Source organism: Mesorhizobium sp. M0276 (assembly GCF_040321755.1).
Lineage (GTDB): Bacteria > Pseudomonadota > Alphaproteobacteria > Rhizobiales > Rhizobiaceae > Mesorhizobium.
Genome location: NZ_JAMYSC010000039.1, coordinates 1 through 55827, shown reverse-complemented (window position 1 = coordinate 55827; position 55827 = coordinate 1). Strand labels below are relative to the sequence as shown.

The 55827-nt window shown below is 61.1% G+C and carries 57 protein-coding genes, 1 tRNA gene and 1 pseudogene (1 of these 59 only partly in view); 35 read left to right on the top strand and 24 right to left on the bottom strand.

Features of this window, described 5'->3' with window-relative positions; translation table 11 throughout:
- The 6 genes from uvrA to NKJ01_RS26035 all read right to left on the bottom strand — a co-directional run.
- Window positions 1-2864 carry the 5' portion of an excinuclease ABC subunit UvrA gene (gene uvrA / locus NKJ01_RS26060; RefSeq protein WP_352486127.1) on the bottom strand. It extends 58 nt beyond the left edge of the window, so only the first 2864 of its 2922 coding nucleotides appear in the window; the start codon lies at window positions 2862-2864; the stop codon falls past the left edge of the window.
- 713 nt (window positions 2865-3577) lie between these two features.
- Window positions 3578-3745, bottom strand: a complete 168-nt coding sequence (locus tag NKJ01_RS36510; protein ID WP_502904905.1) for a hypothetical protein — start codon at window positions 3743-3745, stop codon at window positions 3578-3580.
- Between the two features lie 318 nt (window positions 3746-4063).
- Window positions 4064-4669, bottom strand: a complete 606-nt coding sequence (locus NKJ01_RS26050) for an ATP-dependent Clp protease proteolytic subunit (protein WP_352732259.1) — start codon at window positions 4667-4669, stop codon at window positions 4064-4066.
- A gap of 23 nt (window positions 4670-4692) precedes the next feature.
- Window positions 4693-5199, bottom strand: coding sequence for an SRPBCC family protein (locus NKJ01_RS26045; RefSeq protein ID WP_352732256.1), 507 nt, complete (start codon window positions 5197-5199; stop codon window positions 4693-4695).
- A complete protein-coding gene (locus NKJ01_RS26040; protein WP_352732253.1) occupies window positions 5196-5510 on the bottom strand; it encodes an ArsR/SmtB family transcription factor in 315 nt (104 codons plus the stop codon). The genes NKJ01_RS26045 and NKJ01_RS26040 overlap by 4 nt, the downstream gene beginning before the upstream one ends.
- Before the next feature lie 45 nt (window positions 5511-5555).
- Window positions 5556-5945, bottom strand: coding sequence for a cupin domain-containing protein (locus NKJ01_RS26035; RefSeq protein ID WP_352732250.1), 390 nt, complete (start codon window positions 5943-5945; stop codon window positions 5556-5558).
- A 210-nt stretch (window positions 5946-6155) separates the two neighbouring features.
- Between NKJ01_RS26035 and NKJ01_RS26030 the strand changes: the two genes are divergently transcribed.
- The 3 genes from NKJ01_RS26030 to NKJ01_RS26020 are packed head-to-tail and all read left to right on the top strand — an operon-like array spanning window position 6156 to window position 7603.
- On the top strand, window positions 6156-6671 hold the full coding sequence (locus NKJ01_RS26030; protein WP_352732247.1) for a single-stranded DNA-binding protein: 516 nt from the start codon (window positions 6156-6158) through the stop codon (window positions 6669-6671).
- A 37-nt stretch (window positions 6672-6708) separates the two neighbouring features.
- Window positions 6709-7122, top strand: coding sequence for a DUF2306 domain-containing protein (locus NKJ01_RS26025; protein WP_352732244.1), 414 nt, complete (start codon window positions 6709-6711; stop codon window positions 7120-7122).
- Window positions 7123-7171: 49 nt separating this feature from the next.
- Window positions 7172-7603 (top strand): OsmC family protein, encoded by a 432-nt coding sequence (locus NKJ01_RS26020; RefSeq protein ID WP_352732241.1) that lies wholly within the window; start codon window positions 7172-7174, stop codon window positions 7601-7603.
- Between the two features lie 17 nt (window positions 7604-7620).
- Here the strand turns inward: NKJ01_RS26020 and NKJ01_RS26015 are convergent, their stop codons facing one another.
- Both NKJ01_RS26015 and NKJ01_RS26010 read right to left on the bottom strand, forming a co-directional pair.
- Window positions 7621-8250 carry a MarC family protein gene (locus NKJ01_RS26015; RefSeq protein WP_352732238.1) on the bottom strand — a complete coding sequence of 210 codons (630 nt, stop codon included), beginning with the start codon at window positions 8248-8250 and terminating at the stop codon, window positions 7621-7623.
- A 147-nt stretch (window positions 8251-8397) separates the two neighbouring features.
- On the bottom strand, window positions 8398-8928 hold the full coding sequence (locus NKJ01_RS26010; RefSeq protein ID WP_023759322.1) for a hypothetical protein: 531 nt from the start codon (window positions 8926-8928) through the stop codon (window positions 8398-8400).
- Window positions 8929-9012: 84 nt separating this feature from the next.
- Between NKJ01_RS26010 and NKJ01_RS26005 the strand changes: the two genes are divergently transcribed.
- Window positions 9013-9867: a helix-turn-helix transcriptional regulator gene (locus NKJ01_RS26005; RefSeq protein ID WP_352732234.1), complete on the top strand. Its 855-nt coding sequence runs from the start codon at window positions 9013-9015 to the stop codon at window positions 9865-9867.
- 263 nt (window positions 9868-10130) lie between these two features.
- Window positions 10131-12932 carry a DNA gyrase subunit A gene (gyrA, locus tag NKJ01_RS26000; protein ID WP_352732231.1) on the top strand — a complete coding sequence of 934 codons (2802 nt, stop codon included), beginning with the start codon at window positions 10131-10133 and terminating at the stop codon, window positions 12930-12932.
- Window positions 12933-13007: 75 nt separating this feature from the next.
- Here the strand turns inward: gyrA and NKJ01_RS25995 are convergent, their stop codons facing one another.
- Window positions 13008-13160 carry a hypothetical protein gene (locus NKJ01_RS25995; protein ID WP_352732228.1) on the bottom strand — a complete coding sequence of 51 codons (153 nt, stop codon included), beginning with the start codon at window positions 13158-13160 and terminating at the stop codon, window positions 13008-13010.
- 194 nt (window positions 13161-13354) lie between these two features.
- On the opposite strand from NKJ01_RS25995, the gene coaD reads away from it, so the two are divergent.
- The 7 genes from coaD to tgt all read left to right on the top strand — a co-directional run bounded on the left by coaD (window position 13355) and on the right by tgt (window position 17932).
- Complete coding sequence (gene coaD, locus NKJ01_RS25990; RefSeq protein ID WP_352732225.1) at window positions 13355-13855, top strand: pantetheine-phosphate adenylyltransferase; 501 nt, start codon at window positions 13355-13357, stop codon at window positions 13853-13855.
- A gap of 110 nt (window positions 13856-13965) precedes the next feature.
- Window positions 13966-14460: a peptidylprolyl isomerase gene (locus NKJ01_RS25985; protein ID WP_352732283.1), complete on the top strand. Its 495-nt coding sequence runs from the start codon at window positions 13966-13968 to the stop codon at window positions 14458-14460.
- Between the two features lie 27 nt (window positions 14461-14487).
- Window positions 14488-15000, top strand: coding sequence for a peptidylprolyl isomerase (locus NKJ01_RS25980; RefSeq protein WP_352732222.1), 513 nt, complete (start codon window positions 14488-14490; stop codon window positions 14998-15000).
- A 12-nt stretch (window positions 15001-15012) separates the two neighbouring features.
- Window positions 15013-15462 carry a DMT family transporter gene (locus NKJ01_RS25975; RefSeq protein ID WP_023759315.1) on the top strand — a complete coding sequence of 150 codons (450 nt, stop codon included), beginning with the start codon at window positions 15013-15015 and terminating at the stop codon, window positions 15460-15462.
- Window positions 15462-16550: a tRNA preQ1(34) S-adenosylmethionine ribosyltransferase-isomerase QueA gene (queA, locus tag NKJ01_RS25970; protein ID WP_352732218.1), complete on the top strand. Its 1089-nt coding sequence runs from the start codon at window positions 15462-15464 to the stop codon at window positions 16548-16550. Before NKJ01_RS25975 ends, queA begins: the two co-directional genes overlap by 1 nt.
- Window positions 16540-16809, top strand: a complete 270-nt coding sequence (locus tag NKJ01_RS25965; protein ID WP_352606156.1) for a hypothetical protein — start codon at window positions 16540-16542, stop codon at window positions 16807-16809. The genes queA and NKJ01_RS25965 overlap by 11 nt, the downstream gene beginning before the upstream one ends.
- The gene (tgt, locus tag NKJ01_RS25960; RefSeq protein WP_352732215.1) at window positions 16802-17932 is read left to right on the top strand and encodes a tRNA guanosine(34) transglycosylase Tgt; all 1131 of its coding nucleotides are present in this window, start codon (window positions 16802-16804) and stop codon (window positions 17930-17932) included. Before NKJ01_RS25965 ends, tgt begins: the two co-directional genes overlap by 8 nt.
- 4 nt (window positions 17933-17936) lie before the next feature.
- On the opposite strand, the gene NKJ01_RS25955 is transcribed toward tgt, so the two are convergent.
- Complete coding sequence (locus NKJ01_RS25955) at window positions 17937-18356, bottom strand: DUF4864 domain-containing protein (protein ID WP_023759311.1); 420 nt, start codon at window positions 18354-18356, stop codon at window positions 17937-17939.
- A gap of 264 nt (window positions 18357-18620) precedes the next feature.
- Here NKJ01_RS25955 and NKJ01_RS25950 point away from each other — a divergent pair, with 264 nt between their 5' ends.
- From NKJ01_RS25950 to NKJ01_RS25925, 6 genes are all read left to right on the top strand, one after another.
- The gene (locus NKJ01_RS25950; RefSeq protein ID WP_010909609.1) at window positions 18621-18857 is read left to right on the top strand and encodes an Lrp/AsnC family transcriptional regulator; all 237 of its coding nucleotides are present in this window, start codon (window positions 18621-18623) and stop codon (window positions 18855-18857) included.
- 170 nt (window positions 18858-19027) lie between these two features.
- Window positions 19028-20440: a circularly permuted type 2 ATP-grasp protein gene (locus tag NKJ01_RS25945; RefSeq protein ID WP_352732212.1), complete on the top strand. Its 1413-nt coding sequence runs from the start codon at window positions 19028-19030 to the stop codon at window positions 20438-20440.
- A 55-nt stretch (window positions 20441-20495) separates the two neighbouring features.
- The gene (locus tag NKJ01_RS25940; RefSeq protein ID WP_352606250.1) at window positions 20496-20855 is read left to right on the top strand and encodes a four helix bundle protein; all 360 of its coding nucleotides are present in this window, start codon (window positions 20496-20498) and stop codon (window positions 20853-20855) included.
- Window positions 20856-20918: 63 nt separating this feature from the next.
- Window positions 20919-21860 (top strand): alpha-E domain-containing protein, encoded by a 942-nt coding sequence (locus NKJ01_RS25935; protein WP_023759308.1) that lies wholly within the window; start codon window positions 20919-20921, stop codon window positions 21858-21860.
- Window positions 21861-21912: 52 nt separating this feature from the next.
- Window positions 21913-22707, top strand: a complete 795-nt coding sequence (locus NKJ01_RS25930) for a transglutaminase family protein (RefSeq protein ID WP_023759307.1) — start codon at window positions 21913-21915, stop codon at window positions 22705-22707.
- A gap of 133 nt (window positions 22708-22840) precedes the next feature.
- Window positions 22841-23572, top strand: coding sequence for a proteasome-type protease (locus NKJ01_RS25925; RefSeq protein ID WP_023759306.1), 732 nt, complete (start codon window positions 22841-22843; stop codon window positions 23570-23572).
- A gap of 66 nt (window positions 23573-23638) precedes the next feature.
- On the opposite strand, the gene NKJ01_RS25920 is transcribed toward NKJ01_RS25925, so the two are convergent.
- Window positions 23639-24463, bottom strand: a complete 825-nt coding sequence (locus NKJ01_RS25920; RefSeq protein WP_352732207.1) for a CPBP family intramembrane glutamic endopeptidase — start codon at window positions 24461-24463, stop codon at window positions 23639-23641.
- Between the two features lie 829 nt (window positions 24464-25292).
- Between NKJ01_RS25920 and NKJ01_RS25915 the strand changes: the two genes are divergently transcribed.
- From NKJ01_RS25915 to glpK, 11 genes are all read left to right on the top strand, one after another.
- A complete protein-coding gene (locus NKJ01_RS25915) occupies window positions 25293-26705 on the top strand; it encodes a pyridoxal phosphate-dependent decarboxylase family protein (protein ID WP_352732204.1) in 1413 nt (470 codons plus the stop codon).
- Between the two features lie 128 nt (window positions 26706-26833).
- The gene (locus NKJ01_RS25910; protein ID WP_023759302.1) at window positions 26834-27601 is read left to right on the top strand and encodes a DeoR/GlpR family DNA-binding transcription regulator; all 768 of its coding nucleotides are present in this window, start codon (window positions 26834-26836) and stop codon (window positions 27599-27601) included.
- Between the two features lie 126 nt (window positions 27602-27727).
- Window positions 27728-29254 carry a glycerol-3-phosphate dehydrogenase gene (gene glpD / locus NKJ01_RS25905; protein ID WP_352606166.1) on the top strand — a complete coding sequence of 509 codons (1527 nt, stop codon included), beginning with the start codon at window positions 27728-27730 and terminating at the stop codon, window positions 29252-29254.
- Window positions 29255-29295: 41 nt separating this feature from the next.
- A complete protein-coding gene (locus NKJ01_RS25900; RefSeq protein WP_352732200.1) occupies window positions 29296-30375 on the top strand; it encodes an ABC transporter ATP-binding protein in 1080 nt (359 codons plus the stop codon).
- A 9-nt stretch (window positions 30376-30384) separates the two neighbouring features.
- Window positions 30385-31467, top strand: coding sequence for an ABC transporter ATP-binding protein (locus tag NKJ01_RS25895; RefSeq protein WP_352732197.1), 1083 nt, complete (start codon window positions 30385-30387; stop codon window positions 31465-31467).
- A complete protein-coding gene (locus NKJ01_RS25890; protein WP_023759298.1) occupies window positions 31468-32334 on the top strand; it encodes a carbohydrate ABC transporter permease in 867 nt (288 codons plus the stop codon).
- A 1-nt stretch (window position 32335) separates the two neighbouring features.
- On the top strand, window positions 32336-33259 hold the full coding sequence (locus tag NKJ01_RS25885; protein WP_023759297.1) for a carbohydrate ABC transporter permease: 924 nt from the start codon (window positions 32336-32338) through the stop codon (window positions 33257-33259).
- The gene (locus NKJ01_RS25880; RefSeq protein ID WP_352732193.1) at window positions 33259-33591 is read left to right on the top strand and encodes a hypothetical protein; all 333 of its coding nucleotides are present in this window, start codon (window positions 33259-33261) and stop codon (window positions 33589-33591) included. The genes NKJ01_RS25885 and NKJ01_RS25880 overlap by 1 nt, the downstream gene beginning before the upstream one ends.
- Window positions 33591-33878 carry a DUF2160 domain-containing protein gene (locus tag NKJ01_RS25875; protein WP_352732190.1) on the top strand — a complete coding sequence of 96 codons (288 nt, stop codon included), beginning with the start codon at window positions 33591-33593 and terminating at the stop codon, window positions 33876-33878. The genes NKJ01_RS25880 and NKJ01_RS25875 overlap by 1 nt, the downstream gene beginning before the upstream one ends.
- Before the next feature lie 81 nt (window positions 33879-33959).
- Entirely contained in the window at window positions 33960-35687 is a 1728-nt protein-coding gene (locus NKJ01_RS25870) for an ABC transporter substrate-binding protein (protein WP_352732187.1), read from the top strand.
- A gap of 93 nt (window positions 35688-35780) precedes the next feature.
- Window positions 35781-37271, top strand: coding sequence for a glycerol kinase GlpK (glpK, locus tag NKJ01_RS25865; protein ID WP_352732184.1), 1491 nt, complete (start codon window positions 35781-35783; stop codon window positions 37269-37271).
- A gap of 107 nt (window positions 37272-37378) precedes the next feature.
- Here the strand turns inward: glpK and NKJ01_RS25860 are convergent, their stop codons facing one another.
- A complete protein-coding gene (locus NKJ01_RS25860) occupies window positions 37379-37846 on the bottom strand; it encodes a BA14K family protein (protein ID WP_352732181.1) in 468 nt (155 codons plus the stop codon).
- 249 nt (window positions 37847-38095) lie between these two features.
- On the opposite strand from NKJ01_RS25860, the gene NKJ01_RS25855 reads away from it, so the two are divergent.
- Window positions 38096-38171 (top strand) — tRNA-Lys (locus NKJ01_RS25855).
- Between the two features lie 117 nt (window positions 38172-38288).
- Here the strand turns inward: NKJ01_RS25855 and NKJ01_RS25850 are convergent.
- From NKJ01_RS25850 to NKJ01_RS25815, 8 genes are all read right to left on the bottom strand, one after another.
- A complete protein-coding gene (locus NKJ01_RS25850; protein ID WP_352732178.1) occupies window positions 38289-38759 on the bottom strand; it encodes a nucleoside deaminase in 471 nt (156 codons plus the stop codon).
- A gap of 129 nt (window positions 38760-38888) precedes the next feature.
- Window positions 38889-39947: an ABC transporter ATP-binding protein gene (locus NKJ01_RS25845; protein ID WP_352732176.1), complete on the bottom strand. Its 1059-nt coding sequence runs from the start codon at window positions 39945-39947 to the stop codon at window positions 38889-38891.
- 37 nt (window positions 39948-39984) lie between these two features.
- Window positions 39985-40806, bottom strand: a complete 822-nt coding sequence (locus tag NKJ01_RS25840; protein ID WP_056587473.1) for a carbohydrate ABC transporter permease — start codon at window positions 40804-40806, stop codon at window positions 39985-39987.
- Entirely contained in the window at window positions 40807-41745 is a 939-nt protein-coding gene (locus tag NKJ01_RS25835; RefSeq protein ID WP_352732174.1) for a carbohydrate ABC transporter permease, read from the bottom strand.
- Window positions 41745-43082 (bottom strand): ABC transporter substrate-binding protein, encoded by a 1338-nt coding sequence (locus NKJ01_RS25830; RefSeq protein ID WP_352732171.1) that lies wholly within the window; start codon window positions 43080-43082, stop codon window positions 41745-41747. The genes NKJ01_RS25835 and NKJ01_RS25830 overlap by 1 nt, the downstream gene beginning before the upstream one ends.
- Before the next feature lie 62 nt (window positions 43083-43144).
- Window positions 43145-43804 carry a GntR family transcriptional regulator gene (locus tag NKJ01_RS25825; RefSeq protein WP_023759287.1) on the bottom strand — a complete coding sequence of 220 codons (660 nt, stop codon included), beginning with the start codon at window positions 43802-43804 and terminating at the stop codon, window positions 43145-43147.
- Window positions 43805-43827: 23 nt separating this feature from the next.
- Entirely contained in the window at window positions 43828-44712 is an 885-nt protein-coding gene (locus NKJ01_RS25820; protein ID WP_352732169.1) for a dihydrodipicolinate synthase family protein, read from the bottom strand.
- Between the two features lie 148 nt (window positions 44713-44860).
- The gene (locus NKJ01_RS25815) at window positions 44861-45610 is read right to left on the bottom strand and encodes a hypothetical protein (protein ID WP_245266604.1); all 750 of its coding nucleotides are present in this window, start codon (window positions 45608-45610) and stop codon (window positions 44861-44863) included.
- Between the two features lie 203 nt (window positions 45611-45813).
- Between NKJ01_RS25815 and NKJ01_RS25810 the strand changes: the two genes are divergently transcribed.
- Together NKJ01_RS25810 and NKJ01_RS25805 are read left to right on the top strand one after the other, a co-directional pair.
- On the top strand, window positions 45814-47160 hold the full coding sequence (locus NKJ01_RS25810) for a glycosyltransferase (protein ID WP_352732166.1): 1347 nt from the start codon (window positions 45814-45816) through the stop codon (window positions 47158-47160).
- A 3-nt stretch (window positions 47161-47163) separates the two neighbouring features.
- Window positions 47164-47862 carry a Stf0 family sulfotransferase gene (locus tag NKJ01_RS25805; RefSeq protein WP_084025411.1) on the top strand — a complete coding sequence of 233 codons (699 nt, stop codon included), beginning with the start codon at window positions 47164-47166 and terminating at the stop codon, window positions 47860-47862.
- A gap of 56 nt (window positions 47863-47918) precedes the next feature.
- On the opposite strand, the gene dprA is transcribed toward NKJ01_RS25805, so the two are convergent.
- Genes dprA through NKJ01_RS25785 form a run of 4 tightly spaced genes read right to left on the bottom strand, consistent with a single transcriptional unit; the run spans window position 47919 to window position 51958 of the window.
- Complete coding sequence (dprA, locus tag NKJ01_RS25800) at window positions 47919-49052, bottom strand: DNA-processing protein DprA (RefSeq protein ID WP_352732163.1); 1134 nt, start codon at window positions 49050-49052, stop codon at window positions 47919-47921.
- On the bottom strand, window positions 49049-49636 hold the full coding sequence (gene plsY / locus NKJ01_RS25795) for a glycerol-3-phosphate 1-O-acyltransferase PlsY (protein ID WP_352732161.1): 588 nt from the start codon (window positions 49634-49636) through the stop codon (window positions 49049-49051). Before plsY ends, dprA begins: the two co-directional genes overlap by 4 nt.
- 58 nt (window positions 49637-49694) lie before the next feature.
- Complete coding sequence (locus NKJ01_RS25790) at window positions 49695-50981, bottom strand: dihydroorotase (protein ID WP_352732158.1); 1287 nt, start codon at window positions 50979-50981, stop codon at window positions 49695-49697.
- Window positions 50978-51958 (bottom strand): aspartate carbamoyltransferase catalytic subunit, encoded by a 981-nt coding sequence (locus tag NKJ01_RS25785; protein WP_352732155.1) that lies wholly within the window; start codon window positions 51956-51958, stop codon window positions 50978-50980. The genes NKJ01_RS25790 and NKJ01_RS25785 overlap by 4 nt, the downstream gene beginning before the upstream one ends.
- A 212-nt stretch (window positions 51959-52170) precedes the next feature.
- On the opposite strand from NKJ01_RS25785, the gene NKJ01_RS25780 reads away from it, so the two are divergent.
- From NKJ01_RS25780 to NKJ01_RS25770, 3 genes and pseudogenes are all read left to right on the top strand, one after another.
- Entirely contained in the window at window positions 52171-53799 is a 1629-nt protein-coding gene (locus tag NKJ01_RS25780) for a DNA alkylation response protein (protein WP_352606204.1), read from the top strand.
- Between the two features lie 226 nt (window positions 53800-54025).
- Window positions 54026-54886 carry a site-specific integrase gene (locus NKJ01_RS25775; protein WP_023731897.1) on the top strand — a complete coding sequence of 287 codons (861 nt, stop codon included), beginning with the start codon at window positions 54026-54028 and terminating at the stop codon, window positions 54884-54886.
- A gap of 10 nt (window positions 54887-54896) precedes the next feature.
- A pseudogene (locus tag NKJ01_RS25770) lies at window positions 54897-55827 on the top strand (IS91 family transposase); the annotation flags it as partial.

The following is a 55827-nucleotide window of genomic DNA, read 5'->3' as shown; positions in this document are numbered from 1 at the left end:
TGGCCGGTGTAGCTGCGCTTCTCGCGCACGATTGCTTCCGGCGTGCCGGAGGCGACCAGTTCGCCGCCGCCATCGCCACCTTCGGGGCCGAGGTCGAGCACCCAGTCCGCGGTCTTGATCACTTCGAGGTTATGCTCGATGACGACCACCGTGTTGCCTTGGTCGACCAGCTCGTGCAGCACTTCCAGCAGTTTGGCGACGTCGTGGAAGTGCAGGCCGGTGGTCGGCTCGTCAAGGATGTAGAGCGTCTTGCCGGTTGCCTTGCGCGACAGTTCCTTGGCGAGCTTGATGCGCTGCGCCTCGCCGCCGGACAGCGTCGTTGCCTGCTGGCCGATATGGATATAGCCGAGGCCGACCTGCTTCAGCGTATCGAGCTTGTCGCGCACGCCCGGCACCGCGGCGAAGAAATCGACGCCTTCCTCGACGGTCATGTCGAGCACGTCGGCGATTGACTTGCCCTTGAACAGCACATCGAGCGTCTCTCTGTTGTAGCGCTTGCCGTGGCAGACGTCGCAGGTGACGTAGACGTCGGGCAGGAAGTGCATCTCGATCTTGATGACGCCGTCGCCCTGGCAGGCTTCGCAGCGCCCGCCCTTGACGTTGAACGAGAAGCGTCCCGGCTGATAGCCGCGCGCCTTGGCTTCTGGAAGGCCGGCGAACCAGTCGCGGATCGGTGTGAAGGCGCCGGTGTAGGTGGCCGGATTGCTGCGCGGGGTCCTGCCAATGGGCGACTGGTCGATGTCGATGACCTTGTCGAGGAATTCCAGGCCCTCGATGCGGTCATGATCGGCCGGGTGTTCGCGCGAGCCCATGATGCGGCGCGAGGCCGCCTTGAACAGCGTCTCGATCAGGAAGGTCGACTTGCCGCCGCCCGAGACGCCGGTGACGGCGGTGAACGTGCCGAGCGGGATTTCGGCGGTGACGTTCTTCAGATTGTTGCCGCGAGCGCCGACGATCTTGAGGCGCCGGTTCTTCTTCGCTTCGCGGCGCACGCCAGGCGTCGCCACTTCGAGCGCGCCCGACAAATATTTGCCGGTGATCGAATTGGGGTTGGCCATGACTTGCTGCGGCGTGCCCTGGGCGATGATCTCGCCGCCATGGATGCCGGCGGCCGGGCCCATATCGACGACGTAGTCGGCATGCAGGATGGCATCCTCGTCATGCTCGACGACGATCACCGTGTTGCCGATGTCGCGCAGGTGCTTGAGCGTGTCGAGCAGGCGGGCATTGTCGCGCTGATGCAGGCCGATCGACGGCTCGTCCAGCACGTAGAGCACGCCGGTGAGGCCGGAGCCGATCTGCGACGCCAGCCGGATGCGCTGGCTCTCGCCGCCCGATAGCGTGCCGGAATTGCGCGACAGGGTCAGATAGTCGAGCCCGACATCGTTGAGGAAGCGCAGCCGCTCGCGGATTTCCTTGAGCACACGCACTGCGATCTCGTTCTGCTTGTCGTTCAGCGAGGCGGGCAGGTCGGTGAACCACCGGTCGGCCTTACGGATGGAAAGCTCGGTGACTTCGCCGATGTGCTTGCCGGCGATCTTCACCGCCAGCGACTCGGGCTTCAGCCGATAGCCTTTGCAAGCCGGGCAAGGTGTGGCCGACATGAAGCGCTCGATCTCCTCGCGCATCCAGGCGGATTCGGTCTCTTTCCAGCGCCGCTCGAGATTGGGAATGACGCCTTCGAAAGTTTTCGTGGTCTTGTAGGAGCGCAGACCGTCGTCGTACTGGAAGGTGATCTCGCGCTCGCCGGTGCCGCGCAGGATGGCTTCCTTTGCCTCTTCGGTCAGGTCTTTGAACTTGTCGCCGAGCTTGAAGCCATAGGCCTTGCCGAGCGCTTCCAGCGTCTGCGCGTAATAGGGCGAGGTCGACTTCGCCCACGGGCTGACGGCGCCGTCGCGCAGCGAGATGTTTTCATCCGGCACGATCAAATTGCCGTCGATGGCGCGCTGGCTACCAAGACCGTCGCAGGTCGGGCAGGCGCCGAACGGATTGTTGAACGAGAACAGGCGCGGTTCGATTTCCGGAATGGTGAAGCCAGACACGGGACAAGCAAATTTTTCCGAGAACAGGATGCGCTCATGCGTCTCGTTCTTCGACTTGTTGACCGAATCCTCGCCGGTCTGGCTGGCGTCGAGCGGCTTGTCGGCGAATTCGGCGACAGCCAACCCATCGGCCAGCTTTAAAGCGGTTTCGATGGAGTCGGCGAGCCGTGTCGCCAGATCGCCGCGCACGACGATGCGGTCGACGACGACGTCGAGGTCATGCTTGTATTTCTTGTCCAGCGCCGGCACGTCGGCGATTTCATAGAAGACGCCGTCGACCTTCACGCGTTGAAAGCCCTTTTTCTGCAACTCCAGCAGTTCCTTGCGGTACTCGCCCTTGCGGCCGCGCACCATCGGCGCAAGGATGAACAGACGGGTGCCTTCCTCGACCGCCAGCACGCGGTCGACCATCTGCGAAACCGTCTGGCTCTCGATCGGCAGGCCGGTGGCCGGCGAATAGGGGATGCCGACGCGCGCAAACAACAGGCGCATGTAGTCGTAGATCTCGGTGACGGTACCGACCGTCGAACGCGGGTTCTTCGAGGTGGTCTTCTGCTCGATCGAGATGGCAGGCGACAGGCCGTCGATCTGGTCGACGTCCGGCTTCTGCATCATTTCGAGGAATTGCCGGGCATAGGCCGACAGGCTCTCGACATAGCGGCGCTGCCCTTCGGCATAGATGGTGTCGAAAGCAAGCGAGGATTTGCCGGAACCCGACAGGCCGGTCATGACAATCAGGCTGTCACGCGGCAGGTCGAGATCGACATTCTTCAGATTGTGTTCGCGCGCCCCGCGAATGGAAAGATATTTATGGTCGGCCATCGCCGGTCGCCGCCTCAGAATCTGGAATTTCCTGGAATGGCGAGTTTCCCAGCCATCCCCTATGTAGGTAGTTTTGCCGCCGCGTCGAGAGACGCCACAATTCCCAACAAAAGCGTTTAACCGTCTTTCGCGTAAACGGGCAAGCGGAAAGAACAAAGACCGAACACGCTCCTGACAAAGCTGTGCAAAAACTGACCTGTGCGTAATCTCCGGGCGATCACATTTTTCGGTATCTGTCTATTGCCGGTTGACGTCCCCGACACACGGGGGCAGACTCAGGCAGTCAACGAAGCCGGCCGTCTTTCGATGGTCTCGCCGCCCGGAGGCGGCCTGCGAGACGCCGCAGGCATTAGCGATTTGTGCTTCGAGACGACAACGTTGGAATGGACATAGGAGCGGAGCTATGACGCCACCGGATCGTCCCCCAGGGTTCCAGTTGTTACTGGAGCCGCGGCAGGCATAAGTGCCAGGGTCTAGCGTTTTCGCCACCCGACAAACCGTGACCTGCCATACTCCGTAAAAATCAGAGACTGCAGTCGGATCGTCGGCTGACGCCGCGTTGCATCCGAAATCAAATGCCGGCAGTACGCCCCCGGTAGAAGTTGGATTTGAGATCCAAAAAGGCCCCGTCCGTTTGCGCAAAGCACGGCGGGGCCATTTATGTGCGGATTGTCTTGTTGGCGATATGCCTGCGCGGCACGCCGGCACCACTATCAGTGGCGCGGCTGCCGGATTGAGCCGGCTCCGACATCGACGGTGATGCTGCCTGAAATCCTGACATCCGTGTCACCGATCTTGAACTGGCCGTTGCCGTTGCCGGGAAATGCGTCGTCGGGTTCGGGCTCGGGAGCCGGCTTGGCGATTCGATAATCGCCGGCCACGCCGGGCAGGGCCCTTTTTTGCGCTTGCGCCGAACTATCGTCTGCGAACGCCGACCCGATCGAGAGACACGCGAGCGCTACAATGGCGATCACACGGTGCAGCGTTCTGGGCGGATGAGTGTCGATCATCCCAGGATAATAGTGGCATGCCGCCGACGGGACCAGACCGACATCGTCAAATCTTCCAAAGCGTGTCGTGTTTCGAGAACGGATTCAGGCGACGCGTTTTAGCCCTTTGTCTTTATGCATGTCATTCTCCCAAAACCGGGCCACTTTGGGCGACCACTTGAGCGCCGGCGGGAATGCGATCCGGCCCACTTATGCCGCCTTTTTTCGTGTGTCGAAGACATGGTCGACGATGCCCCAGGCCTGGGCCTCGCGGGCGGTCATGAAGTGGTCGCGGTCCAGCGTGCGTTCGACCTCTTCATAGGTGCGGCCGCAATGCTGCGCATAGAGTTCGGCCATGTGCCGTTTCGTCTGGACGATGCGCTCGGCATGGCGCTGGATGTCGGAGGCCTGACCCTGGAAGCCGCCAAGCGGCTGATGCAGCAGGATCGTGGCGTTTGGCAGTGAGATACGACGCCCGGCCGTTCCTGCCATCAGCAGGAACGAGGCCATCGAGGCGGCAAAGCCCATGCACACGGTCGAGACCGGGCAACTGATGTATTGCATCGTGTCGTAGATGGCGAAGCCGCTGGTCACCACGCCGCCCGGCGAGTTGATATAGAGCGAGATCTCCTTGTCGGGATTGTCCGATTCCAGCGACAGCAACTGTGCGCAGACCAGCGCCGAGATGTCGTCGTTGATCTCGCCATTGATAAAGACAATGCGTTCGCGCAACAGCCGCGAAAAGATGTCGAAGGCGCGTTCGCCGCGGCTCGATTGCTCGATGACCATCGGCACCAGACTGGCAACACCGCTCATGATCTTCTCTCCATTGTCCCTGTTCAGGCTGCACGCAGCAAGCGGCGAGGCGTGTTTGCGGCGATTGGCTTGCGTGTACCGCTGGCATCGAGCGAAAGCCGGCAGCCTGTGCACGCCATGGCGACCGTGGGCATTGCCTTGCGGGCGAAGCCGTCATGAACAATGCGCAGATGGGTGCCGCCGGAAACTGTGGGGGCAAGTTTGAAGGTGACAATGCTGTCCAATGGGCTGTTGAGGCTATCCTGTAGCGTGGCGTCGCATGGCTGCTCCCGCCAGGAATAGCGCAGCAGCTTCTCCGGCTCGGCGTCGAGAATTTCGCATTCGATCGCTGCGTCCGGCCCGGCGAAGGCAAAACGATTGCCGGTCTGCGGTCTGATATCGTTCGGCATCAGCCAGGCGGCGAGCAACTCCGGCACGGTCAGAGCCCGCCATACCTTTTCCGGCGGCTCGGCAAGGTCATACTCGAATTCGATCGCATCGGGAGAGATCTCGCGATGGCTATCGGCCTTCATCGATCGAGCGTTTTTCATTGGTCCATGTCCTTCAAAACCGTCTTCAGTCTTTCGATGCGTTCCGGCCAGAAGGTCCGGTAGCGTTCGATCCAGGAGAGCAAGGGGGCGAGCCCTTGCGGGTCGGCGCGGTAATAGGCGTTGCGGCCCGCGCGGCGCTCGACCACCAGGCCGGCGCCGCGCAGCACCGCCAGGTGCTGCGATACCGCCGGTTGCGACACCGTCATGCCGGTGCGCAATTCCGATACCGTCATTTCGCCAGAGGCGAGCCGCTCAAAGACGGCTCGGCGTGTCGGGTCGGCCAGGGCCCGGAAAATCTCTGCTTCGATCATGGCCAAAGCATAAGTCTACACTTATTGATTTGGCAAGTGCTGTTTTCACGAGACTGCCGGAAGCCAGCGCCTCACTGCCCCAACAGGCCCATCAAACGTCGCCTCGAAGATCGGCGATGCGAGCACGGCGTGAATATGAAGCGTTCCGGTGCTGACGTTCTTGAACCCATGTTTCCTGTTTGCGGGAACAACCAAAGACTGGCCCGGTGTCAGGACGCGGTGCTCATCGTCGATCCACATCTCGGCCCTGCCGGCGATGACGGTCAGCACTTCCTCCACGGGATGCCAGTGCGTTGGGGCACCGACCGTGGGTTCGACCCATTGTTCGAATATGCAGAGTTGCGATGCACCGTTGCTGGCTGATACATGCATACGCGTTTCCACACCTGCTCGCCATTGCTCGCGCTGCTGGTCCTCATGGGCCACGAACTTCATTTGATCGTCCGGTCCATTCCCGATTTCATGGAAAATCTCGGACTGGGACACTACGTCTTGCTGACAAACATTGACAGAACGTCGTACATACAATAGAACGAAAAGAGAACAAAAAACGTTGTGGGAAAAGCCAGCCTTAGCAGGCGGCTGACGTCGGCAGCCTGTAAGGTGCTGCGACAAAAATTGGTTTCGGATAAGCGGAGAAATATCATGGCGGGTAGCGTCAACAAGGTCATTCTGGTCGGCAATCTCGGTGCGGACCCTGAAATCCGCCGGCTGAATTCGGGCGAACCGGTCGTCAACATCCGCATCGCGACGTCGGAAAGCTGGCGCGACAAGAATTCCGGCGAGCGCAAGGAAAAAACCGAGTGGCACAACGTCGTCATCTTCAATGAGGGCATCGCCAAGGTGGCGGAGCAGTATCTGAAGAAGGGCATGAAGGTTTACGTCGAGGGCCAGCTGCAGACGCGCAAATGGCAGGACCAGACCGGCGCCGACAAGTACACGACGGAAGTCGTGCTACAGAAGTTCCGTGGTGAGCTGCAGATGCTCGACGCACGCGGGCAGGGTGAGGGCGGACAGGTCGGCGGCTATGCCGGTGGTGGCAGCAGCCGTGGTTCCGATTTCGGCCAGTCCAGCCCGAGCGAAGGCTTCAATCGCGGTGGCGGCGGTGCCAAGAGCGGTGGCGGTTCGTCGCGCGAACTGGATGACGAAATTCCGTTCTGAAGACATACAATAGAGAGGCAACCGCCGGAGAGGAGCAATGTCGCTGGATCCGCTGCTTGCCGCGCCATCTCCTATACCCTGGCATGCCTTTGCGGCCTTCGCCGCATTGGCGATAGGGGCCACGCAGCTGGTGCTGCCGAAGGGAACCCCGCGCCACCGCATCGCGGGCTATGTCTGGGCCGCGCTGATGCTGGTCATCGCGGTCTCGAGTTTCTGGATTCATCAGATCCGCCTCATCGGCCCTTTCGGTCCTATCCATTTCCTGTCGATCCTGGTGCTGGTCACCGTGCCGCTGGCCGTGTGGCACGCCCATAATCAGCGCGTCGCCAAGCATCGCAAGGTCATGATTTCGCTTTACGTCTTCGCGTTGATTGGCGCCGGCATCTTCACCCTGTTGCCGGGCAGGGTCATGCACGACGTCGTCTTTGGCGTCGCGCGAGCCGGCCCGTGATCCGATTTAATTCTTGAGGCGGACGAACTCGAGTGGAAGGAAATGTCAGGTGAAAGCACGCGTAAAATGGGTCGAGGAGCGTACCTTCGTCGGCGAGTCCGGTAGCGGCCACAAGGTCGTACTCGGAACCGCGCCCGGGCCGGAAGGCAGGACGCCGGGCCCGAGCCCGATGGAACTGGTGCTGATCGGGACCGGCGGCTGTTCGGCCTATGATGTCGTCCATATTCTCGAGAAGGGCCGGGAAGCGGTCGAGGATTGCATCGTGGAACTTGACGCCGACCGAGCCGAAACCGAGCCCAGGGTTTTCACCCGCATCCATATGCATTTCGTGGTCAAGGGTCGGGCTCTTTCCAGCGACAAGGTCAAGCGGGCGATCGATCTTTCGATCGAGAAATACTGCTCGGCCTCCGCTATGCTGGCCAAGACCGCTACGATCACACACGACTTCGAAGTGATCGATACGGGGGTGAATAGGCAGTAGAGAAGCAGGGACGCCGCTCAGCCCGTCATCAGCGCCTTGATGCCGTCGGCGACGAACTGGACGGCAAGCGCCGCCAGGATGACGCCAAGCAGGCGGGTAAGGATCGAACGCCCGGTCTGGCCGAGGATGCGGTCGATGCGCTCCGACAGCACGAACACAAGGTAGGTGATGGCGAGGCAGACGAAGATGATGCCGACCAGGGCAGCCTGCGCGGCAAATCCCTGAAAGGAACCGGAGAGCAGCACGGTCGCTGAAATCGCGCCTGGGCCGGCGATCAACGGGATCGCCAGCGGGAAGGCGGCGATGTTGTGGATCATGTCCTTGGTGATGGCGACGTCGCCGATCTTCTCCTTGCGGTCCTGCCGTCGCTCGAACACCATTTCGAAAGCGATGAAGAACAGCAGAAAACCGCCGGCGACCCGGAAGGCCGGCAGCGTGATGCCGAACACCGACAGGATCGAGGCGCCGGCAACCGCAAACAGTGCCATCACCAGGAAGCCGATGATCGAGGCGCGGACGGAAACCTGCTGGCGCTCCTCGCGGTTCATGCCGCGTGTCACGGCGAGGAACAGCGGTGCCAGTCCAGGCGGATCGATGGTCACGAGAATGGTCACGAAGGCGTTGAACAGACTGTCGAAATTCGGCATTTCTGACCCCTCCCGCCGGGCCGTGCCCGCACCATGATAGTGGTAGAGCAAAGCCCGGTCGGTGGGAACCGTCAGCGAAAAAGTCGTTCGCGTATCAAGAACTTCGATGCCGGAGGGACACAGGGGGCGTGAACGATCGCGACGCTTTCATTCCATTCTGTGCGCCAGGAACTCGACTTCCAGCCGCCATGTCGCGCCATTGTCGTGCGAGCGCTCGCCAAGCCAGCGGAAGCTGTCTTCGGTGATCCGCGAAAAGCTCCAGCGCACGGAGGATCCGGTGCCATCATCGCCCACTTGCACGATCGTATCGCCCTCGGCGTGGCCGAGCTGGCGGCTATAATACTGGTTGCGCGGGTCGCTCCAGAAAATGTGCCAGGCGTCGGCAGTCGGGTCGTACAGGCGCAACGTCGTGCCATAGAACGTCCATTTGCCGAGCGACGGCGAGGGACCGGCGTCACGCGCGGGCAGGATCCAGACATCCTGAATCGCGCGGCCTTCCAGGACCCAGCCGAAGTGCACCTCGCCGCGCCCGGTCAGCACCGTGCCGTCATCAAGATGGCGCGAGGCATCGAACATCCAGGCGCCGACGAAGCGGCCGTAAAGGTTCAGTTTTTCGGCAAGCCCTTCTGCTGGTCCGGGACTGTGCAAGGCTTCGGCAAACGAGGATTGGTCGAACATAGCTCCGGTCTCTTCTTGTCAGGAGACCGGAGGAGTAGGCGGTGACGGGGTTCTAGGCTTGGGAAAAATTGCTATATTTCGGTCATGACAGCGACCACACGCTCACTCGCATCCGGACCTGGCTGGCAGGTATCGGATGTGATTTGCACGGCCAGCGCTGGTGATAGGCCGTTCGAGGAAGCACATCGGGATTTCTGTGTCGCCGCGGTCACCAGCGGCACGTTCCGCTATCGCGCCCAACAAGGCACGGCGATGCTGGCGCCCGGCGCGCTCCTGCTCGGCAATCCCGGCACGTGCTACGAATGCGGGCACGAGCACGGCAGCGGCGATCGTTGCCTCTCGTTCCATTTCGGACCGGTCTATATGGAACGGATCGTGGCCGGCGTGCCGGGCGCCAGGAAGCTGGCCTTCGAGGCGCCCCGCCTGCCACCTTTGCCGATCCTGGCGTCCTTGCTCGCCGAGGCGGAAACCGCTCGCGAGATGGCCGACACCGACGCCTTCGAGGAACTCGGGCTGCGCATTGCCGGTGCCGCTGTGGCAAAAGTCTGCGGGCCGACGCCTGTCAGGCGTACGCCAAGCCGCCGCGATCAGAAACGGGTTGCCGAGGCGGTGCGGCGGATCGAACTCGATGCCGACAGGCCGGTCTCGCTTTCAGCGCTTGCCAACGAGACGGCGACCAGCCCCTATCATTTCCTGCGTATCTTCCGGCAGGTCGCGGGCATGACGCCCTATCAGTTCCTGCTCAAGACCCGGCTGCACAGAGCAGCGGTGCGGCTGCGCATGTCGGATGATGCGGTCTCGGCGATCGCCTTCGAGGCCGGCTTCAACGATCTGTCGACGTTCAACCGGCGGTTTCGGCGTGTCATGGGCGAAACGCCGGGTCAGTATCGCGCCTGCCGTGGTGCATTTCGCGACATCCGGGTCGCTCCGGTCTCGTGAAATCCGCGCCCACCCGCTCAGTGCTCGCAAAGGCAGCCACGGGTCCAATTCATTGCGCTCGGGGCTTTCGCGCAGGGAAAACGGTCGATTGCGGGCTTTTGCCTCGGTGGTGGAGAAACCGCCTTGGCCATATCGTCGCAATCAGTGGTATCCTTTTGAAATTACCACCAAAAATGACACTGGAAAAGTGCCTGACGTGTTGGAGTTTCGGCCTTGCTTCCTATATAAGCACCGAGTGATTCCTGATTAGATTGTGATCCGATTTGACCGACCAGAAGACACCGCGCGGCGCCGACGGCGGCCCAACCGGCATCGAGCCGATATCCATCGTCGAGGAGATGCAGCGCTCCTATCTCGATTACGCCATGAGCGTGATCGTCAGCCGTGCGCTGCCCGACGTGCGCGACGGCCTGAAGCCGGTGCATCGCCGCATTCTCTTCGCCGCCCATGAGAGCGGCTACCACTGGAACCGCAAATATGTGAAGTCTGCGCGTCCCGTCGCCGACGTGATGGGTAAATACCATCCGCATGGCGACGCCTCCATCTACGACGCCTTGGTGCGCATGGCGCAGGACTGGTCGTTGCGCGTGCCGCTGATCGACGGACAGGGCAATTTCGGCTCCATCGACGGCGATCCGCCGGCGGCGATGCGCTACACGGAAGCGCGGTTGACCAAGGTTGCGCACGAGCTCTTGGAGGATATCGACAAGGACACCGTCGATTTCCAGGACACGTACGATGCGTCGGGCAGCGAACCGAAGGTTCTGCCTGCACGGTTTCCCAATCTTCTCGTCAACGGCTCGGGCGGCATAGCCGTCGGCATGGCGACCAACATCCCGCCGCACAACCTCGGCGAGGTCTGCAACGGCGCGATTGCCATCATCGACAATCCGGCGATCGATCTGCCGACGCTGATGGAGATCATTCCGGGACCGGATTTCCCGACCGGCGGCATCGTGCTTGGCCGTTCCGGCATCTACAGCGCCTATGCGACCGGCCGCGGCTCAATCGTCATGCGTGGCAAGGTCAACATCGAACAGCGCGGCAATGACCGCGAGTCGATCATCATCACCGAAGTTCCCTACCAGGTGAACAAGTCGTCGATGATCGAGAAGATGGCCGAACTGGTGCGCGACAAGCGCATCGAGGGCATTTCCGACATTCGCGACGAGAGCGACCGCCAGGGCTACCGGGTCGTCATCGAGCTGAAGCGCGACGCCGTTGCCGACGTCATCCTCAACCAGCTTTATCGCTTCACGCCGCTGCAGACTTCCTTCGGCGCCAATATGGTGGCGCTGAACGGCGGCAAGCCGGAAGTGATGAACCTGACCGATATGCTGAAGGCGTTCGTCGCCTTCCGCGAGGAGGTGATCACCCGGAGGACGAAATTCCTGCTGCGCAAGGCGCGCGACCGCGCCCATGTGCTGGTCGGTCTCGCCATCGCCGTCGCCAACATCGACGAGGTCATCAAGCTGATCCGCACCGCGCCGGATCCGCAGACGGCGCGCGAGCAGTTGATGGAACGGCGCTGGCCGTCCGGCGACGTCGAATCGCTGATCCTCCTGATCGACGATCCGCGCCATCGCATCAACGAAGACGGCACCTACAACCTGTCCGAGGAGCAGGCGCGGGCCATCCTCGAACTGCGCCTGCAGCGCCTGACGGCGCTCGGCCGCGACGAAATCGCCGACGAGTTGAACACGATCGGCGCCGAAATCATTGATTATCTGGACATTTTGTCTTCCCGAGCGCGTGTCCAGCAGATCGTCAAGGATGAGCTTGCCGCCGTGCGCGACGAGTTCGGCACGCCGCGGCGCACCGAGCTCTCCGAAGGCGGTTCGGACATGGAAGACGAGGACCTGATCCAGCGCGAGGACATGGTCGTGACGGTGAGCCATTCCGGCTACATCAAGCGCGTGCCGCTGTCGCTCTACCGGGCTCAACGCCGCGGCGGCAAGGGCCGCTCCGGCATGTCGACCAAGGAAGAGGATTTCGTCACCCGGCTGTTCGTCGCCAACACGCATACGCCAGTGCTGTTCTTCTCCTCGCGCGGCATCGTCTACAAGGAAAAAGTCTGGCGGCTGCCGATCGGCAACCCGCAGTCGCGCGGCAAGGCGCTCATCAATATGCTGCCGCTCGAGCAGGGCGAGCGCATCACCACCATCATGCCGCTGCCCGAGGACGAGACCAGCTGGGGCGAGCTCGACGTGATGTTCGCCACCACGCGCGGCACTGTGCGCCGCAACAAGCTTTCCGACTTCGTCCAGGTCAACCGCAACGGCAAGATCGCCATGAAGCTGGAGGAGGAGGGTGACGAAATCCTCGGCGTCGAGACCTGCACCGACAATGACGACGTGCTACTGACCGCCAGTTCCGGCCAGTGCATCCGCTTCTCGGTCGGCGACGTGCGCGTCTTCCAGAGCCGCAACTCGGTCGGCGTGCGTGGTATCGCCATGGCCAGCACCGACAGGGTGATTTCCATGGCGGTGATCGAGAACGTCGATGCGCCGCCAGCCGAGCGCGCCGCCTATCTGAAACGGGCGGCGGCCGAACGGCGGCTTGCCGCCGGAATCGCAGCCGGCGAAGAGGAAGAGATCGCGCTGACCAACGAAGAGGTCGGCGAGGAGACCGAGCTTTCCGACGAGCGCTACGAATTCCTCAAGGCACATGAGAAGTACGTGCTGACGGTGACGGAATATGGCTACGGCAAGCGCTCTTCGTCCTACGATTTCCGGCTGACCGGACGCGGCGGCAAGGGCATTCGCGCCACCGATGTTTCCAAGGTAGCCGAGATCGGCCGGCTGGTGGCGACCTTCCCGGTCGGCAACGACGATCAGATCATGCTGGTATCAGACGGCGGCACCGTCATCCGGGTGCCGGTCAACGGCATCCGTTTCGCCAGCCGCGCCACCAAGGGCGTGACCATCTTCAATACGGCCGAGGGTGAAAGGGTGGTTTCGGTCGAGCGGATCTCTGAGCCGCAATCGGACGAGGAAGAGATCGTTGAAGTCGGTACCGAGGCCACTCCTCCTGCGCCTGGTGCCGGTCCCGAAGGTGCGGAGTAAGCACGGCATCCAGATTTCGATTTTGACATAGCGACGCCGGCCCATCGGCCGGCGTGGCAGCAAGTCTGGACCGACTTAGTGGTGACGATACGGCTTGCGGGGGCCGAAGCCTTCGAAGCGTTTGGTGTTAGCCTTGACGCGGACCCGTTGTGCCTCATGATGCAAACCAAGTACGGTGGCGATCAGCATGGCGACGGTCATTGCGATGGCGAGCATGTAGATCAGCATGTGCGTGTTCTCCTGCGCCTTACAACGGATAGGTGGGATTTTGGTTTCATCTTATTAAGGCGCAACCTAGTGAACGCTGCGTGAAGGCTCCGTGATCAGCGTGTTCATCTGTCGTCCATGTGCCGGAAAAGGTTCATGGCCGGCGCGCCAATCGGATTTGCCTTTGCGTGAGAGGCTCGCTAGAAGCACCAGCCATGACTGAACGCACCGCCCTCTATGCCGGCTCTTTCGACCCGCTGACCAATGGCCATCTCGACGTGCTGAAGGCGTCGCTGGCCGTGGCCGATGTCGTTTATGCGGCGATCGGCATTCATCCGGGCAAGCAGCCGCTGTTTTCATTCGAGGAACGGGTGAAGCTTATCGAGACGGCGACGAAAGCGGAATTCGGCCGCGACAGCACCCGCATCAAGGTCGTCGCCTTCGACGGTCTGGTCATCGACGCTGCCAGGAAGCAGGGCGCGTCGATCATGATCCGCGGCCTTCGCGACGGTACCGACCTCGACTACGAGATGCAGATGGCCGGCATGAACGAGACCATGGCGCCTCAACTGCAGACGGTTTTTCTGCCCGCCAGCCCCTCCGTGCGCACCATTACCGCCACACTTGTCCGCCAGATTGCCTCGATGGGAGGCGACATTCGCCCCTTCGTGCCGGCGGCGGTTGCCGGTGCGCTCACCGCCAAATTCGCAAAATAAGTTTTTCGGAGAAAACCATGCAGCTGAAGAAGCTCGCCTCGTTCCTCGTCGTGTTTGCCGGTCTCGTGACCGCATCTGTCCCGGCTTTTGCCGCTGACCCGGAAAACACCATGATCATCACGCTGAAGGACGGCGACGTGACCGTTGCTCTTCGGCCCGACCTCGCACCCAAGAACGTCGCCCAGATCAAGACGCTGGTGCGCCAGGGCGCCTATGACAATGTCGCCTTCCACCGCGTCATCGACGGTTTCATGGCGCAGACCGGCGACGTCAAGTTCGGCAATATGAAGAAGGGTTTCAGCGCCGAAGCCGTCGGCACCGGCGGTTCCGATCTGCCCGACCTGCCGGCTGAATTCTCGCAGACCGAACGCTTCAAACGCGGCGTGGTCGGCATGGCCCGCTCGCAGGACCCCAACTCCGCCAATTCGCAGTTCTTCATCATGTTCGCACCGGCGCCGCCACTTGATGGCCAGTACACCATCGTCGGCAACGTCGTCAGCGGCATGGAACTGGTCGACAACATCAAGAAGGGCGACGAAGCGGACAATGGCACGGTCACCGATCCTGACCGGATGATCAAAGTGCGCATCGCCGCCGACAAATAACTAGGTTTTTTCAAAAGGATATCTGACATGGCCGAAATCAAAGACCGCGAGAACGCGCTCATCATGGAAACGACGAAGGGCAATGTGGTCATCGAACTTTTCCCCGACCTGGCGCCCGGCCATGTCGCCCGCATCAAGGAACTGGCCCGCGAAGGCGCTTATAATGGGGTGGTATTCCACCGCGTCATCGAGGGCTTCATGGCGCAGACCGGCGACGTCAAGTTCGGCAATTCGACCAAACCGACATTTGCTCCGTCCCGCGCGGGCATGGGTGGCTCGGAAAAGCCGGACCTGAAGGCCGAATTCTCAAACGCCAACCATGGCCGCGGCACCTGCTCGATGGCCCGTTCGCAGAATCCGAACTCGGCCAATTCGCAGTTCTTCATCTGCTTCGACGATGCCGCCTTCCTCAACCGCCAGTACACGGTCTGGGGCCAGGTCATCGAAGGCATGGACAATGTCGACAAAATCAAGCGCGGCGAGCCGGTGCAGGATCCCGACAAGATCGTGTCGCTGAAGGTCGCGGCCGACGTCAAGTAAGGGTAATCGATAATGATGGGCGTCGTATGGTCGCTTCTCGGCATCCTGTCCGGCGCCTTCATTGCCATTCAGGCGCCAATCAATTCGCAACTGGCGCGCGATCTCGGGCTTCCGGTCGCGGCGGCGGCGTTTTCGTTTCTATCGGGCGCGATCGTGCTTGGCGTCATCTCCCTCGCGGTGGTGAAGCTGCAAGGCATCTCGCTCGAATGGAAAGCGCCGGCGCCCTGGCTGTTCGTCGCAGGCGGAATGCTCGGCGGCTTCTATGTGACGCTGTCGACGATCCTGACACCGCGCATCGGCGCCGCCGCGCTGATGGCGTTTCTGGTGGCCGGCCAGTTGCTGGCCGGCATGCTCATCGACCGCGTCGGCTTCCTCGGCGTCGCGGTGCGTGAAATCTCGCTCGGCCGCGTTGCCGGCGCGGTGCTGCTGCTGGCCGGAGCGCTGCTCGTCCGGCTCTATTGATGCGCGTCGACCTCTTTGATTTCGATTTGCCGGAGGAGCGCATCGCGCTTCGTCCGGCAGAGCCGCGCGACAGCGCCAAGATGCTGGTCGTGAAGCCAGGCGAGGGGCTCGACGACCGCACGGTTAGTGACCTGCCATCCTTGCTCAGGGCCGGCGACGTGCTGGTGTTCAACGATACCAAGGTCATTCCGGCGCAGCTCAAAGGCATCAGGCGGCGCGGCGAGGCGGCGGCACAGGTAGAGGCCACGCTGCACATGCGCATGGCACCCGACCGCTGGCTGGCCTTCATGCGGCCGGGCAAGCGCATTGCTCCCGGTGACCGCATTCATTTCGGCCATGACGGCAATTCCTGTTTTCTCGGCCAGCTTGACGCTACGGTGATCGAGAAAGGCGAGGGCGGCGAGGCGTTGCTTGGCTTCGATCTGTCAGGGCCTTTCCTCGACGAGGCGCTGCACGCGGTCGGCCACATTCCGCTGCCGCCCTATATTGCCTCGAAGCGCGATGACGACGAACGCGACCGGGCCGACTACCAGACCATCTATGCCCGCGAGGAAGGTGCCGTCGCGGCACCGACAGCGGGCCTGCATTTCACGCCGGAGCTTTTTGCAGCGCTTGACGCCAAGGGCATCGAACGCCGCTTCGTCACCTTGCATGTCGGCGCCGGTACGTTCCTGCCGGTGAAGGCGGACGATACCGCCGACCACAAGATGCATGCCGAGACGGGTTCAGTCAGCGCAGAAACCGCCGACGCGTTGAACGCAGCGAAGGCGAGGGGCGGACGCATCGTCGCCGTAGGCACAACCTCGCTGCGCCTGCTGGAGAGTGCTATGCGTGAGAACGGTGCCATGGCTGCCTGGTCCGGCCCAACCGACATCTTCATCACGCCCGGCTATCGCTTTCGCACTGCCGACTTGCTGATGACCAATTTCCATCTGCCGCGCTCGACGCTGTTCATGCTGGTTTCGGCCTTCAGCGGACTTGATACGATGCGTGCGGCCTATGAGCATGCCATCGAGAACCGTTACAGGTTCTATTCCTATGGCGACTCAAGCCTGCTTTATCGAGCGGAGACGAGCGATGGACGATGACCTCAAGAACCTGGACCGCGACGCCCTGATCGCGGAAGTGAAAAAACTGCGCGCCGGCATTCGTGCCCACCGCGATGCAACAGGGCATGATCTGTGCTGGCATCACCCCGATTTATGGTCGCTGTTGCCGGAGAGGATCGAACCGGCGATCGCCGTGCCGCCCTGGCCCAAATTCATGCGCGGCTGCATCCACTACCGGCAGTCGCTCGACAGGCAGGCACCCGGCGCACCGGTCCATGACAAGGAATTCAATGGCTAAGCCGTTCAGCTTCAAGGTTCTGGCGACTGACGGCAGAGCACGGCGCGGCGTGATCGACATGCCGCGCGGTGAAATCCGCACGCCGGCGTTCATGCCGGTCGGCACCGGCGGCACTGTCAAAACCATGTATATGGACCAGGTGCGCGGTGTCGGTGCCGACATCATCCTGGGCAACACCTATCATCTGATGCTGCGGCCCGGCGCCGAGCGTGTGGCGCGGCTCGGCGGCTTGCACGAGTTCGCGCGCTGGCCTCATCCGATCCTGACTGACAGCGGCGGTTTCCAGGTGATGTCGCTGTCGAAGCTGAGAAAATTGACCGAAAGGGGCGTCACCTTCCGCTCGCATATCGATGGCGCCGCCTATGAGATGTCGCCGGAGCGTTCGATCGAGATCCAGGGGCTGCTCGATTCGGATATCCAGATGCAGCTCGACGAATGCACGGCTCTGCCGGCCCAGATGAAGGAGATCGAGCGCGCCATGGAGCTGTCGCTGCGCTGGGCCGAGCGCTGCAAGACGGCGTTCGGCGACCAGCCGGGCAAGGCGATGTTCGGCATCGTGCAAGGTGGCGACAATGCGGCACTCAGGGTGCGATCGGCGCAGTCGCTGAGCGCGATGGGACTGAAGGGCTACGCTGTCGGCGGCCTTGCCGTCGGCGAACCGCAAGCGGTGATGCTCGAGATGCTCGACATCACCTGTCCGGAACTGCCTGATGACAAGCCGCGCTATTTGATGGGCGTCGGCACGCCTGACGATATCCTGAAATCCGTGGCGCGAGGTATCGACATGTTCGATTGCGTGATGCCGACACGGGCCGGCCGCCATGGCCTTGCCTATACAAGGCGCGGCAAGGTCAATTTGCGCAACGCCCGCCATGCCGACGACCCGCGTCCATTGGACGAGGAGAGCGATTGCCCTGCCGCCCGGGACTATTCGCGTGCCTATCTGCACCATCTGGTGCGCTCGCAGGAGGCGCTTGGAGCGATGCTTCTGACATGGAATAATCTTTCCTACTATCAGAAGCTGATGCAGGATATTCGCGCCTCGATCGAGGCGGGCGCATTCGAAGCGCGCTCGGCGGAGATCGCAGAAGGCTGGGCAAAGGGCGATATCCCGTTGCTGTGAAGCCTCAGGTGCTGAGTGAATTCGAGGCGCGCAGGCTGCAGCCGGTGATCTGGAAGGTGCCGTCGGGCTGCTGCTGCAAGGTGTAGACAGCCTCGTAGTCCTTGCCGTCGGGTCCGACGATAAGCACCTGCTGGACGATCGAACCCGGAGCCGTCTCCTCGACCTTGCCGAAAGAGTAGGTTTGCGGCTTGCGCACCGGCGGATAGCCGTTGGTCACCATGTTCATGAAGGCGTCGACGGTCGGAAAAATCCGTTTCACGTTCGGTGCGGCGAAACTGTAGGCGGTGGCGCCGTCATTGGCGATGAGAGCCTTCAACTGGCCGTCGATGACGGACTGCGCTGCCTTGATCTCAGCGTCGCCGGCAAACGCCGACGACACCAAGATGAATGGAATGACTGCGAATGCGAAAAAGGCGCGGCGCATGGCCTGTCTCCGTTGGCTCGCGAAATATCTTCCCTCAAAACGTGCTGTCCGAAGACGCATCATAACATACGCTTGGCGGTGCATCCCGGTTTCAGCGATTGGTGAATATTCATCTCGCCCGGTTAGACGCGGCATGTCGGTGGCGGAGCTGCGGGAACCGCAGCCCGAGCCCAGGCCGGCTGGGTACGGATTCCAGCGCTTGAAAGCCCGCCTCCAGTCTGCCAGAAGGGCCGCTTGGACTTGGATGTTTAGCGGGACGAAGCCATGAAGGCATTTTTCGTGCAGATCAAATGCGAACTGGGCAAATCCTATGAGGTTGCCAGCGCGCTTGCCGATGCCGAGATCGCTTCGGAAATCTACTCCACCGCCGGCAACTACGATCTGCTCGCCAAATTCTATGTCGACGACGAGGAAGACGTCGGTCATTTCGTCAACGAGAAGGTGCAGATTCTCCCCGGCATCAAAGACACATTCACCGTCGTCACGTTCCGCGCTTTCTAGCTGGAAAACCACTTGCCCGGACACGAGGCAAAGCCTGATTACCTTTGTATTTCAGCTGCCTCAATTTTAGGCAGCCGCAACATACTGATCGTCCGTATCTCCCAAATCACCGATTGCGCTTGATTTTCTCCGGCGACGCCAGTGAAATGGTGTCACAGGGGAGTATGCGATTGGCAGCGTTCGATGAAATGCTTCCGGATGTTTCCGGATTGAGAAGACCGTATTCGGCTTATGATCGCTGGCTGAAGGAGCAGGATCCGGCCAGGCTTACCGAGAAGATGCAGGACGCCGAACGCGTCTTCCGCAAGACCGGCATCACCTTCGCCGTCTATGGCGAGCAGGAAGCTTCCGAACGGCTGATCCCTTTCGACATCGTTCCCCGCATCATTTCGGGCAATGAGTGGCGGCGTCTCACGCAAGGCATCGAGCAGCGCGTGCAGGCGCTGAACGCGTTCCTCGATGATATCTACCATCGCCAGGAAATCCTGCGCGCCGGGCGCATCCCAAGGGAGCTGATCGCCAGGAACGAAGCATTCCTGCCGGAAATGATCGGTGTTAGGCCGCCGGCCGGCGTCTACACTCACATTATCGGCGTCGACATCGTCCGCATCTCAGAGGACGAATTCTATGTGCTGGAGGACAATGCGCGCACGCCGTCGGGCGTCTCCTACATGCTGGAGAACCGCGAGACGATGATGCAGCTGTTCCCCGAGCTGTTCCAGAAAATCAAGGTGCGGCCTGTGGAGAACTACCCGCAGCTTCTGCGCCAGTCGCTGGCGGCAGTGCGGCCGCAGAGCACCAAGGGCGCGCCGACAATTGCGGTGTTGACGCCCGGCAGCTTCAACTCCGCCTATTTCGAACACGCCTTCCTGGCCGACCAGATGGGCGTGCAACTGGTCGAAGGCCAGGATCTGCGGGTCGTCGACGGCCATGTCGCGATGCGCACGACCGAAGGCTACAAGCAGATCGACGTGCTGTACCGCCGCGTCGACGATTCGTTCCTCGACCCGCTGACCTTCCGCCCTGACTCTACACTTGGCATACCTGGCATCATGGATGTCTATCGTGCCGGCAACATCACCATCGCCAATGCGCCGGGCACCGGTATCGCCGACGACAAGGCGATCTATTCCTACATGCCCGAGATCATCGAATTCTATACCGGCCGCAAGGCGATCCTCGGCAACATTCCGACCTGGCGCTGCTCGGAACCCGACAGCCTGAAATATGTGCTCGAACACATCGATGAGCTGGTGATCAAGGAAGTCCATGGGTCCGGCGGCTACGGCATGCTGGTTGGGCCGGCGGCGACCAAGAAAGAATGCGAGACGTTTGCCAAGAAGCTGGCGGCCAAACCCTCCAATTACATCGCCCAACCGACATTGGCGCTGTCGACATGCCCGATCCTGACGGAAAAAGGGCTGGCTCCACGCCACGTCGATCTCAGGCCCTACGTGCTGGTCTCCGACCGCATCCAGATCGTCCCCGGCGGGCTAACCCGCGTCGCGCTGAAGGAAGGCTCGCTGGTCGTCAATTCCTCGCAAGGCGGCGGGACGAAGGATACGTGGGTGCTGGATGATTAGAGCGAATGGCGAATAGTGAATAGCGAATAGGGGGAAGGAGGGCAGCAAGACGGCGATCAATTCTTACAGGGACTTAATTGTCTGGAAGGCGGCCGTCGAGTTGGCTGTAGATTGTTATTCCGTAACGAAAGCCTTCCCAACCGGCGAAATCTACGGGATGACCTCTCAGATGCGGCGGTCGTCCGTATCAATTGCCGCGAACATCGCCGAAGGACATGGGCGAGAAAATACAGGATCATTCATTCAGTTTCTGCGCATGGCGCAGGGATCTCTCAAAGAGTTGGAAACACACCTGATCTTGTCTGAAAAAGTAGGGTTAATGGTTGAGGCGGAGGTGGTGCGTTTGCTTAGCAAAGCCGATGAGATCGGGAAAATGCTGCGTTCCATGATCAGGAGTTTGCAACAAAAGTCATGAAGCCGATATTTCGCTATTCGCTACTCGCTATTCGCTATTCGCTCAAAATCGGGGCACGTTGACATGCTTCTCGGCCGCACCGCCAACGGGCTTTACTGGATGAACCGCTACATAGAGCGGGCGGAGAATATGGCGCGGCTGGTCGATGCGGGTCTGCGCATGGCGCTGACCCGCACCCAGAGCGCGTCGGAAGAGTGGAATTCGGTGCTGCTCAGCGCCGGTTCCGACATCACCTTCAGCCAGAAATATTCTGACTATACCGCCGCCAATGTCGCCGACTTTCTTTTGCGCGACACGTCGAATCCCTCCAGCACAATGTCTTCGATCGAAACGGCCCGCAACAATGCCCGCATGGTGCGCACCGCGCTGACGCGCGAGACCTGGGAAAGCATCAACGAAGCCTGGATGGCGCTGAAGCGGATGCTGGCAAGGCCGATCGACGAGCGCGACCTACCCAGCGTGCTCGACGCCATCAAGCGCGAGACGGCGCTGATCCGCGGCTCGTTCTATGGCACCATGCTGCGCAACGAGATCTTCGATTTCTCGCAGCTCGGCACCTATGTCGAGCGCGCCGACAACACGGCGCGCATCCTCGACGTGAAATACTACGTGCTCTTGCCGTCGATCTCCTGGGTCGGCTCGACGCTCGACAACTACCAGTGGGAATCGATCCTGCGTTCGGTGTCGGCGCATCGCTCCTATCGCTGGGTCTATGATGCCGACTACAAACCGACCAACATTGCCGACTATCTGATCCTCAATGTCCGCATGCCGCGTTCTCTGACCTTCTGCTATCGCTTCCTGTCCGAACATCTAAAGTTCCTCGGCGACGACTATGGCGAGCGCCATGCCTGCCACGCGACGGCGGACAAGACGCAGGCCATGCTTAGAGCAGGATCGATCAAGGACATATTCGACGCGGGCCTGCATGAATTCCTGGCCAATTTCATTCGCGACAACACCAGGCTTGGCGACGAGATCGCGCAGGACTACCGGTTCAATTGAGCATGACTCCGAAAAGTGGGACAAGATCATGCTCACAGGCGGGACATAGCGCATGCGGCTGAAGATCACCCACCGGACCGAATACCGCTACGATGCACCGGTGCACTATCTGTTGCAGCGCTTGCGGCTGCTTCCGGTCAGCGGATCGACGCAGACCGTTCTGTCCTGGGCTCTGACCATCGAAGGCGCGCGCGAAGAGGTTCGCTTTGTGGACCATTTCGGCAATGACACAAGGCTGCTGAGCGTCGAGGGTGAGCGCGACTTCATCACGGTGGAAGCATCAGGCGAAGTGGTGACGCGCGACACGGCAGGCGTCTCCGGACCACACCAAGGCTTCACGCCGCTCTGGCTGTACAGCCATGAAACGCCATTGACGGCGATCGGCAGCGGTGTTCGCGAACTCGCCGCATCGATCGGCAAGGGCACTGACATCGAAAGGCTGCACCGGCTGATGGCAGTCATCGGCGAGCGCGTCGCCTACACGTCCGGCACTACCAATGCGACGACGCCCGCGGAGGAAGCCTTGGCGCTCAAAACCGGTGTCTGCCAGGATCACACCCATATCTTTGCCGCCGCGGCGCGCGCCATGGGCTTTCCAGCCCGCTATGTCAGCGGCTATCTGATGCTGGATGCGACGGTCGAGCAGGCCGCAAGCCATGCCTGGGCCGAAGCGCATGTTTCGGGCCTCGGCTGGGTTGCCTTCGATGCCGCCAATGGCATTTCGCCTGACGAGCGTTATGTAAAGGTGGCGACGGGACGCGATTACCGCGACGCTACGCCGGTGTCGGGAATTCGGCTGGGACAGGCGGAAGAACAGCTTGCCGTCACCGTCACGGTGGAGCAGTAATCCTTCGCAAGATTGCCGGTGGGGCGGTTCGTCGTTTCACGAAAACGATGAACCACTCCACTTGTTTTGTTTGGAGCAATTCCGGGCGGAAAACCACCTTACACTTTTCCTGGAATTGCTCTAGGGAGATTCCATGACTTATTGCGTTGGCCTGAAGATCGATCGCGGGCTCGTGTTCATGTCCGACACGCGCACCAATGCCGGCATGGATTCGATTTCCACCTTCCGAAAGATGCATGTCTGGGAGCAGCCGGGAGAACGCGTCATCGTGCTGATGTCGGCGGGCAATTTGGCGACGACGCAGGCCGTGGTCAGCCTGCTTGACGAACGCACCAAGGCCGTTGCCGATCGTCACGCCACGCTGCTGGAGACGCCATCAATGTATCAGACGGTGCGGCTGGTCGGCGATACGGTCAAGGAGGTCATCGCCAATTCGTCGCCTGCGGGCGAAAAGGCAGATTCCTACTTCAATGCCTCCTTCATCCTCGGCGGCCAGATCAAGGGCAGCGAACCGCGCCTGTTCATGATCTACCCCGAAGGCAATTTCATCGAATCGACCGATGACACGCCGTTCTTCCAGATCGGCGAGACCAAATACGGCAAGCCCATCATCATCCGCGCCTATGAAAAGTCGATGAGCCTTGCCGAGACGGTGAAGCTGCTGCTGGTGTCGTTCGATTCGACGTTGAAGTCGAACCTGTCGGTCGGCTTGCCGCTCGACCTGCTCTTCCTTGAGAAGGACGCCTTCACGGTCGGGTTGAAGAAGCGGTTCGGTCAGGACGATCAGTACTATCGCACGATCTCGGACGGCTGGTCGAATGCGCTGAAGACGGCTTTTGCCAGCCTGCCGGAATTCCCTGGATAGCGAAGACGCGCCTCTGTTCCTTCCTACCAGGTACACCTGCGTCGGGCGCGTCTTGCTCGAAGCGATTTAACGCACAGAAATAGGTATGAGTATCGTTTTTGAACCTTTGCGTCTAAACCAGGTTATTGCTTCCGAATCTGAATTAGAGCGCACGATATCGACTTCCAAATAGTAGTCTCCACCCTTCAAGGGCGCGTTCAACGTGATCTCGACGGTCTCGGACTTCCCGGGCTCAATTGGTGTGTCGAAGGGCGTTAAAGGATTGTCTGCTGATATCACATCTCCGTTTTGGTCGATGAGGCGATAACCAACCGACACCAGATAGTCTTTATCAGTTGAAGACCACGTCTTCGTGCTCTTGTTTGCTACCAAAACCGGGATGATAATTACGCCTCCGGCAGCACTCTGCGCCAGAGGGAGGCTTCCTTTGTACTCCAATTCAGCCAGGTATGCCGGGTATCCTTTAGGAGGCCCTACGCTCAGATCGAATGTAAAATATCCTCTACCGTCGAGGTAAGATCCAGACAAAATGATTGATGCAAGAAATATCCTTAAGGCCTGTTGGACTACACCATGCATGATTCCAATGGTGAAGATATTTCTATTCCTAATGAACAGAAAACTACACGCGGTGCCGAAAATCATGGTGGCGACCATCAGTATTATGTTTGGCGCGTGGATAAGGCAAAATACAAATGATGAGCAAAGAATCGCTGTCGGCTTGTTTCTAAATATTGCTAGCGTTCGTTGCAGAATAAAGCTCTGCAGAAGAAATTGCTGAGCCGTGCCAGACAGGATGGCTACAAAAATGTCGGATAATAAAGTCCTGCCAGTTATTTTCTGTTTTGATAGATATCCATCTATTGATAAATAGTTATTTGATATGGCCATGATGGCGATTGCGCATATACAGATAATGAGAACTAAATATATGCAGTCGCGTCCTGAGATCCAAATGTTTCTAGTAGTAAGACCCATTTCTCGCGGCGAAGTACGTCGTATGTAGATGCTTGCCAGAATAAAGCATACAATTGAAGCGATCAGAAATGATCGTATAAAGTTCTTTTCTAGCCAAATCTCGTAGAAGAATGCCGATACGCTGTCCGGAACCGCGATATTTAGACGATATATGCTCCAAAACCAGAGCGGCACTATCCATAGATAAGTGACGAGCAATCCAATTAAAAACAAAAGTTCAAATAAAGAGGCCCCTCTGGGATATCTCTTATAGATCCATCTCAACCACACCAAATTGAAAGCCCCCATTTACGACAATAGGTCGTAGTTATTTTTTGATCGATTTAAGTTCACGCGCCAGCGCAAGTCAATAACCTCCGGAGAGGCTGGATGTTCTGGTTGGAATCTGCCGGAGGCGAATGGGAAATGACCGTGGGGACAAGCGATCTGACTTAGAAAGTTGAGAATCTGATCTCCAGTTGGCCCAACTGTCGATCTGCCATTTCCTGGTTCTCGACGTAGAATAGGATCAGGTCTTCATTCCGGCCGTTGGTGGGGAACTGCACGACTGTGAAGCGATGCCGCCGCTGCTGGATCGATTTCGACCCTCAAGAAGATCAATGTCCGGGAGCCTGGCGAGCGCGTGCGTCGTCGTGCTGGCGATCTGGCGACGACGCAGTTTGTGATCAGGCCGCTGGACGAACACACCAAGGCAATTCTACCGTCGCGCCGCAGAGGAAATGTCCACTCCAAGGGGGATACAATGAACAGTGATGATTTTCGGCAGTGGTCGCGGCGCGCCGCCGACTGGGGCGCCGACTATCGCAACACGCTGCGCGAGCGGCCGGTGCGGCCACTCGTCGAGCCCGGCGACATCTTTAGAAGCATAGAGGCTTCGCCGCCGGAAGACGCCGAACCGATGGACCGGATCTTCGCCGACTTCGAAGAGAAGATTTTGCCTGGCATGACGCATTGGCAGCATCCGCGCTTCTTCGCATACTTCCCGGCCAATGCGGCGCCTGTTTCGGTGGTGGCGGAATATCTGGTTTCGGCGATGGCCGCGCAATGCATGCTTTGGCAGACGTCGCCAGCGGCAACCGAGCTCGAAACACGCACCGTCGACTGGATGCGCCAGGCGCTCGGCCTGCCGGAAGGGTTTTCCGGGGTGATCCAGGATTCAGCCTCGTCGGCGACGCTGGCCGCGGTGCTGACCATGCGTGAACGGGCGTTGGACTGGCAAGGCAACAAACAAGGGTTGGCCGGGCAGGCGCGGCTGCGCATCTATTCCTCCGACCAGGTGCACACCTCCATCGATCGGGCGATCTGGATTTCCGGCATCGGCGAGGACAATCTCGTGCGCATTCCTGTCGGCGACCGTTTTCTCGCCATGGACACGGCAGCGCTCGAGGCGGCAATCGTCGCCGACCGGGAAGCCGGCATGCTGCCGGCGGGGATCATCGCTTGTGTCGGCGGCACCAGCACCGGCGGCACCGACGACATTGCAGCGGTCGCCGAGGTGGCGCGGCGGCATGGCCTTTATCTCCACGTCGATGCCGCCTGGGCCGGATCTGCGATGATCTGTCCGGAGTATCGACATTTCTGGACGGGCGTTGAAGGTGCCGATTCGGTCGTTTTCAATCCGCACAAATGGCTCGGAGCCCAGTTCGACTGCTCGATCCAGTTCCTGCGCGACCCGGAAAGCGATGTCAGGACGCTGGCCATCAAACCGGATTATCTGAAGACGCATGGCCGCGACGGCATCATCAACTATTCCGAATGGTCGGTGCCGCTCGGCCGGCGCTTCCGCGCGCTGAAATTGTGGTTCCTGTTGCGTGCTCATGGGTTGGAAAGCCTGCGAACGATGATCCGCAACCACGTCGCGTGGAGCGAAGGGCTTGCCGCGCGGCTGGCAAGCGAGCCGGACTTCGAGATCGTCAGCGAACCGATGCTGTCGTTGTTCTCGTTCCGGCACAACGCGGTAACCGACGCAGATACGGACGCGCATAATCTACGGCTTGTGAATGCGATCAACGACGGTGGCCGCATCTACCTGACGCAGACGAGGGTCGATGGGCGGATAGCAATCCGTTTCCAGGTCGGCCAATTCGAAGCGACCGCCGCCGATGTCGATATGGCTTTCACCGTCATCACGGAAATCGCTCGGGGTACGGCCTGATCTGGTCCGGCCGAAATTGCGCTGGCGTTTGCCTTTCCAATCATATGCATTTCATTAGCCGGCTTATACCTTTTCATTGGTTTCGTTTTCGACTATAGACAAGAAAAACGAAAACGGGAGGTTGTCCTATGTATTTGTCGCCACGCCATGCCGAAATCATCCAGATGGCCAAGGATCATGGTCGGGTGCTGGTCGAGGATCTGGCCACACATTTCAATGTGACGCCGCAGACCATACGCAAGGATCTCAACGACCTGTGCGACCAGCGGCTGCTTTCGCGCATCCATGGCGGCGCGTTGTTCCCGTCCGGCATCGAGAACATGGAGTATGAGGCCAGGCGCAAGATCGCCGCCGACGAGAAGGAGGCGATCGGCCGGGCGGCAGCCAGGCTGATTCCCGACAACGCCTCGCTGTTCATCAACATCGGCACCACGACAGAGTCGGTCAGCAAGGCGCTGCTCGATCATACCGGCCTGATGGTGATCACCAATAACATCAATGTTGCCAACAGGATGCGGATATATCCGTCGATTGAGGTTGTGATTGCGGGTGGCGTCGTGCGTGGTTCCGATGGTGGCGTCGTCGGCGAAGCGGCGGTCGACTTCATCAGGCAGTTCAAGGTCGATTATGCGGTGATCGGCGCCTCGGCGATCGACCATGACGGCGCCTTGCTCGACTTCGATTTCCGCGAGGTCAAAGTAGCGCAGGCAATCATCGCCAATGCAAGGCATGTCATCCTGGTTTCCGACCAGACCAAATTCGAGCGAACCGCACCGGTGCGCATCGGCCACCTGTCACAGGTCAACACCTTCATCACCGACCGTTGCGACATCCCGTCGGTGCGCAAAATCTGCCAGGAGGCCGAGGTTCAATTGATCGAGACTTCGCTCGCCTAGGCGATTTCGGCTTGGCATCACACGCTCGTGATATTTCGTTTGACATTCGTTATGATTTCGAAATAATCCCGACACGGTTTCGTAAAAGGCCAAAAATGGTGCAATGCGAAATCGTTGGAGGAATTTGTGGAAGCATCTCCGATCCGTGACATTTTCGTCATAGGCGGCGGCATCAATGGCTGCGGCATTGCCCGCGATGCTGTCGGGCGTGGCTTTTCCGTCTTCCTCGCCGAGATGAACGACCTCGCCAGCGGAACCTCCTCAGGCTCGACCAAATTGATCCATGGCGGCCTGCGCTACCTCGAATTCTACGAATTCCGCCTGGTGCGCGAGGCGCTGATGGAGCGCGAGGTTCTGTGGAAGAACGCGCCGCACATCATCTGGCCGATGCGCTTCGTGCTGCCCTATGCCAAGGGCCTGCGCCCGGCCTGGCTGATCAGGCTGGGTCTGTTTCTCTACGATCACATTGGCGGGCGCAAATTGCTGCCGGCGACCAGGACGCTTGACATGGCCAGGGATCCGGCCGGCAAGCCTTTGAAACCATTGTTCAAGAAGGCCTTCGAATATTCGGATGGCTGGGTCAATGATGCACGGCTGGTGGCGCTGAACGCGCGTGATGCCGCCGATCGTGGCGCAACGGTCCGCACCCGCACGAAAGTGGTCGGCGCGCGCCGCGAAGGCGGTTTGTGGACGGTTCAGATCGAGGACCTGCAGACCGGCAAGACCGAAGAGATCAAGGCGCGCCTGCTGGTCAATGCCGCCGGCCCCTGGGTCGATCATGTGCTGTCAGGCGTCGTTGGGCTCAACGATGTGCACAATGTCCGCCTCGTGCAAGGCAGCCATATCGTCATCGCCAAGAAATTCGACGATCCGCGCGCCTATTTCTTCCAGAACAGGGATGGTCGCATCATTTTCGCCATTCCTTACGAGGACGAGTTCACCCTGATCGGCACCACGGACCAGGATTACCCCGGCGATCCGCACGACGTGAAGATCAGCGACACCGAGATCGACTACCTCTGTGCCGCGGCAAGCGAATATTTTGCGCAACCGGTCAAGCGCTCGGACATCGTCTGGACCTATTCGGCCGTGCGTCCGCTCTATGATGATGGCGCCTCCAAGGCCCAGGAAGCGACGCGCGACTATGTGCTCAAGGCAGATGGCGGCGAGGGCGCTGCCCCGATCATCAACGCCTTTGGCGGCAAGATCACCACCTATCGCCGGTTGTCGGAATCGATGCTGGAAAAGATCGAGGGTTTTCTCGGCAAGCGCGGCAAGCCATGGACGGCAAACGCGCCATTGCCGGGCGGCGATTTCCCGGCCACCGGTTTCGATGCCGAAGTGGCGAAGCTGAAAACCGCCTATCCGTTCCTCGATGCGCGCCTGGCCCGGCGATTGACCAGGCTCTACGGCACCCGCGCAAGGATGCTGTTGGGGCTGGCCAAATCGAATGCCGATCTGGGCCGCAACTTCGGCGCCGATCTTTTTGAGGCTGAGGTGCGCTATCTCGTTCAAAACGAATGGGCTGTCACCGCTGAAGATGTATTGTGGCGCCGGACCAAGCGCGGTCTGTATCTCAGCCGCGAGCAGGTAGCGGTGCTCGATGAATTCATGCACGGCATAAGCCGGCGACATGTCGCGGCTGCGGAATGAAGAGGGTTTGAGCTGATGCAGAAAGCCTGGGAGGAGGAGTCATGCTGGAACTAAGGAACGTCACCAAGACGGTTGGTGCGGTCGAGCATATCCGCGACGTGTCGCTGACGCTCCAGCATGGCTCGCTCAACGTACTGCTCGGGCCCACGCTTTCCGGCAAGACCAGCCTGATGCGGCTGATGGCCGGCCTCGATGTGCCGGCCTCCGGTTCGATCTGGTTCGACGGTCAAAATGTCACCGGCGTGCCGGTGCAGCAGCGCAAGATCGCCATGGTCTACCAGCAGTTCATCAACTATCCGGCGATGACCGTCTACGAGAACATCGCGTCGCCGCTCAGGGTGGCTGGCACCGAACAGGCGAAGATTGACAAGGAAGTGCGCAATGCCGCCGCACTTCTCAAGCTGACACCTTATCTCGACCGCACGCCGCTCAGCCTGTCCGGGGGCCAGCAGCAGCGCACCGCACTGGCGCGTGCCATCGTCAAGAATGCCAGCCTGGTGCTGCTTGACGAGCCGCTTGCCAATCTCGACTACAAATTGCGCGAAGAGCTGCGCGCCGAACTGCCGAGGATCTTTGCCGCCACCGGCGCCATCTTCGTCTATGCCACGACCGAGCCGCACGAAGCGCTGCTGCTCGGCGGCAATACGGCGACACTTTCCGAAGGACGTATCACCCAGTTCGGCCCGACAATCGACGTGTTCCGCAAGCCGGTCGACCTGGTGACGGCCAGGACTTTCGCCGACCCGCCGCTCAACACGATCGTGCTGGCCAAGAAGGGTCCGGACTTTTTGCTCGAAGGCGGCGTCAAGCTGCCGGTGCCCGCCGAACTCGTCGGCATTGCCGATGCGAACTATACGGTTGGCTTCCAGCCGCACCATCTTTCACTCGATCGGCCCAATGCGTTGGCCGTGCCGGTGCGTGCGAAGGTCACCATCACCGAGATCACCGGGTCGGAGAGCTTCATTCATCTCGACTTCGCCGATGCGCGCTGGGTCATGCTGAGCCACGGTATCCTCGATTTCGAGATTGACGCCGCGATCGACGTGTTCATCGACCCGCGCCACATCATGGTCTTCGACGGGCAAGGCAGCGCCGTAAGCGTGCCAAAGCTGGCGGCATAGGAGAGCGATATGGCGCGCATCGACGTCAATCACATCCGCCACTCCTACCTACCGAACCCGCGCACGGATGCCGATTTTGCGCTCAAGGAAGTGCATCACATCTTCGAGGATGGTGGCGCCTATGCGCTGCTCGGGCCTTCGGGCTGCGGCAAAACCTCGCTGCTCAACATCATTTCGGGCCTGCTTCATCCCTCGCATGGCCGGTTGCTGTTCGACGGCAAGGACGTGACCAACTTGTCGACGCAAGAGCGCAACATCGCGCAGGTGTTCCAGTTCCCGGTCATCTACGACACGATGACCGTCTACGATAATCTGGCCTTCCCGCTGCGCAATCGCGGCGTGCCGGAAGCCGATGTCGACCGCAAGGTGCGCGAGACGCTGGAAATGATCGATCTTGCGTCCTGGGCGAAGAAGAAGGCGAGGGGGCTGACCGCCGACCAGAAGCAGAAGATATCGCTCGGCCGCGGACTGGTACGCTCGGATGTCAACGCCATCCTGTTCGACGAGCCGCTGACCGTCATCGATCCGCACATGAAGTGGGTGTTGCGCTCGCAACTGAAACAGTTGCATCGCCGCTTTGGCTACACCATGGTCTACGTGACGCACGACCAGACCGAGGCGCTGACCTTCGCCGACCAGGTCGTGGTCATGTACGATGGCGGCATCGTGCAGATCGGCACCCCGGCGGAACTGTTCGAGCGACCGCGCCATACATTTGTCGGTTATTTCATCGGCTCGCCGGGCATGAACGTCATGCCGGTGGCGATCGACGGCAAGACGGCGATGCTTGGGGCCCAGCGGATCGAACTGCCAGGCGCACCCAAGGCAGCCAGCGGCGCGATAGAGCTTGGCATTCGTCCCGAATATGTCCGGCTCGGCCGTGACGGCATGGCCGTACAGGTCAGCAAGATCGAGGATCTCGGCCGCCACAAGGTGGTGCGCGCGAAGCTTGAAGGCCGCGACATCGCTGCCGTGATCGGCGAGGACGAAACTGTACCCGCCGATCCGAAGGTGCGGTTCGACCCGGCCGGCATCAACATTTATGCCGATTCCTGGCTGGTTGAGATGGCGCGCGTCGAGATGGGGGCATAGATGGAAAAGACCTGGAACAACAAGGCCTGGTTCCTGGTGCTGCCGGTGCTGGTGCTGGTGGCATTCTCGGCGGTCATCCCGCTGATGACGGTCGTCAACTATTCGGTGCAGGACACTTTCGGCAACAACGTCTTCTTCTGGGCCGGCACCGAGTGGTTCGAGGAACTGCTCTCTTCCAGCCGCTTCTGGGAAGCGATGGTCCGCAACCTGATCTTCTCCTTCATTATCCTTGCCATCGAAGTGCCGCTCGGCATCTTCATAGCCCTCAACATGCCGAAAAAGGGCTGGGGTGTGCCGGTCTGCCTGGTGCTGATGGCACTGCCGCTGCTGATCCCGTGGAACGTCGTCGGCACAATCTGGCAGGTTTTCGGGCGCAACGACATCGGATTGCTCGGCTATTACGTCAATGCGCTCGGCATCGACTACAACTACGTGCAGGATTCGTTCGATGCCTGGGTCACCGTCATCATCATGGACGTCTGGCACTGGACCAGCCTCGTCGTGCTGCTCTGCTATGCCGGCCTGGTCTCCATTCCGGATGCCTTCTATCAGGCGGCCAAGATCGACGGTGCCTCGCGCTGGGCGGTGTTCCGCTACATCCAGCTGCCGAAGATGAACCGGGTGCTGCTGATCGCCGTGCTGCTGCGCTTCATGGACAGCTTCATGATCTACACCGAGCCTTTCGTAGTGACGGGCGGCGGACCGGGTAACTCGACGACATTCCTGTCGATCGACCTGGTCAAGACGGCGCTCGGCCAGTTCGACCTCGGTCCGGCCGCGGCCATGTCGCTGGTCTACTTCCTCATCGTCCTTCTGCTGTCATGGGTGTTTTACACCGTGATGACCAATTACGACGCGGAGCGCTGAGATGGGCGGCGCCAACGAAAGAACGACGAGGCAGGACAGAGTGAGCGAAACGACGGCTTCGGAAGGGCTCGCCAGTGCTATGTCGCAGGACCAGATCGCGCGGCTGATGCGCCGCCGCGGCGAGGAATCGCGCTGGTGGTGGATCGTGCCGACGGTCTACATCATCGTGCTTTTGCTGCCGATCTACTGGCTCATCAATATGAGCTTCAAGACCAATGCCGAGATCGTCTCCTCGCTGACGCTCTATCCGCATGCACCGACGATCGCCAATTACGTCACCATCTTCACCGATGCATCCTGGTACTCGGGCTACGTCAACTCGATCACCTATGTGGTGATGAACATGGTGATCTCGGTGGCTGCGGCGCTGCCGGCGGCCTACGCCTTCTCGCGCTACCGCTTCCTCGGCGACAAACACCTGTTTTTCTGGCTGTTGACCAACCGCATGGCGCCACCGGCGGTGTTCGCGTTGCCCTTCTTCCAGCTCTATTCGGCCTTCGGCCTGATCGACACCCACATCGCCGTCGCGCTGGCGCATTGCCTGTTCAACGTGCCATTAGCGGTGTGGATCCTCGAAGGCTTCATGTCGGGCGTGCCGAAGGAAATCGACGAGACCGCCTATATCGACGGCTATTCGTTCCCGCGCTTCTTCGTCAGGATCTTCATGCCGCTGATCGCGAGCGGCATCGGCGTCGCCTGTTTCTTCTGCTTCATGTTCTCGTGGGTGGAATTGTTGATCGCCCGCACGCTGACCACGACCGACGCCAAGCCGATCGCCGCCACCATGACGCGTACGGTTTCGGCCGCCGGCATGGACTGGGGCCTGCTCGCCGCCGCTGGTGTGCTGACGCTGATCCCCGGCGCGCTGGTCATCTGGTTCGTGCGCAACTACATCGCCAAGGGCTTCGCCCTGGGGAGGGTTTGATGGCGGAAGCGGTTATCAAAATATCCGAACTTCGCGATCTCGCGAGCAGCTTGTTTGATCGTCTCGAAGCCCAAGGCGTCGACCGTATTGACGTAAAGCAAAGTCAGTACTGGAAGGTCTATTTCGCTGACGCATTCGACCTCAGCCCTCCGAGCCTCGTGATGGGAGACGTCTACGACGATCTCAACGATTTGCGGACAGAGGTTAAAGGCTCAAACAACGACGCCATCGTATGGCACGCATTTATGCATCTCTCCGGCTTGATGAATTTTGTCGCTTACTCTGCCGAAAGCGGTGACTTCGGGAAGCCTCCGGTGATGGAGAAGCACTGATGAATTTCGACCTCACCTGGATGGCATGGACCTGGCCGACCGCGGCCTTCTTCGGAACCATCCTTTTGCTGCTGTGCGGCATGGCGGCGTGGGAATATGTGTCGCCGGGCGGCAGTCCGCGCGTCGGCGTCCTGCGCTTCGAGACGACGCGTGGCGACCGTCTCTTCCTGTCGCTGCTAGGCAGCGCCTTTATCCATCTCGCTTGGCTGGGTCTTGTCGGACCCAACCTGTGGTGGGCTCTCGCTCTCTCCGTGGTCTACGCCGTCGGCGTGTTCCGCTACGTATAGAGGGGGAAACTGTTGGAGCGACCGCGTGCCGGCGGCCGCTCCAGATCGCACTCGAAACCTTAAAACAGTGGAGGAAACACAATGCGACGGCAATTTCTAACATCAACGACTGCGCTTGTCCTATTGCTCGGGGTTGGCAACGCCTACGCCGGAATGGACGAGGCAAAGGCTTTCCTGGACAAGGAAATCGGACCGCTTTCGACGCTCGACCGCGCCGGCCAGGAAGCCGAAATGCAGTGGTTCATCGATGCCGCGAAGCCTTTCGCTGGCATGGACATCAAGGTCGTTTCGGAAACCATCGCCACGCACCAGTATGAATCGCAGGTCCTGGCGCCGGCCTTTACCGCCATCACCGGCATCAAGGTCACGCATGACGTCATCCAGGAAGGCGACGTCGTCGAGAAGATCCAGACCCAGATGCAGACCGGCCAGAACCTTTATGACGGCTGGGTCAACGATTCCGACCTTATCGGCACCCACTGGCGTTACCAGCAGGTGCGCAACCTGACCGACTGGATGGCGGGCGACGGCAAGGACGTTACCAATCCGAACCTCGACCTGAAGGACTTCATCGGCACCTCGTTTACGACGGCGCCCGACAAGAAGCTCTACCAGCTGCCCGACCAGCAGTTCGCCAACCTCTACTGGTTCCGTTACGACTGGTTCAACGACGAGAAGAACAAGGCCGACTTCAAGGCCAAGTACGGCTACGACCTCGGCGTTCCGGTCAACTGGTCGGCCTATGAGGACATCGCAGAGTTCTTCACCGGCCGTGAGATCGACGGCAAGAAGGTCTATGGCCACATGGACTACGGCAAGAAGGATCCGTCGCTCGGTTGGCGGTTCACCGACGCCTGGCTGTCGATGGCGGGCAACGGCGACAAAGGCCTCCCGAACGGCCTGCCCGTCGACGAATGGGGCATCAAGGTTGACGAGAATTCGCGACCGGTTGGCTCCTGCACGGCGCGCGGCGGCGACACCAACGGCCCGGCGGCCGTCTATTCGATCCAGAAGTACCTCGACTGGCTGAAGGCCTACGCTCCGGCCGAAGCCCAGGGCATGACCTTCTCCGAATCCGGCCCAGTTCCGGCTCAGGGCGCGGTCGCGCAGCAGATCTTCTGGTACACCGCCTTCACCGCGTCGATGGTTGATGCCGGCGCAAAGGCAGTACTGAACGACGACGGCACGCCGAAGTGGCGCATGGCTCCGTCGCCGCACGGCGTCTACTGGAAGGACGGTATGAAGCTCGGCTACCAGGACGTGGGTTCCTGGACGCTGATGAAGTCGACCCCAACCGACCGCGCCAAGGCCGCCTGGCTTTACGCCCAGTTCGTCACCTCGAAGACCGTCGACGTGAAGAAGAGCCATGTCGGGCTGACCTTCATCCGCGAGAGCACGATCCACGACAAGAGCTTTACCGAACGTGCGCCCAAGCTCGGCGGTCTGATCGAGTTCTACCGTTCGCCGGCTCGCGTGCAGTGGTCGCCGACCGGCACCAACGTGCCTGATTATCCGAAGCTGGCACAGCTCTGGTGGCAGGCGATCGGCGATGCATCGTCGGGCGCCAAGACGGCGCAGGAGGCGATGGACTCGCTCTGCAGCGAGCAGGAAAAGGTGATGAGCCGTATCGAGAAGTCGGGCGTCCAGGGCGATATCGGCCCGAAGATGGCCGAAGAGCATGACCTCGCCTATTGGAACGCCGACGCGGTCAAGAAGGGCAATCTCGCTCCTCAGCTCAAGATCGAGAACGAGAAGGAAAAGCCGATCACCATCAACTACGACGAACTGGTGAAGAGCTGGCAGAAGTAGCATTGTCTATGCGGGCGTTCGCGCGCCCGTGTGAAATTGGGGAGGCGGCTCGTTGCCGTCTCCCCTCTTTGTATCGAGGCGGAGGGCGCTGGAATGAGCGGTTTTGTGCTGGCAATCGACCAGGGAACGACTTCGACACGGGCGATCCTGTTCGATGGCCAGATGAAGGTCGTCGGCAGCGGGCAGAAGGAATTCACGCAGCATTATCCGGCCTCCGGCTGGGTCGAGCACGACCCGGAAGAAATCTGGGCAAGTGTTGTCGCCACGGTCAAAGGCGCGCTGAAGAGTGCCGGCCGCGCGGCATCGGATGTCGCGGCGCTCGGTATCACCAACCAGCGCGAAACCGTCGTCATCTGGGACAGGGCGACAGGGAAGCCGATTCACAACGCCATCGTCTGGCAGGACCGGCGTACCGCGCCGCTGTGCCAGAAACTCAAGAAGCAGGGCCTGGAGAGGAAATTCACCCGCAAGACCGGCCTGCTGCTCGATCCCTATTTTTCAGGCACCAAGATCGCCTGGATGCTCGACAAGGTGAAGGGCGCCAGAAAGCGCGCCGAGAAAGGCGAATTGCTGGCTGGCACCATCGACAGCTTCCTGATCTGGCGGTTGACCGGCGGCAAGGTTCACGCCACCGACGCCACCAACGCCTCGCGCACGCTGGTCTACAACATCGCTGAGAATGCCTGGGACGACGAGCTGCTGGCCATTCTCAACATCCCGGCAAAAATGCTTCCCGAGGTAAAAGACTGTGCCGATGATTTTGGAATCACGGAAAAAAACCTCTTTGGCGCCGAGCTAAAAATCCTCGGTGTCGCCGGCGACCAGCATGCCGCGACCATCGGCCAAGCCTGTTTCGAGCCGGGCATGATGAAATCCACCTATGGCACCGGCTGTTTTGCGCTGCTCAACACCGGCAGCGACCTGGTGCGCTCGAAAAACCGGCTTTTGACCACCATTGCCTACCGGCTGAACGGCAAGACGACCTATGCGCTGGAAGGCTCGATCTTCATTGCCGGTGCTGCGGTCCAATGGCTGCGCGATGGCATCAAGGTGATCGGCAAGGCCGAGCACAGCGGCAAACTGGCAGCCGAAGCCGATCCGACGCAGAATGTCTATCTGGTTCCGGCTTTCGTCGGCCTCGGCGCACCGCATTGGGACGCCGATGCACGTGGCGCCATTTTCGGCCTGACCCGCAATTCCGGTCCGGCGGAGTTCGCCCGCGCCGCTCTGGAGGCCGTCGCCTACCAGACGCGCGACCTGCTCGACGCCATGCGCAAGGACTGGAAGGGTGCTTCGGCCAAGACCGTGCTTCGGGTCGATGGCGGCATGGTAGCGTCCGACTGGACCATGCAGCGCCTCGCCGACATCCTCGATGCGCCGGTCGACCGTCCGACCATTCTCGAGACGACCGCGCTGGGCGCCGCATGGCTGGCTGGCTCGAAGGCAGGTGTGTGGCCGGATGCCAAGAAGTTCGCGAAAAGCTGGGCACTGGAACGGAGGTTCCAGCCGGATATGGATATGTCGACTCGTTCAGCCAAGCTTGCGGGCTGGCGCGATGCTGTGCGCAGGACGCTGAGTGTGTAATAAACGGCCATCAGTGGTCGGTGATGGGGCGGGCTGACCGAAAAGAAAGGCCCGCGCCACTTCTGGCACGGGTCTTCAATGGAGCGCTATCACTCCCACTCACTCAATCAGTAAGGCGAACGGCACTCACGGCGCGGGCCATAATTCGGCTGGAACGTGTTGTCCGAAGCACGGTAGCTGCGATAGTGATCGTAGCACCACTGCACATGCGAATTGCCCTCATAGACGCGATTGCGTTCGTTGTTGATGATGGCGCCGGTGATCAGCGCGCCGGTAGCGAAGGCCGCGAGCGGGAACCAATAATCGCCGTGGCGGCGATAGCCGGGGCGATATTCGCGATAGCCGCGATGGCCGTTCCAATAGATCACGCGATTGCGGGAAAAATTGCGGTCACGCGAAAAGCTGCGATTGTAGCGGTTCTTGCGCCACTCCTGGTACTGGACTGTCTGCACATCCGGCACCGCGACCTGGGATTGCGGCACATAGTTCGGTTGGGCGTTGACGGGCACCGCCTCCGCCGTAACGAATGTGGCCGAGAGCGTGGCTGCCAGCATACCCACTGTGATTCTGTTCATTGCTCTTCTCCTCGAGGGTTAGCGGACGTCCCCGTGCTGGGAAAACGAGTGGCCTATGCAATTGTTCCCGGGACAGGATGCCGCTGCGGGTAAAACGGCTGAGCTCCTTAGTTGCTCTCTCCGCTGATGCGGCGAGAGAGTGCCCCGACGGGGCGAAGCCATGTTTACGCACCCTCTTTTTCCGGTTGACCGGTCGAGGCACTCTCCCTATGTTCCGCGCAATTTCGAGGGCGGCTTTTGAGCCCGCGGGAGCGCGTAGCTCAGCCGGTAGAGCAACTGACTTTTAATCAGTAGGTCATGGGTTCGAATCCCATCGCGCTCACCAAATCGATATTCCACCATAACGAGCGGGGAGACTTTCCCACGCGCACGGCAGCAGCATTACGGCTCCGATCGATCCGATGGCTGTTGCCATCGACCGGTTGCCGACTGGCACGAAGCGTCAGCGCTTCCAGAAATCGCGGTGCGGCTCGTGCAACTCGTCCTCGATTTCGGGGAAGGGGCCAAAGACCTCCATCTTTTTCTGGCCGGAGCCGAACACGGTGCGCGAGGAGAGGCTCATCGTCGGGTTCTCAGGGTGGTCCCCGGTCAGCGCAAGGATCTTGGTCTCATCGCACCCGTAGACCAACCGCCCGATATTCGCCCAATACATCGTACCAGCGCACATCGCGCACGGCTCAAAGGTCGAGACCAGCGTGCATTGCCACAGGAACTCCGGCTCGTAGGCCGCCGCGGCGCGCCGGGCGATCTCGGTCTCGGCATGGCGCACCGTATCGAGATTGCCCTGCCGCATCAGGATGCGGTCGTCCGGCCCGACCAGGACGGCGCCGAAGGGATGATGCCCATGCGCCGCCGCCTCGCGCGCGACTTCATCGGCGGCGCGGAGGTGGGCGAGCATCTGATCGCGGGTCATGGCAAAATCCTGGCGCGCCGGCATCCAGTCGTTGAGCGGCTCTATGAGCCGAGATTGCTGCCAAGGAACGCTCGTGGCAAGAGCTAACCGCCGCTTGAGACCTTTGCGCTGGGATATCGGACCTTTGCCCTACAATCGCCGGCCGGTCTTGGCATCGAACAGGTGAGCACAGGCGCGGTCGATCTCGATGCGCACCGGCTCGCCCTGCTTGAGCGCAAGCCGTTCGCGGAAAAGGCAGGAGATCTCTTCGCCCCCACAATCCACCTTGGCGAAGATTTCCGACCCCGTCGCTTCCAGGAGCGTAACCTTGCCATCGATGCCTTGGGCGGTCGCACGAATATGTTCCGGGCGGATGCCATAGACGAGGTCGTTCCCCGAAGCATGCGCGGGGTGGATGCCTTCCGGCAGTGGCAGGACCAGCCCGCCGGTGCTGCGGAAAACGCCTTCCTCGATACGGCCGGCAATGAAGTTCATGGCGGGCGAGCCGATGAAGCCGGCAACGAAGAGATTGGCAGGGCGGTCGTAAAGGTCGAGCGGCGCGCCGATCTGCTCGACGAGGCCGTCGTGCAGCACGACTATCTTGTCGGCCATGGTCATGGCCTCGATCTGGTCGTGCGTGACATAGATCGTCGTGGTGCCCAGTCGCTGGTGCAGCGCCTTGATCTCGCCGCGCATCTGGACGCGCAATTTGGCGTCGAGATTGGAGAGCGGCTCGTCGAACAGGAAGACTTGCGGGTCGCGCACGATCGCGCGGCCCATGGCTACGCGTTGGCGCTGGCCGCCGGAAAGCTGGCGCGGGTAGCGGTCGAGCAACTTGTCGAGACCGAGAATGCTGGCAGCCCTGCCGACGCGGCTGACGGTGTCGGCCGGATCGGCTTTCTTGATCTTCAGGGCAAAGCCCATATTGTCTGCCACCGTCATATGCGGATAGAGCGCGTAGTTCTGGAACACCATGGCGATGTTCCTGTCCCGCGCCCGCAGATTGTTGACGATGCGATCGCCAATGGCGATCCTGCCGCCCGAGATCGTTTCAAGTCCGGCAATCATGCGCAGCAGCGTCGACTTTCCGCAGCCCGACGGACCGACCAGGATGACGAACTCGCCATCGGCGATATCGACGCTGACATCGTGAATGATCTTGGCCGTTCCGAAGGCCTTCTGCACGTTGTTGATTGTCACCGAAGCCATTGGGTTTCCTCGAAAAAAATTGGATGTAGGGTAGCGCTCAGCCGCCCTTGACGGCGCCGGCGGTCAGTCCGGCGACAATCTGCCTTTGTGCGAACATGGTCAGCACCAGCACCGGCAGCGTCACCACAAGTGCGGCGGCGGCGAGCGGTCCCCAGCTCACCTGTTCGTAGGAAAGCATGTTGTAGACGGCGACCGGCAGCGTGCGCGTTTCGCGGCTGGCGAGCACCACGCCGAAAACGAAATTGTTCCATGAGAAGATGACGGACAGGATGAAGGCAACCACGATGCCCGGCTTGGCGATGGGCAAGGCGACCAGGCGGAACACCTGCCAGGAGCTGGCGCCGTCGATGTTGGCCGCTTCCTCCAGCTCCATCGGCGTGGTCTCGAAATAGCCGATCATCACCCAGACGACGATCGGCACGGTCACCACCAGATGGATGATGATCTGCGGCCATAGCGTGCCGAGAATCCCGACCCATTGGAACAGCAGAAACAGCGGGATGAGATAGGAAAGCCCCGGCGTCATGCGGGCGATCATGATGACGACCGCCGACCGTTCGGCCTTGAGCCGTGCGATGCCATAGCCGGCCGGCACGCCGATCAGCAGTGCCAAAAGTGTCGCCGTGCCGGTCACCAGAACCGAATTCCAGAGATAGAGCAGGAAGTTGTTCTCCTCGAACACCTTTGCATAGTTCGACCAGGCGAGATGTTCGGGGATCAGGATCGGCGGATAGGCGCCGTTGTCGATCTCGAATTTCAGCGACAGCGAGATCATCCAGAGGAAGAACAGGATCGCCGGCGAGACGAAGACCAGGGCCGCGAAAAACAGCCCGATCTGGTTGAGCAGGCGTGAACTCATCTATTTGCCCTCCACGCCGATACACTGGGAGCGCTGGCGCAACATCAAGAGGATGAAGGACAGGGCGACGATGACGATGAAGAACACGACGGCCATGGCCGAGCCATAGCCGATGTCGTAGTAGGAGAAGGCGGTGTTGTAGAGATAGATGTTGATGGTCTCCGAGGCGGTGCCGGGTCCGCCCTGGGTCATCGCGTAGATGATGTCGAAGCTCTTCAGCGCATCGATGGTGCGGATGATCACCGCGATCATCAGGAACGGCGCGATCATCGGCAAGGTAAGATAACGGAATTGCTGCCAGGCATTGGCGCCATCGATCTCGGCGCTCTCGAATGGCTCGCGCGGCACGGACGCCAGGCCGCCCAGCACGATCAGCATCACCAGCGGTGTCCACTGCCAGGTCTCGACCGCGACCAGCGAGGGGATGACCGTGTTGGCGTTGAAGATCCATTCCTGCGCCGGGATGCCAACCAGCGACAGCAGGTAGTTGAGGACACCGAGCTGAGGATGGAACATCATGGTCCAGACCAGCGCCACGGCGACGGGCGTTGCCATCATCGGCATCACGAAAACGCCGCGCAACAAGCCGCGCAGCGGAAACCTGGCGTCGAAGATCAGGGCGGCGACAGTGCCGAGCAACATCGGCGCGGCAACCGAGAGGAAGGTGTAGCTCAAGGTGTGGAGCAGCGATTCCCAGAAGCGTTGGTCGACTGCCAGCCGAAAATAGTTTTCCATCCCGGCAAAGCTTCGTGACTGACCGAGCGTCCAGCGGTTGACGCTCATCCAGAGCGTGAAGGCCCAGGGAAAGACGATCACTGCGCCGACGACGACGAGCGCCGGAACGACGAAGGGCCAGTAGTTGGGAGCCAGCCGGATCGTCTGGCTCCCTTCGATGGCTTGCGTCGTCACCCCGGTGCGTTCTGGGGCGGTGGCGGACATCAGCCTTGCTCGCTCCTGTCGAGGACCGGCTGGAACTGTTCGGTGGCCTTCTTCAGCTCCTCCGCCGGATCGGCGCCGGCAATCAAATTGGTCAGCGCCACGCCGTAGATGTCGCGGAATTCGGTGACCGGGATGATGACCGGCAGCGACAGCCGGCTGACATTGCCGGAGCCGACCACCGCATCGAGCCAACTCGCCGGCATGGTGACGCCTTCGCGCACCTTGGGATCTTCAAGCACCGATTTGCGGAACGGGACACCGGCGCCTGCCTGCAGCAGGCGCGCGCCCATGGCCGGCGACACTGCCCACTGGCAGAACAGATAGGCGGCCTCCTTCTTCTCGCTGGCCGCCGTCACGCCGATGCCGTCGCCGAAGGTGCCCGAGGCGTGCGCCTTGGGGCCCTTGGGCATGACGCCATAGCCGACCTTGCCGACCACCCGCGATTTTTCCGGATTTTCCATCGGCGGGGCAAAGCCGACGCCGTCGAACCACATGCCGATCTTGCCTTGCAGGAAGGCGGACTGCGCTTCGGCCCAGTTGAAGCCGGTGACGCCTGGAGGCGCGGACTTGGTCATCAGCCTCTGGTAAAGACTGGCGGCCTCGATCGCCTCGGGCGACGTCGTGCGCAGCTTCCCCTGACCATCGAGTGGCGTCGTGTCGTAGCCGAGCATGAGCGACGTCCACACCGGCGTGTTGGCGTTCTTGATGCCGCGGGCGACGAAACCGTAGGTGTTGTTCGACGGGTCGGTCAGCGCCTCGGCAGCGGCCACCAGTTGCTCGAAGGTTTCAGGATATTTGAGACCCTTGGCCTCGAACAACTCCTTGTTCCAGTAGACGATCCAATAGTCGACCGAGAAAGGCAGCGAGCGCAGCACGCCCTTGCCGTCCTTGGCGAACAGCATGCCGGCATCTGCGAAATCACTTTCGACTAGGCCGGGGTCGGTCAGGGCGGGGTCAGTGAGATAGCCTGATATGTCGGCCAGCCAGCCGCCCTTTTCAAACTGCCGCTTCTGCACATGGTAGCTCAGATGCACGACATCGAAGCTCGGCTTGCCGGAACTCAGTTCGATCACCGTCTTCTGGCGCTGCTGCTGCTCGGGCGTCGCCTCGGCATTGACCTTGATCCCGGTCAGGTCCTCGAACTCGGCGAGATATTTTATGAGGGTGTCGCTGCGCGGGCTTTTGACCAGATTGACGTCGAGCGTCGTGCCGGCAAAGCGCTTCCAGTCGACGGCGGCGGCAAAGCTTGGGCGGACGCCCGCAAGCCCGGCGGCAGCGAGTGCCGCGGTTCCTTGCAAGAGTTGCCTCCTGGTTGGGTTGAACAGATTGGACGACATTTCTTCCTCCCGGTTGCTGTCGTTGTCGATTGCGCCGCGACCGCGGCGCGGCTCATGTTTCCTCAGATTTGCAGCGCCAGCCGGCGCGCCTTGTCGATGTGCAGGCTGATCGCCTCGACCGCCTTTTGCGGGTCGCGGCTCTCCATGGCTTCGATGACCGCGAGGTGCTCACGCATGACCGGCACGACGCGCCCGTCGATGCGGAAGCGCTCCTGATGGATCAGCCGGATCTTCACGGAATTGACCAGATAGGCCTTGGCGATGATCTCGTTGCCCAGCGCATCGATGAAAGTGTCGTGCATCGCCCAGTCGATCTTTTGGGCCTTGGCTTCCATTTCCGGCGTCGGAGTCTGCGAAAGGGCTTGCGCCAGCATCTCCTCATGTTCGCGTCGCAGGCGGGCAAGTTCCTCGTCGGGCGCGCTGGTGGTGAACAGCGCCACCGCTTCGCGCTCCATGAACAGGCGGAACTGAAAAGCCTCGCGGATCAGACTGATGTCGATATGGGCGATCTGCATGCCGCGCTGCGGGATCGTCGTCAGAAGCCCTTCGGCCTCGAGACGCGGCACGATCTCGCGAATGGCACCGAGCGGCAGGCCGGTGAAGGCAACCAGTTCGCGCTGCGACACGAATTGCCCCGGCAACAAATCGCGAGCCAGCAAATGCCGCGTGAAGCTGGCATAGGCTTTTTCCCTAAGGGTGGTCGGTTCGCTGCCGTCTTCCATTTCAGCGCGCTTCCCTTTGCCGGTCAGGCTGATTCCCTGGCAAACAGACTGTCATAGGCGACGGCAAGCTGTTGGCGCCCCTGCGAAGCGATCGGCTCCAGCGGTGGGCGGACCGCCAGCCAGCGGTCGTCGCCGGTCTTGCGCGCCACCATGACCTTCACCGCCGGCGTGACCGGATATTTGAGCAATTCGAGCACGAAACGCTCGACGCGGGTATCATCGCGCCCGTCCTCGGCCATGGCGCGGATTTCGCCGGTAACGAAATTGGCCATGCCGGAGATGGCGCCTTGAGCACCAATTCGCACCGCTCGCGCCAGATGCCGTTCGTCACCGATCAGGATGACCAGATCGCCATGGGCGCTGAGCAGCGCCTCGCTGTAGGCCCAGTCGCCGCCGGAATCCTTGACCCCCGCGACGACATCCGGAAAGGCGGTGCGCAAGCGGCCGATCAGGCCAAGCGAGAGCTTCACCATCGTGACAGATGGGATGTTGTAGAGAAGCACGTCACGGGCGAGCGGACCGAGCGCTGCAAAAACAGTGGAAAACCAGCCGAAAAGGCCGTCCTCGCCGACATTCTTGAAATAGCTCGGCGGCGCAAGCAGAATGTTGCGGGCGCCGCGGTGCAAGGCATGCCGTGCCTGTTCGGCGGCGTCCTCGGCCGCATCGACCAGCACGCCGGCAACAAGCTGATGTGGCAAGATGCCGGCAGCCAGCATGGCTTCGGTCACCGACCGCCGCTCCGAGGCGCCCACCGATGCGCCTTCGCCGGTGGTGCCGAAAAGCGTCACGCTGGTGCACCCCTCCGCCAGGCAACGCCTGGCCTGGGCGATCATCGGCGCGATGGCGATCTGCCCGGAGGCATCAAAAGGCGTGGTGAGGGCGGCTGAAAGGCCAAAGCGTGATGTCACCGGGAAGTCTCCGAAAGATGTTCGAAGGCAGTGATAGCCCACTAACATGTCAGTTGTAAATCTGGTTGGTGCGTTTTTCAAGGGCTGCTGGATGGTGATGGTCGGGCCCTTCACAGATCGTCTGGAAGACGGAGGGCTGGGCTCTCCGCTACTTGTGCCTTGTGGCGTTTCCCGACACGAGTCGCTGGGCAACAGGCTGCACATTTTCCTTGTAGGTAATGCACCTGTCGTAAACCTTGTTCACCACGCGCTCCTTGCCAATTCGCTCCCACTCCGGCGTCCAAGGCGCATCCCAGTCAAAGTGCTGCGAGATGAGGAATTCTCTGTCGAAGCACTGCGGATCCCGATCCAGAATCTGGCGCGCTTCATCCGCCAATGGCGTATAGGCTTTGACCGCAGCCATCTTCCTGGTGCGAGCAGCCGAATCCAGTTGAGTTTCCACTTCGATAACCCCCGGCACATTGGGGACTGCGGCAGTGCAAAGCTGCTTGCGCCCTGGCCGTGTGCTTTGCAGCAGCCTATTGAGGGCATTGCCGAATGCATATGCCAGATCGTGCATCGGATTGTAGCCATCGACCGCGTCCGAGACGATTTGCACGTCCTTCATATCAGACACATCGAGGTTGATTCTCGCCAGCACATCGGCAAAGACTCCACAGTCCCTAGCCAACAGCGCTTTATACCAGGCGGCGTCCGGAATATCGCCAAACACCGCCCCAGCGGTTGCGCCAACAGCTTCCACCACGTCGCGTGAATATTGGGTTCGGGCAGAGTGGCGGCCGCCTGAACCATCCGTCAAAAGGTAGATTCGCGGTTTCTTGAGCTCAAGCCAGTGATGAATCCTAAGCTCATGCCCGGGATGTGCAAGGATCAGCACATATTGCAACTTTTCGGACAAGCTACGGCTCCAATCCGGGTTTCGGCACACATCCGCGCCTTGGATCGCATCAAGGCGACTAGGCATCAAAGGTTCCCAACATCGAGTTGGCGCGGTTCAATTTTGTACAAGCTTGTCGGGTCAATGCCTTCAAACTAAGAACGCTGCCTAGCATCTGTTATCCTCGCAGCCAATGCGCTTGCGAAACAGCTAAGGAGGCGGCATTGCGGGTTCTCATTACCAATCTGTTCGCGTCGCAAAACAGCGGTACCGAAGCCGTTGTCGAATTGCTGGCCGACGGGCTTCGCGGTGCCGGTCATCAAACCATGGTGCTGGCTCCAACCCTTGGCGATATGGCCGACAGAATGCGCCGACGAGGACACCATGTGGTCGACCGGATTGCAGAAATCGTCGAAAAGCCCGACATCATCCATGGCCAACATTTGACGCCTTGCCTGACCGCGCTGGCGCGGTTTCCCGATGTGCCAGCCGTGTTTTCCTGCCACAGCGCTTTCTTCGAAGTCGAAGCTCCCATGCTTCATCCACAGATACGCCGCTGGATCGCGGTCGATGAAGCCTGCAAGGCCAAATGCCTGTCACGCGGCGTACCGGCTGACAAATTGGACCTCATCTACAACGCGGTCGACCTTCAACGTTTCAAGCCCCGCCTGCCGCTGCCTTCCAGACCCGCCAGAGGGCTGCTGCTGACCAAGAATTTCGAACACCAGCAGGCAGTGCGCGAAGCCTGCTCGAAAAGCAACGTTCACCTGGATGAGTTGGGTCCGGCTACAGGACGCTTTTCTCATCAACTCGAAAAGGATTTGCTCGAATACGACATCGTGTTTGCAACCGCCCGTATGGCCATTGAAGCCGCCGCGGTGGGGTGCTCAGTCGCCGTCTGCGACGCGCGTGGCTTCGCCGGCTTGCTGGATACGGCAAACATGAAGGCATGGCGGCAAATGAACCTAGGCGTTGGCCTTTTGACCAAGCCGACCACCGTCACAAATCTGATGGAAGCGATCTCGCGGTTTGATGCCGGCGATGCCGCCAAGGTTTCCGCCTATTTTCGCGAAGTGGCTGATATCTCGCACTTCGTCGATGAGCATCTCAGGGTCTACAATCAGTCCATTGAGGCCGATACGGATACGACCGCTGACGAACGCTCGCTGGCCACCGCGTGCTGGATCGAGGAAATCGGCGTATCGCTTCCGCCGCGCAGATGGGCCGCCATCGTGAAGGAGATGCATGGATGGCAGACTTCGCCAGATCAGGCCGCGCTTGTGGAATTGCTGCGATCAAACACAAAAACGTTGGAGAGCAACATCGCAGCGTTGACGGAGCTTGGAAAACAGGTCGGATCCATTGGACCGGAAATTGGAAAAATTGGCCCGATCCTGGATGTCTCCATTTCGCTCAACAGTGCGGCTGAGGACAACCGGGCTGCATTGCATCGAATTGACAAGGAGCTTTCGAGCCTTTCAAGTTTCGTCAGCGAGACGAAACGGCTCTACAACGGCATGATCCCGCTGCTTATGAGAAAAATGTTTCTTCGGGCTCGCAGGCGAGGTTGAAGGGTGTGTGACGACTTACGCGGCTACGCAATTTGCACATCGCCGAGATCTGGCAGTAATTTCCTGTGCCAGCATCTCAGTGGCACTGGTGTGCTTGGACACCCGCTCGAATATTTCAATTGGCGGGGGCGCCGGTTTTTCGACGATCCAGACTTTCCCGAAAATGTAGTCGGGCAGGTCGAAAAAATTCTCACGATGGGCGCAACTCCCAATCGTATCTACGGTCTGAAAATCTTTGCTCACCAGCATGATTGGATTTCAGGACAGATCGACTGGTTCGATGCGCTTCCGAATCTCCAGTTCATCTTTCTTTCGAGGCGAGACCTTCTCGGGCAGGCTATATCCTGGGCGAGAGCTCTCCAGACCAGTCAGTACCGATCGACTCAGCAATCGAGTCAAACAGCGGTGTTCGATGCTGAGCTGATTCAGAGGCAACTCGACGCGCTGGTCCGGGAAAGGGCGCGCTGGGAGATGTTTTTTGCCCGAACCGGGATTAGCCCTCTCCGGCTCGAATACGAGTCGATAGTCGAAACTCCACCGTATGCCGTCCGTCAGGTCGCGGACATGATGGGCGTGGCGCTTCAACGCAGCCCGGATTCCATCAGCGTTGGGATCCAACAACAGCGAGATTCGATCAGTCTCGAATGGGCAGATCGTTTCAAAGGGGAACGCGGCAATCCAAATAGACTGGACCTTGTATAGACCTGTCTGCATGCAGCGGTGACGAGCGCCGAGCGGATCAGGGGCCAAGCTGCCCTTCAGGAGCCTTCGAAAACCAGCGAAACGTTGCCTCCTGCATGTCGCTCGAGGCGGCCGGCGAGGTCGAGTTCCAGCAGCACCATGAAGACCTGGGCCGGGTGCAGGGCGGTGTGGCGGATGATCTCGTCGATCGGCACGGGCGTCGGGCCGAGCGCCTCGATGACTCGGGCGCGATCGCTTTCGCCGGGCGGCGGCGTGACCGAGAAGTCGGGCGGCTCTTCGAACGGCGGCACGTCGGGCGCCCGCATGCCGGTCAGCGGGGCAATCGCCCTGGAAATGTCCGATGCCTCGGTGACCAGGGTGGCGCCGTCCTTGAGCAGGCCGTTGGTGCCGGCGGCGCGTGGGTCGAGCGGTGAGCCCGGGACGGCGAAGACCAGCCGGCCCATTTCGCCCGCGAGCCTGGCGCTGATCAACGATCCCGAGCGTTGTGCTGCCTCGACAACCACCAGCCCAAGGGCCGCGCCCGCGATGAGGCGGTTGCGGCGCGGGAAATCCTGTGCGCGCGGCTGCCAGCCGAACGGCATTTCCGATATGACGGCGCCGCGCTCAGCGATTTCCTCGCACAAGCCGGCATTTTCGGGCGGGTAGGGCAGGTCGAGGCCACCAGCCAGAACACCGATCGTACCGGTCGCAAGACTGCCCTGATGCGCCGCCGTGTCGATGCCGCGCGCCAGGCCGGAGACGATTGCGTAGCCGTCGCGTCCGAGTTCCGCCGCCAGCATGCGCGCCATCTTGATGCCGGCCAGCGATGCGTTGCGGGCGCCCACGATGGCGACCCCCGGCAGCCGGAACACTGCGGCATTGCCTTTGACCGCCAGCAGCGGTGGCGGATTGTCCATGTTGCGCAAAAGCGGCGGATAGTCTGTCTCACCGATGCCGACAAAGCGCGCGCCAGCCTTTCTGGCCGTTTCCAATTCGGCCTCGGCTTCGGCAATGGAAGGAATGCGGGCGATGCGTTTGGCGCCGCCTGAAATCATCAGCTCCGGCAGTATTTCGAGCGCCACTTCGGCTGAACCGAAGCGGTTGATCAGGTCGCGAAAAGAGGCGGGGCCGACATTCTGAGTGCGGATCAGCCGCAGCCAGCTCAGCCGCTGCCGGTCGCTGAGGCGCGGCCCGGCAGCCGGCTCGCTCACTCCCTGGCTCCGATCTTGCCCTCGTTGCCGGCAAGCAGGCGCGAAATGTTTTCCCGGTGCTTGATAAAGACGATGATGCTCATCACCACGAACAGGGCGGCATTCTGCGGCGTGCTGAAGAGATAGAGGGCGATCGGCACGACGACGGCTGCCGTCAGGGCCGCCAGCGAGGAATATCGGAACAGGAATGCCATCACCAGCCAGACGATGGCGAAGATCAGCGCTACCTGCCAGGCAAGGGCGATCAGCACGCCGAGATAGGTGGCGACGCCCTTGCCGCCCTTGAAGCCCAGCCATGCCGGGAAGAGATGGCCGAGAAAGGCGCCAAGGCCTGCCCAGATCGCCAGTTCAGGCGAAAAATGGCCTGATATCAGCACGGCGGCCGTGCCCTTCAGCGCGTCGAGCAGCAGCGTCGCGGCGGCAAGGCCCTTGTTGCCGGTGCGCAGAACATTGGTGGCGCCGATGTTGCCGGAGCCGATCTTGCGCACATCGCCAAGGCCGGCCGCGCGGGTGAGCAGAAGTCCGAAAGGAATCGAACCGAGCAAATAGCCGAACACCAATGCCAGGAGCAGGCTGTAAGTCATTGTTTCCCCCGCATTTCCCCCAGTTTAGCCGGGTCAGGCGCGGTGCGCGGTGGCCAGCTCAGAACGAGAACACTGTGCGGCCCGCCACCAACGTTTGCAAGACCCTGCCTTGCATGCGTGCGCCTTCGAAACATGTGTTCTTCGAGCGCGAACGAATGCCGCTCTCGCTGACGATCCAGGGTTCGTCGAGATCGACAAGCGCAAGATCGGCGACAGCGCCCGGCTTCAGCGTGCCGCCGGGCAGTCCGAACAATCTCGCAGGGGCGGTGGACAAGGTTTCGACCAGCCTCAGCAACGGCACGTCGCCATTGTGGTAGAGCCGCAATGCCGCGCCCAACAGGGTTTCGAGCCCGATGGCACCGGCCGCCGCATCGGCGAAGGGCAGGCGCTTGGTGTCGACATCCTGAGGATCATGCGAGGAGACGATGATGTCGATGGTGCCGTCCCTGACTGCCTCGATCATCGCCAGCCGGTCTTCTTCGGCGCGCAAGGGCGGCGTCAGGCGAAAGAAGGTGCGGTATTCGCCGACATCGTTTTCATTCAGCGACAGATTGTGGATCGCGACGCCTGATGTCACGGCGGCACCGTCGGCTTTCGCACGCGTCACGGCGTTTGCCGCCATCGCCGTCGAGATCTTTGCCGCATGGTACGAACCGCGCGTCAGCCGAGCCAGCGCAAGGTCGCGCTCCAGCGGGATGGATTCGGCTTCGCGCGGAATGCCGGAGAGGCCGAGCCAGCTGGCGTAGAGGCCTTCATTCATCACGCCGGACGAGCCGAGGTCGGCGTCCTGCGTCTCATGCACGATGGTGGCGCCGAAGTCGCGTGCATAGGTCAGCGCACGGCGCATCATCAGCGCGCTCGATATTGTGTGGCGGCCATCGGTGAAGGCGACGGCGCCGGCTTCGCGCAGCAGGCCGAACTCCGTCATTTCGCGCCCGTCGAGGCCCTTGGTGATTGCCGCCGCCGGAAAGACGTTGACGCTTGCCGTCTCCTTGGCGGTGCGCAGCACGAACTCGACCAGCGCCACATTGTCGATCACCGGATCGGTGTCGGGCATCATGACGATAGAGGTGACGCCGCCGGCTGCCGCCGCGACACTTGCCGATGCAATGGTCTCGCGATGCTCGCCGCCCGGCTCGCCGATGAAGACGCGGCCGTCGATCAGGCCTGGAACGATCGCCTTGCCGGCGCAGTCGACGACGACAGCGCCCTCGGGCGTGCCCTGGTTCAGCGCCGCCTTGCCGGCGGCAACGATCTTGCGGCCGTCGACGATGACGGTGCCGACTTCGTCGAGGCCGCGCGAGGGGTCGACGATGCGGGCGCGCTCAAAGACCGTTGTGCTCATGCGCCACGGCCTTCGTGATTGCGACCCTCTTGATTGCGACGGGGGTCGAGCAGGGCTTCCATCACGGCCATACGCACGGCAACGCCCATCTCGACTTGTTCCTGGATGACGCTCTGCGGACCGTCGGCGATTTCCGAGGCGATCTCGACGCCGCGGTTCATCGGACCGGGGTGCATCACCAGCGCGTCGTCCTTGGCGGCCTTCAACTTCTCGGCATCGAGGCCGAAATAGCGGAAATATTCACGCACCGAAGGCACGAAGGAGCCCTCCATGCGCTCGCGCTGCAAGCGCAGCATCATCACCACGTCGGCGCCCTTGAGGCCCTCGGCCATCGAGCGGGTGACGATCACGCCCATCTTCTCGATGCCCGACGGCAGCAGCGTCGACGGTGCGACGACGCGCACCTGCGCGCCAAGCGCGTTGAGCAGCATGATGTTCGAGCGCGCCACGCGCGAGTGCAGGATATCGCCGCAGATCGCCACGATCAGCTTCGACAGCGGGCCTTTGGCGCGGCGGATGGTCAGTGCGTCGAGCAGTGCCTGTGTCGGGTGCTCATGCGCGCCGTCGCCGGCATTGACGACGGAGCAACCGACCTTCTGCGCCAGAAGGGCTGCAGCGCCGGCCGATTGGTGGCGGATGATCAGGATGTCGGGGCGCATGGCGTTCAACGTCATCGCCGTGTCGATCAGCGTCTCGCCCTTCTTCACCGAGGAGCTCGCCACCGACATGTTCATGACATCGGCGCCCAGCCGCTTTCCGGCCAGTTCGAACGACGACTGCGTACGCGTCGACGCTTCATAGAACAGGTTGATCTGGGTGCGGCCGCGCAGCGTCGAGGTTTTTTTCTCGGACTGCCGCGAGATCGCGACCGCGCGGTCCGCACGGTCGAGCAATAGCTCTATGTCGGCGGGGGAAAGATCGCGGATGCCCAGAAGATGGCGGTGAGGGTAGGGTGGCAGGGACGAGGCGTCGGTCATCTCAAGGCGCTGCTATAGGGTGGAGATTTTGCGGCTGCAAGCGCCAGCTTTGGATTGGAGCCGTTCTCCTCAATTTTTTCGTGTAGATGGCCGATTAAATCGGCCGGTATTTTCATCGCGCGCGCCGCATGGCTTGGGCTATATCTAGCCGACGGCTTCGGATTCGTGGCTTTCTGACGAGAAGGGCCTTTCTGCCGATAGAAGGATTGGGCGTGACCGACGACGTGACGAACCAGCCGCCGCCGCTTACGGGCGGCAACGCCTGGCGGGGCGATCCGTTGCTGATCCAGCTCGCGGAGCGTTTTTCCGATCCGGTGCGCAAGGATCTCGACGGGCTCGGCCGGTTCGTGCTGACGCAAGAGGCGCAGGAACTGGCCCGGCTCGCCAATGTCGAGACGCCGAAGCTCAGGACGCATGACCGCCAGGGACGGCGCATCGATGTGGTCGAGTTCCATCCCGCCTACCACGCCTTGATGCGCCGCTCTGTGGCCAACGGGCTGCATTCCTCGGTCTGGGAAAACGGCGACGCCGAGATCGGCCGCCGCCATCAGGTCCGTGCCGCCCGGTTCTATCTGACGGCGGAGCTCGAGACCGGGCATCTCTGCCCCATCACCATGACCAACGCTTCGCTGGCGGCTTTGATGGCCAGCCCAAAACTATTTCGCGAATGGGCGCCGCGTGTGACGACGCGCAAATACGACCACAGCCAAAAGCCGCCGGTCGAGAAGACCGGGCTGACACTCGGCATGGGCATGACCGAGAAACAGGGCGGCACCGATGTGCGCGCCAATGTGACAAGGGCGGAACGTGCCGGCAGCGGGTTTTATCGCCTGACCGGACACAAATGGTTCATGTCGGCGCCGATGTCCGACGCGTTCCTGGTGCTGGCGCAGGCGCCGGAGGGATTGTCGTGCTTTCTGGTGCCGCGCGTTCTCGGTGACGGGTCGGGCAACGGCTTCCGTTTTCAGCGGCTGAAGGACAAGCTCGGCAACCGTTCCAACGCGTCCTCCGAAGTGGAATTCGTCAACGCCATAGGCGAGATGGTCGGCGAACCGGGTGCCGGCGTGAAGACGATCATGGACATGGTCACCCTGACCCGGCTGGATTGTGCCATCGCGTCCTCGGCGATCATGCGTGCGGGCCTCGCCGAGGCCGTTCATCACGCGCGCCACCGACAGGTGTTCGGCTCGACACTGATCGAGCAACCCTTGATGCAGCGCGTGCTGGCCGATATGGCGCTCGACGTGGCGGCAGCCACCGCGCTGTCGTTCCGGCTGGCGAGGTCCTTCGACGAGGCGGCGAGCGATCGCGGTGAAGCGGCCTTTGCCCGCGCCATGACGCCCGTCGTCAAATACTGGGTCTGCAAGATCGCGCCGCCGCTGCTCTACGAGGCGATGGAGTGTCTCGGCGGCAATGGCTATGTCGAGGAGGCGCCGCTCGCCCGCTATTATCGCGAGGCCCCGGTCAACGCGATCTGGGAAGGCTCGGGCAATGTCATGGCGCTCGACGTGCTGCGCGTGCTTGGCCGCGCGCCTGGCCTGTTCGAGGACGTGCTGACCGGCATCGACCGTGACCTCGGCACTGGCGGACGCGGCACGATCGGCGTGCTGAAGGCGGCGATGCAGGTTGCGTCAACCGATGAGGGCTCGGCCCGTCTGCTCACCGAACAACTGGCGCTGTCGGCTGCGGCAGCGGAGTTGCGCCGTCTCGGGGCAGGGCGGATCGCAGATGCTTTCGTCGAGACGCGTTTGGCCGGCCAATGGCGCAACACCTATGGCATGCTCGATTCGCGCCACGATGCGCGCATGATCATCGACACGCTCTATCCGCCGGTCAACTGAGCGGCAAGCATCACAAGAACTGGCGTTTGATGCGTCGGCGGCCATCCCCATGCATATGGCTAGAGCGGAATGAATTGAGGCTGAATCGGCGTGGGATTCCCTTAGGCGTGCATATCTGATTGAACTAAACCGCTGCCGCGGTAGCTGATGCGCGGGTCTGGCCTGAGGAGGCCCCCGTCTGAGAAGATTTGGTGTTGAGCCAACCTTCCAGACAGGAGAACCCCAGATGGCCCAGATAAGCCCTCTGCGTCAGCGGATGATTGAAGATCTGACGATCCGCAATTTGTCACCGGAGACCCAGCGATCCTACGTGCATCACGTGGCGAAGTTCAGTCGATTTTTTGGACGATCACCCGATCAACTGGGATACGAAGAGGTGCGCGCCTATCAGGCCCACTTGGTGGGCCGAAGGGTCTCGTGGGGTGCGTTGAACCAGACCGTTTGCGCCTTGCGTTTCTTCTACGGCGTGACGCTGGGTCGATCTGATCTGCCTGAGCGGATCGCTTACGCCCGGACGCCGCGCAAGTTGCCGATCGTGCTGAGCGCCGATGAGGTGGTCGGCTTTCTGCAGGCCGTGAAGGGGACGAGGAACCGGGTCGCTCTGATGACCACCTATGCGGTGGGCTTACGCGCCGCGGAGGCGGCGCGTCTGCAGGTGACGGACATCGATAGCAGCCGGATGATCATTCGCATCGAGCAGGGCAAGGGCGGCAAGGACCGCTATGTGATGCTGTCGCCGCAGCTGCTGGAGATTTTGCGCGTCTATTGGCGGTTGACCAAGCCGGGGCGATGGCTATTTCCTCGGCGCGATGGCCGCGGCCCGATCCACCCACAGACCTTAGGGATCGCCTGTCGAGCAGCCTGCGAGTTCCTGGGCGTTGAGAAGCGGGTGACGGTGCACACCCTTCGCCACAGCTTCGCCACCCACCTTTTGGAAGCCGGCACGGACATAAGGATCATTCAGGTGCTGCTGGGCCATCGCAGCCTGGCGACGACGACACTATACGCCCAGGTCTCAACGGCTGTGATCGGCCGGACTGCCAGTCCTTTTGACCAACTCCGCATGGAGATCACGGCGCCCGGCTGAGCCGCGCGCCATGCGCCCGGATCTGGAAGTGGCGGATGTACTCCACCGTCACGGGGCTGATTATCGCCGCGACCATGCCGGCCATCTCGGGCGTGTCGAGCGCCGGGTTATGGCCGCGGTGGAGGCGTGCCGGACCGCGGCCCTGGGCGGTCACGCCGAACACTGCGCCGACTGCGGTCTCGTGCGGCAAGCCTATAACTCCTGCCGCAACCGTCACTGCCCCAAGTGCCAGGGTCTAGCCCGCGCCCAGTGGCTGGCCGAGCGGCAGGCTGAGCTGCTGCCGGTCCCATACTTCCACGTGGTCTTCACCGTCCCGGCCCAGATCGCTGAGATCGCCTTCCAGAACAAGGCGGCGGTCTATACGATCCTGTTCAAGGCCGCATCCGAAGCCTTGAGGGTGGCGGCGGCCGATCCCAGGCATCTGGGCGCCGAGATCGGCATGGTGGCCGTGCTTCATACTTGGGGTCAAAATCTCCACCATCATCCGCATGTCCACTGCGTCGTGCCGGGCGGCGGCCTGTCGCTCGAGCCTGCCACGGCGAAGGCCGGGGACCAGCGATGGATCGCCTGCCGGCCGGGATTTTTCCTGCCCGTGCGGGTTCTGTCGCGTCTGTTCAGGCGGCTATTCCTGGGGCGCCTGCAGGACGCCTTCGACGCCGGCCAGCTTCGCTTCTTCAGCGATCTCGCCAGCCTGGCCGACCCTGCCACTTTCTGCGCCCAACTGACTGGACTGAAGCGCATCGAATGGGTCGTCTACGCCAAGCCCCCGTTCGGCGGTCCCGAACAGGTCCTCGCCTATCTGGGCCGCTACACCCATCGCGTCGCCATCGCCAACAGCCGCCTCGTGAGCCTGGACCAGGGAAAGGTCAGCTTCCGCTGGAAGGACTCCACCACGACAAGTCCAAACACAAGCTCATGACCTTAAGCGCCGACGAGTTCAT

What these genes read in the sequence shown, in the direction of transcription:
- NKJ01_RS25955 (WP_023759311.1), bottom strand. Translation starts at nt 18,356, where the DNA reads ATGCGCCGCGCCTTTTTCGCATTCGCAGTCATTCCATTCATCTTGGTG.
- NKJ01_RS26025 (WP_352732244.1), top strand. Translation starts at nt 6,709, where the DNA reads ATGTCGCTGGATCCGCTGCTTGCCGCGCCATCTCCTATACCCTGGCAT.
- NKJ01_RS25900 (WP_352732200.1), top strand. Translation starts at nt 29,296, where the DNA reads ATGCTGGAACTAAGGAACGTCACCAAGACGGTTGGTGCGGTCGAGCAT.
- NKJ01_RS25920 (WP_352732207.1), bottom strand. Translation starts at nt 24,463, where the DNA reads ATGGCCATATCAAATAACTATTTATCAATAGATGGATATCTATCAAAA.
- NKJ01_RS25890 (WP_023759298.1), top strand. Translation starts at nt 31,468, where the DNA reads ATGGAAAAGACCTGGAACAACAAGGCCTGGTTCCTGGTGCTGCCGGTG.
- NKJ01_RS25785 (WP_352732155.1), bottom strand. Translation starts at nt 51,958, where the DNA reads ATGACCGACGCCTCGTCCCTGCCACCCTACCCTCACCGCCATCTTCTG.
- NKJ01_RS25930 (WP_023759307.1), top strand. Translation starts at nt 21,913, where the DNA reads ATGCGGCTGAAGATCACCCACCGGACCGAATACCGCTACGATGCACCG.
- NKJ01_RS25925 (WP_023759306.1), top strand. Translation starts at nt 22,841, where the DNA reads ATGACTTATTGCGTTGGCCTGAAGATCGATCGCGGGCTCGTGTTCATG.
- NKJ01_RS25985 (WP_352732283.1), top strand. Translation starts at nt 13,966, where the DNA reads ATGATCATCACGCTGAAGGACGGCGACGTGACCGTTGCTCTTCGGCCC.
- NKJ01_RS25880 (WP_352732193.1), top strand. Translation starts at nt 33,259, where the DNA reads ATGGCGGAAGCGGTTATCAAAATATCCGAACTTCGCGATCTCGCGAGC.
- NKJ01_RS26015 (WP_352732238.1), bottom strand. Translation starts at nt 8,250, where the DNA reads ATGCCGAATTTCGACAGTCTGTTCAACGCCTTCGTGACCATTCTCGTG.
- queA (WP_352732218.1), top strand. Translation starts at nt 15,462, where the DNA reads ATGCGCGTCGACCTCTTTGATTTCGATTTGCCGGAGGAGCGCATCGCG.
- NKJ01_RS25950 (WP_010909609.1), top strand. Translation starts at nt 18,621, where the DNA reads ATGAAGGCATTTTTCGTGCAGATCAAATGCGAACTGGGCAAATCCTAT.
- NKJ01_RS26010 (WP_023759322.1), bottom strand. Translation starts at nt 8,928, where the DNA reads ATGTTCGACCAATCCTCGTTTGCCGAAGCCTTGCACAGTCCCGGACCA.
- glpK (WP_352732184.1), top strand. Translation starts at nt 35,781, where the DNA reads ATGAGCGGTTTTGTGCTGGCAATCGACCAGGGAACGACTTCGACACGG.
- plsY (WP_352732161.1), bottom strand. Translation starts at nt 49,636, where the DNA reads ATGACTTACAGCCTGCTCCTGGCATTGGTGTTCGGCTATTTGCTCGGT.
- NKJ01_RS25835 (WP_352732174.1), bottom strand. Translation starts at nt 41,745, where the DNA reads ATGTCCGCCACCGCCCCAGAACGCACCGGGGTGACGACGCAAGCCATC.
- NKJ01_RS26050 (WP_352732259.1), bottom strand. Translation starts at nt 4,669, where the DNA reads ATGAGCGGTGTTGCCAGTCTGGTGCCGATGGTCATCGAGCAATCGAGC.
- NKJ01_RS25995 (WP_352732228.1), bottom strand. Translation starts at nt 13,160, where the DNA reads ATGCTGATCTACATGCTCGCCATCGCAATGACCGTCGCCATGCTGATC.
- NKJ01_RS25965 (WP_352606156.1), top strand. Translation starts at nt 16,540, where the DNA reads ATGGACGATGACCTCAAGAACCTGGACCGCGACGCCCTGATCGCGGAA.
- NKJ01_RS25775 (WP_023731897.1), top strand. Translation starts at nt 54,026, where the DNA reads ATGGCCCAGATAAGCCCTCTGCGTCAGCGGATGATTGAAGATCTGACG.
- NKJ01_RS25845 (WP_352732176.1), bottom strand. Translation starts at nt 39,947, where the DNA reads ATGGCTTCGGTGACAATCAACAACGTGCAGAAGGCCTTCGGAACGGCC.
- NKJ01_RS26030 (WP_352732247.1), top strand. Translation starts at nt 6,156, where the DNA reads ATGGCGGGTAGCGTCAACAAGGTCATTCTGGTCGGCAATCTCGGTGCG.
- NKJ01_RS26035 (WP_352732250.1), bottom strand. Translation starts at nt 5,945, where the DNA reads ATGAAGTTCGTGGCCCATGAGGACCAGCAGCGCGAGCAATGGCGAGCA.
- NKJ01_RS25895 (WP_352732197.1), top strand. Translation starts at nt 30,385, where the DNA reads ATGGCGCGCATCGACGTCAATCACATCCGCCACTCCTACCTACCGAAC.
- tgt (WP_352732215.1), top strand. Translation starts at nt 16,802, where the DNA reads ATGGCTAAGCCGTTCAGCTTCAAGGTTCTGGCGACTGACGGCAGAGCA.
- NKJ01_RS26045 (WP_352732256.1), bottom strand. Translation starts at nt 5,199, where the DNA reads ATGAAAAACGCTCGATCGATGAAGGCCGATAGCCATCGCGAGATCTCT.
- NKJ01_RS25915 (WP_352732204.1), top strand. Translation starts at nt 25,293, where the DNA reads ATGAACAGTGATGATTTTCGGCAGTGGTCGCGGCGCGCCGCCGACTGG.
- NKJ01_RS25830 (WP_352732171.1), bottom strand. Translation starts at nt 43,082, where the DNA reads ATGTCGTCCAATCTGTTCAACCCAACCAGGAGGCAACTCTTGCAAGGA.
- NKJ01_RS25850 (WP_352732178.1), bottom strand. Translation starts at nt 38,759, where the DNA reads ATGACCCGCGATCAGATGCTCGCCCACCTCCGCGCCGCCGATGAAGTC.
- NKJ01_RS25870 (WP_352732187.1), top strand. Translation starts at nt 33,960, where the DNA reads ATGCGACGGCAATTTCTAACATCAACGACTGCGCTTGTCCTATTGCTC.
- NKJ01_RS25975 (WP_023759315.1), top strand. Translation starts at nt 15,013, where the DNA reads ATGATGGGCGTCGTATGGTCGCTTCTCGGCATCCTGTCCGGCGCCTTC.
- NKJ01_RS25875 (WP_352732190.1), top strand. Translation starts at nt 33,591, where the DNA reads ATGAATTTCGACCTCACCTGGATGGCATGGACCTGGCCGACCGCGGCC.
- NKJ01_RS26040 (WP_352732253.1), bottom strand. Translation starts at nt 5,510, where the DNA reads ATGATCGAAGCAGAGATTTTCCGGGCCCTGGCCGACCCGACACGCCGA.
- NKJ01_RS25825 (WP_023759287.1), bottom strand. Translation starts at nt 43,804, where the DNA reads ATGGAAGACGGCAGCGAACCGACCACCCTTAGGGAAAAAGCCTATGCC.
- NKJ01_RS25980 (WP_352732222.1), top strand. Translation starts at nt 14,488, where the DNA reads ATGGCCGAAATCAAAGACCGCGAGAACGCGCTCATCATGGAAACGACG.
- NKJ01_RS25790 (WP_352732158.1), bottom strand. Translation starts at nt 50,981, where the DNA reads ATGAGCACAACGGTCTTTGAGCGCGCCCGCATCGTCGACCCCTCGCGC.
- NKJ01_RS26005 (WP_352732234.1), top strand. Translation starts at nt 9,013, where the DNA reads ATGACAGCGACCACACGCTCACTCGCATCCGGACCTGGCTGGCAGGTA.
- NKJ01_RS25860 (WP_352732181.1), bottom strand. Translation starts at nt 37,846, where the DNA reads ATGAACAGAATCACAGTGGGTATGCTGGCAGCCACGCTCTCGGCCACA.
- NKJ01_RS25935 (WP_023759308.1), top strand. Translation starts at nt 20,919, where the DNA reads ATGCTTCTCGGCCGCACCGCCAACGGGCTTTACTGGATGAACCGCTAC.
- NKJ01_RS25910 (WP_023759302.1), top strand. Translation starts at nt 26,834, where the DNA reads ATGTATTTGTCGCCACGCCATGCCGAAATCATCCAGATGGCCAAGGAT.
- NKJ01_RS25885 (WP_023759297.1), top strand. Translation starts at nt 32,336, where the DNA reads ATGGGCGGCGCCAACGAAAGAACGACGAGGCAGGACAGAGTGAGCGAA.
- coaD (WP_352732225.1), top strand. Translation starts at nt 13,355, where the DNA reads ATGACTGAACGCACCGCCCTCTATGCCGGCTCTTTCGACCCGCTGACC.
- NKJ01_RS25840 (WP_056587473.1), bottom strand. Translation starts at nt 40,806, where the DNA reads ATGAGTTCACGCCTGCTCAACCAGATCGGGCTGTTTTTCGCGGCCCTG.